Genomic DNA, 53,256 nt, shown 5'->3' with positions numbered 1-53,256 from the left:
GCTGGAGTAGGGTCGGGCCAGACCGACTCACGGGAGTCCACCGAACTGTGGGCTGAGAGGGCGCCGAGCGGGCGTCGACCGTCGAACCTGTCCGGATCATGCCGGCGAAGGGAGACATCATGGTTCCGACCCGTTCCACCGCTCTGGGCGGCCCTCCCCCGGTCGCGCTGACCATCGCGACCAGCGATTCGTCCGGGGGGGCCGGCATCCAGGCCGACCTCAAGACGTTCTCGGCCCTGGGCGCCTACGGCATGAGCGTCATCGTGGCGCTGACGGCCCAGAACACCACCGGGGTGTCGGGGGTGCTGCCGATCCCGCCCGACTTCGTGCTGGCGCAGTTGGACGCCGTGAACGCGGACGTCCGGATCGACGCGGTGAAAGTAGGCATGCTCGCCACGGCCGACCTCGCGGACGCCGTGGCCCGCGGCCTCGACACTCTGCGCGAGCGGCGTCCGGGGCTGCCGATCGTCGTCGACCCGGTGATGGTCGCGACGTCCGGGGCGCGCCTGCTGGACGAGGACGCGATCGAGTCGCTCAAGGGCGTCCTCGGGCGGGCGTCGCTCGTGACGCCGAACCTGCCGGAGGCGGCCGCGCTGCTCGACGAGCCCGTCGCGCCGGACGCCGACGCGGCGGCCGACCAGGCCGTCCGGATCAGGGCGCTCGGCTGCGAGCGCGTCCTCGTGAAGGGCGGGCACGGGGCGTCGTACGAGGCGAACGACGTCTTCGTGGACGCCGACGGCTCGGTCGCCTGGCTGCACGCCGAGCGGGTCGACACGACGAACACCCACGGGACCGGCTGCTCGCTCAGCTCGGCGATCGCGGCCCTGCGGCCGCGGCGTCCGGACTGGATCACGGCGGTCCGCGACGCGAAGGACTGGCTGACCGCCGCCCTCGCCGAGGCGGACCGCCTCGACATCGGCGCCGGCGCCGGACCGGTGCACCACTTCCACGGGTGGTGGTGACGGTGCCGGAGGCGAGCTCGCGGGCTGGCGCGCGTCCGGAGGCGCCCCTCACCCTGACGACCGAACCGCCGCGCACCGAGGGCCCGTGGGCCCAGCTCGGCCTGTGGGGCAGCTTCGGCGTCACGCTGTTCGGGCCGCTCACCGGCGCGCTGGTGGCGGCGTCCGTCGGGACGGTCGCGGAGGGCCTGCTGGCCTGCGCGGTCGGCGCGGCGATCGGGGCGGTGCTGCTCGGCGGGTGCGCCGGGATCGGCGCGCGGCTCGGGGCGCCGGCGATGGTGACCCTGCGGGGGCTGCTGGGCTACCGGGCGTCGATCGTGCCGACGCTGCTGAACCTCGCGCAGAACATCGGCTGGGCGACGATGGAGATCATCGTGATCTCGTCGGCGGCGGCCGGCGTCCTGGGGACTCAGTGGCGATGGCCGTTCGTGATCGTCGCCGGCGCCGCCTGCACGCTGATGGCGATCAGGCCGCTCGGAAGCGTCCGGCTGCTGCGGACCGTGATGCTCTGGCTCGTGCTCGCCTGCTCGGCCTACCTGCTCGTGACCGTCCTGGCGCAGCCGGCGCACCCGCTGGACCAGTCGGGCGTGATCGGCTTCTGGCCCGCGGTCGACCTGGCGGCCGCCCAGGTCATCTCGTTCTGCCCGCTGGCCGCCGACTACTCGCGCCATGCGACGTCGGCGCGCGGGGCGTTCGGCGGCGCGTCCGTGGGGTATGGCGTCGCGATCTTCGTCTATTACGCGCTCGGCGTCCTGGCGCTCGGGCACCTGGCCGGCGACCTGTCCGGGACGCACCTGATCGGCGCGCTCATGGCCCTGCCCGCCGGGGCCGTCGCGATCACGCTGCTGCTCGCCGACGAGCTCGACCAGGCGTTCGCGAACGTGTACTCGACGACGGTCTCCCTGCATAACCTGGCCCCGATGCTGGACCGGCGCGTCGTGTCGGTCGCGGTGGGCGTCCTGGCGACGGTGCTGGCCGGCGTGCTGGACTTCAGCGGCTACGAGGGGTTCCTGTACCTGATCGGGTCGGCGTTCGTCCCGCTGGCGGTGGTCTCGGTCGTGGACTTCTTCGCGGTGTCGCGCGGCCGCTGGAACCTCGGTTCGGACGCCCCCTTCCGCTGGGCGCCCGCGCTCGCCTGGGCGCTGGGCTTCCTGGCGTACCAGCTCATCTACCCGGGCAGCGTGCCCGGCTGGTCGGACGCCTGGGCGGCGGCCGCGGCGTCCGTGGGGTTCGTGGCGCCTGCTTGGCTCGGGTCCACCCTCGGCAGCATGCTCGTCGCCGGGCTGGCGGCGTGGGTGCTGGGAATGCTGGGGCGGGCGTCCGGGGGGCGGGGTGCGCGCACGGCGTCCGGGGGTGTGTGACAAAGTCCCCCAAATAGGGTGGAGAACGTCAGGTAGAAACGCGCACGCTCAGCGCTTCAGCAGGCCGCCCTCGGTGGTCTGAACGAAGTTGCGCAGCGAATCGGGCAGATCGGCGAGCTGCCAGTCGTCGGGTCCGTGGTACCAGTCGAGGTCGGTCGGGTCGGGGACGCCGTCGGTGTCCGTCGCCGCCAGCCCGTCGAGCCAGCGGTCCACGCCGCCCAGCACCACCGCGTACGGCAGCACCTCGGAGAGCTCCTGGTACTCGCGGCCCCGCGGCATCTGGTCGGTCGGCTGGGTCAGCAGCTGGCCCCGCAGGACGCCGAGCCCCTGCAGCACGGACGCCCCCTTGATCGTCCGCGCGGGCATGGCCTGCCCGACGAACCCGACGCCCACCGCCAGCGCCACGAGCACGAGCCCCAGCAGCCCGAACTCGGTGAACGCGATCAGCAGCCCGGCCGCCACCACGGCCACCGCGATCGCGAGCCAGCCGAGCCGCACCCACTTGGTGCGCGTCGAGTCCGGACGCACCGCGAACCACCCGTGCCGCACGACGTCGGCGTAGAGCTCGTCCTGGACCTCCCCGGACGCCTCCGCGAGCGCCGGCAGCGCCTGCGAGAGCACCACGGGCCGGGCCCCGTCACCGCCGTCCGCGCCCAGCGCGTCCAGCAGGCGTGCCTCGTACGAACGCAGCGCGTCCCGTCCGTCGCGCCTCGTCAGCGTCCACTCGGTGGGCTTGAACGCCCCGGCGCGCGGCAGCTCGGTGATGAGCAGGTGCCCGCGGACGGCCAGATCCAGCACCGTCGCGGTCACGTCGACCGGGTCGACGCGCTCGTCGACCAGCGTGCCCACCTGGCCGGGCCGGATGTCGGCGTCCATCGCGAACTCGCTCTGCCCCTCGCCCACCGGACGGAAGCCCCCCACCATCGTCGGGGACGCCGCGACGGGCCCGCCGTCGCGGCCGAAGGTGCGGTGCAGCAGGGCGAACGCCGCGAGCCCGAGCAGCCCGACGCCGAGGGCGACGCCCAGCGGCAGCGGCCCGGCCGAGAACGCGTGGTCGAGCGTCCACACGCGTGAGACCTGCGCGTTCGGCGCGACGACGCGGTCGCTGAACCGCAGGACGACCTGCACGACCTCCCCGACGCCGCGGGGCCCGTCGTGGAACACCGGATCCTGCTGCCCGTGGACGCCGCCGGAGAAGTCCGCGCACACGCCCGGCGCGGCCGGCGACCCGGCCCGGCAGTCGATCATGGTGAACAGGCCGGGCACCTTCACGGTCGCGTCGAACGTGCGGACCGGCAGGTTCAGCCCCTGCAACAGCCGCCAGGCCACCGTGGTCGTGCCGTCGCCGTTGTCGATCGCGGCGCCGCGCACCGTGTAGCTGAGCCCGACCGGCTCGTCGCCGCTGAGCGGGACGGTCACCACCTGGTAGTCGCCGTCGGTCGTCACCTGCGCCTGCGCCGGACGCCCGCCGACCGTCGCGCGCACGTCCCCGATCGTGAACTGGTACCGCAGGTCGCGGGCCGTCGTGACCGACGTCGCGAACCGCTGCCGCAGCTCGGCGCCGGCCCGGTCGGGCGTGATCGTCGCGTTCACGGTCAGGACGCCGTCGGCCGCGATATCGGCCTGAACCACGTACGACGCCACCTCGTCGGAGGCATGCGCGAGCGGGGCGGTCAGCCCCACCATGGCGGCGAGCGCGAGCAACGCCATCGCCGCGAGGCGGCCGAGGGCTCTCCTGGCTACGGGTGTCACGCGGTGAACCTATCGCACTAAGGTGGTCCGCGTGAGCCAGCAACCGTGGGGAAATGCGCCGGCACGGCGCACCGGCTGGCCCCAGGCGTCCCCCAGCGGGCCATGGGGCGCACCGTCCGGTCAACGCTGGAGCCAGCCGCCGGCGGCCTGGCCGCCGGCGCCGCCGCAGGGGGGTTTCCCGAACCGGCGCCCGCCGCGCCGCCGCGGCTTCTTCGGCACGCTCGTCCGGCTCGCCCTGTTCGTCGTCGCGCTCATGGTCGTGCTCTCGGTGCTGCGCGGGTTCGTCTCCGCGGCCGGGGAGCAGTCCGGGCAGCAGCCCGACACCCCCGGCCAGCCGGCCGAGGGGGGCTACATCAACGAGGGCTACCAGCCGCCGCCTCCCGACATGAACCCGCCCGAGCTGCCCGCACCGTCGACGGTCGGCGAGGCCCGCAACCTGCTCACGGCCAACCCGGTCTACGACCAGTCGGTGCCCGTGCCGACGAACTGCCAGATGGCGCGCATCGACCCGCGCACGGCGTCCCGCTCGCAGCTGCAGACCCACCTCAACGACCTCATGGGTTGCCTCATGACCGTGTGGGAGCCGCCGGTCACGTCCGCCGGCTTCCAGTTGCCGCGTCCGCCGGTTTACGTCTACGACCAGCCCATCCGGACGGCGTGCGGCGTCATGAAAGAGGTCAACGCCGCCTACTGCGCGGGCGACCAGCGCGTCTATTACGCGCAGCCGCTGCTGCGCGCCTTCCCGACGTCGGTGCAGCAGACGCCGTACGCGGCCGAGACGATCATCGCCCACGAGTTCGGGCACGCCGTCCAGGCGCGCACCGGCATCCTGATCTCCGACAAGGCGCTGGAGCAGCGGGCGTCGGCGAGCGAGGCGCGCCAGATGTCGCGCCGCGCGGAGACGCAGGCCGACTGCCTGAGCGCGCAATACGTCCGGTCGGTCGCGCAGTCGCAGAACCTGGGCGAGGCCAACCTCGAGCAGCTTCGCCAACTCGCCTACAACATCGGCGATGACGTGCTCAGCGGCAACCCCGGCATCGACGAGGGCCACGGCCTGGGCCGCTCGCGGCAGGGCTGGTTCACCACCGGCCTGGGCAGCAGCCAGGTGGGCGTCTGCAACACGTGGGTCGCCCCGGCGTCCTCCGTGCGCTGAGAGCGCGGCCGGCGGCCACGCTCACCCGCGGACGCCGCCCGCAGGCCGCTCCTCGCCCGCCTCCTGCGGCCCGATCACCAGCGCCGTCGCGATGGCGGCCACACCCTCACCCCGGCCGGTGAGGCCGAGCCCGTCGGTCGTGGTCGCCGACACCGAGACCGGTGCCCCCAGCGCCTCCGTCAGGACGCCTTCGGCCTCGGCACGCCGCGCCGCCATCCGCGGCCGGTTGCCGATCACCTGGACGCCCACGTTGCCGATCTCGAACCCGGCCGCCCGGACGCGCCGGGCGCATTCCCGGACGAACGCCACGCCGCTGGCGCCCGCCCAGGCGGGGTCGCTCGTGCCGAAGTTGGAGCCCATATCACCCAGCCCGGACGCCGAGAACAGCGCGTCGCAGGCCGCGTGCGCGGCCACGTCGCCGTCCGAATGGCCGGCCAGGCCCTGCGGCTCGTCGGGAAAATGCAGCCCGGCCACCCGCATCGGGACGCCGTCGGCCAGCCGGTGGACGTCGGTGCCCACCCCGACCCGGACGCTCACGCCTCGACGCCGGACACGAGCGCCTCGGCGACGACGAGGTCGAGCGGGGTCGTGATCTTCAGCGCGGAGACGTCGCCCTCCACGAGCGTGGCGACCTCGCCGGCGAACTCGCAGGCGGCGATGTCGTCGGTGACGTCGAGTTGATGATCGGCGACGAGCCGGTGCGCCTCGATGAGGGTCTCGCGGTCGAAGCCCTGCGGCGTCTGCACGGCCCGCAGCAACGACCGGTCGATGGCGGCAGAGCCGACCTCGTTGAGCTGCCGGATCGTGTCCACGACCGGGACGACCGGCGTGACGGCCACCGCCCCGGCGGCCACCGCGTCCACCACCCGGGCGACCACCTCGACGGGCACAAGCGCCCGCGCGGCGTCGTGCACGAGGACGATCTGCGCGTGCTCCAGCCCCTCGACCTCCGCGAGCGCGACCAGCCCGTTCAGCACCGAATCCTGCCGGCGGTGGCCGCCTTCGACGAACGTCACCGGGACGGGCGCGTCGGCCAGGGCCGCCCTGAACGCCTCTTCAGTGCGGGGCGCGATGACGACGATCGCGTGGGTGCAGCCGCCGGCGGCCAACTGACGGACCGAGCGGGTGACCAGCGGGACGCCCGCGACGGTGCGGAGCGCTTTCGGCGTCTCGCCCCCGAGGCGAACGCCGGAACCGGCCGCCACCACCATGGCGACGACCGGTTCGGATGAGTTGTTGTCAGGCATCAGGCCAGACTAGGACGCGAGGACCTCATCGAGCATGACTTCCGCACGACCCTCCTCCACCTTTTCGGCGAGGGCGATCTCGGAGACCAGGATCTGCCGGGCCTTCGCCAGCATGCGCTTCTCGCCGGCCGACAGGCCACGCTCACGCTCGCGGCGCCACAGATCGCGCACGACCTCGGCGACCTTCAGCACGTTGCCGGAGTGCAGCTTCTCGAGGTTGGCCTTGTAGCGGCGGGACCAGTTCGTGGGCTCTTCGGTATGGGGCGCACGCAGGACGTTGAAAACACGCTCGAGGCCGTCGGCGTCGACGACATCACGGACGCCCACCAGGTCGAGGTTGCACGCGGGAACACGGACCACCAGGTCGTTCTGCCCGACGATTCTCAACACGAGGTAGAGGCGTTCCTCCCCTTTGATGGTGCGGGTTTCGATGTCTTCGATGACGGCCGCCCCATGATTGGGGTAGACAACGGTTTCGCCGACAGTAAAAGTCATATGTGTGACCCCTTCCCTGCCATCCAGGGTATCACGGGCTTTCCCCTGAAGGAAACCTGAATCCACTAGCCAGAGGCACATTGGGGTCTTGACAAGGGGCGAAACGTCTGATCGGGGCGGGTCGCGGGCACGATCGCGCCCGATTGAAGACTACGCCTGGGGTGGGAAAACAACACTTGACTTGGCAACTTGCCAACCTCCGGACGCCTGACGGCCCAACCTCTGCCGCGGACGCCCCGCGTTCGTTATCCTGACGCCAGCCTCGTGTTCCGCCCAGTCAGGAGCCCCCATGCCCCGTTCCTCCCGCCCCACGCGCAGCTTCCGTGCGATGTCAGCCGCGCTGCTCGCCCTGGTCGCCCTCACGCTGGGCGGCTGCGGCATGAACGCGCAGACGCTGCAGTCGTACACCCCGGCGAACGGCGTGAACATCGACGACGACTTCCTCAAGGTGCGCAACCTGCTCATCATCGCGGACGCCTCGGGCCAGGGCCGGCTGTCGGCGTCCCTGGTATCGCAGCAGACGAACGACCGCCTCACCGGCGTCGCCGGCACCGCGCTGAAGGACGACGGCACGCGCGCGGGCGCGCTCACCGTCGGCGCCGTGAACGTCGACCTGCCCGCCGGCCGCATGGTCGTGCTGACGGGCCCCGGCGTCGCCCCCATCGCCGTGTCGGGCGGCGACCTCAAGCCCGGGCTCACCGCCGAGTTGTCGCTGACGTTCGCCAACGGGTCGTCGCGAACGATCCAGGTGCCGGTGGCGGACGCCGCCGATCCGATCTTCTCGTCTGTCACGCCGCTGCCGACCGGCTCGCCGACGCCGGCGTCCTCCCCGACGGGGACCGCCTCGCCGACCGCGTCCCCGAGCCCCACGACGACGCCGTAGCGGGCGTCCGAACGCCACGAAACGCCGCGGGTGACCCGCGGCGTTTCGTCGTGTCGGGGGCCTGAGGCCCTACTCGCCGTAGGTGTCGATGTCGGAGAACAGGACGCTGACCGACTCGCCGTCGTGGATGCGGCGGATCGCCTCGCCGAACAGCGGGGCGACCGACAAGACGGTCAGGTGGTCGATCGGCTTGTCCTGGGGGACGGTGTTGGTCGTCACGACCTCCTGGACGCAGTCGAGGGCGTTCAGGCGCTCCACCGCTTGGCCCGTGAACAGCCCGTGGGTGCAGGCGACCGACAGGGACTTCACCTCGAGGTCGCGCAGCTTCTCGATGAGGGTGACGATCGACCCGGCGGTCGCGATCTCGTCGTCGAGCAGGATCGCGTCCTTGCCGGCGACGTCGCCGACGACCGTGTCGATCACGACCTTGTCGTCCGCCTGGCGACGCTTGGAGCCGGCGGCCACCCCCACCCCGAGCATGCGCGCGAAGTTGTTGGCCTGCTTCGCGTTGCCGAAGTCGGGCGACACGACGACCGCGTTCGACAGGTCGAGGCTCTTGAAGTGCGAGGCGATCACGGGGAGGGCCGTGAGGTGATCGACCGGCACCGAGAAGAACCCGTGCACCTGTTCGGCGTGCAGCGCCATCGTCACGACCCGCGTCGCCCCGGCGGCCGACAGGAGGTCGGCCACGAGGCGTCCGCCCAGGGAGATGCGGGGCGCGTCCTTCTTGTCCGACCGCGCGTAGGCGTAGTGCGGCATCACGACGTTGACGTGCGCGGCCGACGCGCCGCGGGCGGCGTCCACCATCATCAGGAGTTCCATGAGGTTCTCCTGCGTGGGCGGGACGAGCGGCTGGACGATGTAGACGTCCTTCTGCCGGCAGTTCGCGCGCAACTGCACCTGCATGCAGTCGTTGCTGAACCGGGTGAGGCGGGAGGGGCTGAGCTCGACCCCGAGGATGTCGCACAACTCGTGGGCGAAAGACCGGTGTGCGTGCCCCGAGAACACAACGATGTTGTCCGTCACGGGGTTGGAGTCTAACGGTCGGCCCGGGGCGGACCGGGGCAGTCCACGAACCCCGTCAGGCGTCGAACTTGTACCCGAGCCCGCGGACGGTGACGAGCGCCACCGGGTTCGCCGGGTCAGGCTCGATCTTGGCGCGCAGGCGCTTGACGTGGACGTCGAGGGTCTTGGTGTCCCCCACGTAGTCGGCGCCCCAGATGCGGTCGATCAGCTGGCCGCGCGTCATGACGCGCCCCGAGTTGCGCAGCAACATCTCGAGCAGTTCGAACTCCTTCAGGGCGAGACGCACCGGCTCGCCGTCGACCCAGACCTCGTGCCGCTCGACGTCCATCCGGACGCGGCCCGCCTCGATCACGTCCGGCATCAGGTCGCTGTCGCTGCCACGCCGCAGGACCGCCCGGATGCGGGCGGCCAACTCGCGGTGGCTGAACGGCTTCGTCACGTAGTCGTCGGCCCCGAGCTCTAGCCCCACGACCTTGTCGATCTCGGAGTCGCGGGCCGTCACCATGATGATCGGCACCGAGCTGCGCTGGCGGAGGCGGCGGCAGACCTCGGTGCCGGACAGGCCGGGCATCATCACGTCCAGCAGCACGATGTCGGCGCCGTGGCGCTCGAACTCGGCCAGGCCCGCCTCGCCGTCGGACGCGGCCACCACCTCGAATCCTTCCTTCGTGAGCATGTAGCTGAGGGCGTCACGGTACGACTCCTCATCCTCGATGATCAGGACGACGGTCATTGATCTTCCTCCGGTTCGGTGTCGGGCGCGGCCACGGACGGCAGCCTGAGCGTGAAGGTGGAGCCGCTGCCGAGCCTGCTCCACACGGTGACGGTGCCGCCGTGCCCCTCGGCGACCTCGCTGACGATCGACAGCCCGAGCCCCGTTCCGCCCGTCTCGCGGCTGCGCGCGTAGTCGGCCCGGTAGAAGCGCTCGAAGATGCGCGCCTGGTCCTCGGGCGCGATGCCGATGCCGTTGTCGGAGACGGCGACGTCGACGTGCTCGACCCCGTCGACCATCGACGTCCGGGTGCTCACGACGACGCGCCCGCGGGCGTCCGAGTAGGCGATCCCGTTCGTGACGAGATTCGACACCGCGGTGACGAGTTGCCCGGGGTCACCGAGCACCCACAGCCCCTCCTGGAGGCTGGAGGTGAGGCTGACGTCGCGGGCGTCCGCCAGCTGACGGCAGCGGTCGAGCGCGAGCGAGACGAACTGGTTGACCTCGACCGGCTCGGCGGCGGCCAGCGGGCTTTCGCCCTGCAGCTTCGACAGCGTGATGATCTGGCTGATGAGGTCGGTAAGGCGCTGACTCTCGGCCATGATCTTGCCGGTGAACCGGCCGACGGCCTCGGGGTCGTCCGCCGCCTCCCGGGCCGCCTCGGCCAGCAGCGAGATGGCCCCGACCGGCGTCTTCAGCTCGTGCGTGGCGTTCGACATGAAGTTGCGGCTCGACTCGCGCATGCGCAGGGCCTGGGCCCGGTCGTCGGCGACGACGAACACGCGGCCGAGCGACAGGGGCAGCACGCGCACGGACAGTTGCGCGCCCGTGGCGGTGCGACCGCGCCCCTTTTTGAGGTCGAGGTTCACCGACGCCATCTCCCCGTCGCGGCGCACGTCGCGCACCAGATCCAGCAGCGCCGGGATCACGACACGGGTGCCTCGGACGACCCCCATCTTCTCCGCGGTCTCGTTGGCGCACACGATGTCGTCGTGGGGGCCGAGCAGCGTGGCCCCGGCGCGCACCGCGTCCAGGATCGAGACGAGGTCGGCCACCGGAAAATCAGGGACCTCCGGGGGCGGCGGGGTGCGGCGTCTCCGCACGAGGGTGAGGACCAGCAGGGCGACGAGGGCCCCCACGACGGCGCCCAAACCGGATGCGATCACGGGGCTCACAAGAGCGATCATAGGGGCGTTCCGGACGCCGGCAGCACGCGGGCGGGCGCTGACAGTGGAGCCACCCCGAGCGTTCACGTAACGTTCACCGCACGGGCGGGATGGGGGTTCGCCGCGACCGTCCGGTGACGGATAATGTCGAGCGGTCGCCGGCAGCCCCCTGTCGGCGGCGGCTGACCCCGACTCGAAGGAATCCTTATGCGCGCTAGCTACCACGAGGCGTTGACCTCGGTCAGCAACGATCTGGTCGACATGACCGAACGCGTCCGGTCGGCGGTGGGCCTGGCGACCAAAGCCCTCCTGGACGCCGACCTGCCGGCCGCCGAGCAGGTCATCTCCGACGACTCGCACCTCGACTCGCTCCACGACGACCTGGAGACCCGCTGCTTCGGCCTGCTGGCCCGCCAGTCGCCCGTCGCCGGCGAGCTGCGCACGCTCGTCGCCGCGCTGCGCATGGTCGCCGACCTCGCCCGCATGGGCGACCTCGCCGCCCACATCGCCAAGATCGCCCGCATGCGGTACCCGAACGTCGCGGTGCCGGACTCGATGACCCCCAACTTCCAGCGCATGTCGCAGCTCGCCGAAGAGATGGTCGCCACCGCCGGCCGCACCCTCCGCGACCAGAACGTGCTCGACGCCGAGAAGATGGCCGAGCACGACGAGGAGATCGACGAACTGCGCACCATGCAGTTCCGCGAACTGCTGAACGACACGTGGCCCCACGGCGTCGAGGCGGCCGTCGACTGCGCGCTGCTGGGCCGCTACTACGAGCGCATCGCCGACCACGCGGTGCTGCTGGGCTCCCGCGTCATCTACATCGTGACCGGCCTCCACCCCGAGGGCGAGAACTGGACCATCGCATAACCCCTGGCCAGAGCCGAGGCAACGCAGAGTAGCGCCGAGGCAACCCGCGGCGTCCCCTCACCGAGGTGGACGCCGCGTTCGTTCGCCGTACGTTGCTCGTACCGCCTCACGAAAGGTTCACCGTGGAAACCACCGCCGCCCGCATCCGCTCCGCCCGCCAGCGCGCCGGGCTCTCCCAGTCCCAGCTCGCCGACAGGCTTTCGGTGAGCCGCCAGGCAGTCACCAAATGGGAGAACGGCGGGGGCCTGCCCGACGTCGAGAACCTCAAGGCCATGGCGCGCCTGTTCGACGTGAGCGTCGACTACCTGCTCGTCGACACCTCGCCGGACTCCCCCACGGCCACGACCCTGCGCCAGCCCATCGACCTCGCCTCATACGCGCCGCACCGGATCCGCGGCAAGCTCGTCGGGTCGCGCGCGCACGCCGCCGTGCTCGACGCCTACCCGGACGCGAGCGAGGTCTGGGCCCTCAGCCGCGTCCTGGAGACGACGCGGAAGCAAAACGTGGTCGAGTGGCTCAGCGCCCTCGCGATCGACACCCCGTTCGGCCTCTTCGGGACCACGGACGCCGTCAACAACCACGACGCGTACTACCTGGTCATCAAGCCGCACCAGCAGGTGCTCGTCCGGGTCGGGAAGCACGAGCTGGAGAGCCGCGAACTGAACGAGACGATCACCGCGGCGTCCTTCACCCTGGGCCACGACCGGTTCCGCCGGACCACGCAGGTGCGTTGAGCCGACAAGCGAGCGCCCGCGGCGTCCAAGATCGGACGCCGCGGGCGCGTGCTGGGCCGGTGGCTACTTCTTCTTGCCCTGGTTCTTCACGGCCTCGATGGACGCCTTCGCGGCCTCCGGATCGAGGTAGCGGCCACCCTTGGTGACGGGCTGGAAGTCGTCGTCGAGCTCGTAGTACAGCGGGATGCCGGTCGGGATGTTCAGGCCCGCGATGTCGTCGTCGCTGATGCCGTCGAGGTGCTTCACCAGCGCGCGCAGCGAGTTGCCGTGCGCGGTCACCAGCACGGTCTTGCCCTCGGCCAGGTCGGGCTTGATGTCGCTCTCCCAGTACGGAAGCATGCGCGCGACGACGTCCTTCAGGCACTCGGTCTGCGGGCGCTCGCCCTCGGGGATGTCGGCGTAGCGCGGGTCGTTGAACTGGCTGTACTCCCCATCCTTCTCCAGCACGGGCGGCGGGGTGTCGTAGCTGCGACGCCAGAGCATGAACTGCTCCTGCCCGTACTTCTCGAGGGTGTCGGCCTTGTTCAGGCCCTGCAACCCGCCGTAATGCCGCTCGTTGAGGCGCCAACTGCGCTCCACCGGAATCCAGTGCCGATCGCAGTTGTCCAGCGCCAGGTAGGCCGTGTGGATGGCCCGGCGCAGCAGCGACGTGTGCAGCTTGTCGGGCAGCAGACCCTCCGACTTGAGCAGTTCGCCGCCCTTCTTGGCCTCGGCGACGCCCTTCTCGTTGATGTCGACGTCCACCCAGCCGGTGAACAAGTTCTTCTGGTTCCACTCACTCTCGCCGTGGCGGAGCAGGATCAGCTTGTACGTCATGCGCCGAGCCTATCGGCACCGCCCCGGCAGCGGCAGTGCGAATTCGAACCTGCAAGAATCGAGTCATGACTGAGCTTGTGGCAGTGGTAACGGGAGCGAGCAGCGGCATCGGGGCGGCGTCCGCGCGCCGGTTGGCGTCCGAGGGGTATCGCGTGATCGCCGCCGCGCGGCGCCTCGATCGCCTTCAGGAGCTGACGGAGGAGATCGGCGGCGAGGCGGTCGAATGCGACGTCACCGACGACGCGAGCGTGGCCGCCCTGGCCGGCCGCGTCGGCGGGCGGCTCGATCTGCTGGTGAACAACGCGGGCGGCGCCGTCGGGCAGGAGCCGTTCGAGGACGCCGACCTGGACGCCTGGCGCACGATGTACGAGACCAACGTGCTCGGCACGGGGCGGGTCACGAAGGCCCTCCTGCCGGCGCTGGAGGCCGCGGAGGGCACCGTCGTGTTCGTGACGTCGACGGCGGCCGAGGCCGCCTACGAGGGCGGGGCCGGTTACAACGCGGCGAAGTCCGGCGAGCGGATGCTCGCGGGCGCGCTGCGGCTCGAGCTGTGCGGGCGGCCGGTGCGGGTGTGCGAGATCTCGCCGGGCATGGTGAAGACCGAGGAGTTCTCGCTGGTGCGCTTCGGCGGGGATCAGGCGGCCGCGGACGCCGTGTACGAGGGCGTCCCGGAGCCGCTGGTCGCCGACGACATCGCGGACGCCATCGCGTGGATCGCCACGCGGCCGGCGCACGTGAACATCGACCGGCTGGTGATTCGTCCGCGGGCGCAGGCGGCGAACCACAAGGTGTTTCGGGGCTAAGACTCTCGTTCGGACGCCCGGCGGACGCTAGAGGCGTCCGGCCCATCGCCCGTCGGGAGGTCCCCCGCCGGGAGGCCGCCCCGGCCCGCCAGGAGGGCGTCGGCGAAGCGAGCCGCGCCGTCATCGAGGTGGTGGCCAATCTCGATCGCGGCCACGGCCTTGGCCTCGGGGCGTCCGTTCGCCATGGCAGCGCCCAGCCCGATCCGGCCGAGCCAGCTCGCGTCGTTCCCGCCGTCGCCCGCCCCCGCGACGTCGGCGGGATCGATGCCGAGGCGTCCGAGGATGAGCTGCAAGGCGTCCCACTTGTCGGCCTCGGGGGAGCACGCCTCCGTCCAGTCGTCGAGGGTGCGTTCGGCCTGCGGCACGCGGGCCAGCAGGCCTGGCATCAACTCGTCGAGGCGGGCGCGCGGGGCGGTGATCATCCCCTTGAGCACGTCGCCCCGCTCGACGAACTCGAGGTCGACGACCTGCGGGGCGATGTCGTTGGTCTCCCTCATGAACTCCCACGGCGTCGGGTCGCCCTCGCCCACCCGATCCATGTACATCGCGTCCTCGGTGAACAGGACGCACGGGACGTCGTTCGCCTCGGCGAACTCGATCAGCGCGATCGTGTCGGCATCCGGCAGCGCCTCGCGACGCACCAGGTCGCCGGTGCTCAGGTCGACCACGATCGCGCCGTTGCACGCCGCGAGGTAGCCTTCGACGCCCGCCTCCTGCAGGGTGCGGGCTGCGGCATGCAGCATGCGCCCGGTGACGACGAGCACGACGAGACCGGCCTCGTTCAGCCGCCGGAGGGCCGTGATGTTGCCGGGGGTGACCGCGTTGTCGGCGCCCGTCAGCGTGCCGTCGACGTCGAACACGACGGCGCGGGCCCGCGGGGCGAACTCGGCGATCAGGGCTTGGGCGTCTGCTCCGGTCTTCACGGGCAACAACCTACCCGGACGCCCACCCACCCCCGAGGCCCTGCACGAAGCGCCCCTCCACGCGCAAGAAGGCTCAGGACGCCGCCCCCCGGGTTCGGCGTCCTCGCGTCACGATCCCGGACGCAGCGAAGCGGCCCGACCCCGCCGGGGTCGGGCCGCTTCGCGGCTGGTGCGGCGTCCGGCGCGTGGTTCGTCACGGGTCCGAAGACCCGTGCGAAGTCCGCCCCTCGCGCCTGGTCGCCGCCAGCCGGACTCGCTACTCGGCGATCTCGATCAGGCCCTGGCCGCCCTGGACGGCGTCGCCCTTGCCGACCAGGATCGCGCCCACCTTGCCGGCCTTCGGCGCGGTGATCTCGGTCTCCATCTTCATGGCCTCCAGGACGAGCAGCACGTCGCCCGCTTCCACGGACGCGCCCTCCTCGACCAGGATGCGCGCCACCGAGCCTGCCAGCGGCGCGGTCACCGCGTTGGAGCTGGCGCCCGGCATCTTGGCCGTGGTCGGGGCGGCCGGAGCGGCCGACCCACCGATGACGATCGGGCCGAGCGTGGGGCGCTCCTCCTCCTGGACCTCCACGTCGATCGCGTATGCCGTCCCGTTGACGGTCACTTTCAGTTTCATGGCTTCCTACCTGTCTTGTGGATCAACGGACGTGCGGCACGCTGCGGTCGTGGACGCGCTCGCGGCCCTCCTGGGCCCAGCCGCGGCTGCCATGCAGCCGGACTGCGCGCACCTTGGCCTTGTGCCCGAGGAAGGCCGCCACGGCCGCCGAGATGGCGACCATGGTGTCCTCGGAGATCTCCTCGTTGCTCCGCAACTCGGAAACCTGGCCCTCCAGCGCGGACAGACGCGTCGTCAGGTCGGCGACCAGCGCCTGCAACTCGGCGACGGTTGGCTCGTTCGACATCGTCCCTCCGATCAGGCCGGCCCGAGGCCGTGCTTCTTGGACGGCCGCAGCTCGCGCTTGGTCGCGAGCAGCTCCAGGGCCGTCGCGACCTGACGCCGGGTGTCCGCCGGATCGATGATGTCGTCGACGAGGCCGTGGGCGGCCGCCGTGTACGGGGAGCTGAACGTGGTGCGGTACTCCTCCACCAGTTCCTCGCGCTTGGCCGCCGGATCATCCGCGGTGTCGATCTCCCGCTTGAACACGACCGCGGCTGCGCCCTCGGCCCCCATGACCGCGATCTCGGCGGTCGGCCAGGCGAACACCTTGTCGGCACCCAGGTCCTTGGAGCACATGGCGATGTACGCGCCGCCATAGGCCTTGCGCATGACCACCGTGATCTTCGGGACGGTCGCCGCCGAGTACGCGTACAGCATCTTCGCGCCGTGGCGGATGATGCCGCCGTGCTCCTGGGCGACGCCGGGCAGGAAGCCGGGGACGTCCACGAGGTTCACGACCGGGATGTTGAAGGCGTTGCAGAAGCGGATGAACTTGCTGCCCTTGTCGGAGGAGTCGATGTCGAGCACGCCGGACATGACGCTCGGGTTGTTGGCGATGAAGCCGACCGTGCGCCCGACGATGCGGCCGAAGCCGACCACCAGGCTCGGCGCGAAGCCGGCCTGCACCTCGAGGAAGTCCTCGCGGTCGACGATCCCCCGGATCACGTCGCGGACGTCGTAGCCCTTGTTCGCCTCGACCGGGATGATGTCGCGCAACGCCGGGTTCGGGTCCACGTTCTCGTCGGGATCGACGAGCGGGGCGTCCTCGGAGTTGTTCTGCGGCAGGAAGCTCAGCAGCTTCTGGGCGATCAGGATGGCCTGCTCGTCGTCGTCGGCCACGAAGCTGACGACGCCGGACGCCATCTGCGCGTCCGCGCCGCCCAGCGCGTCCTGCGTGACCTCTTCACCGGTGACCTGCTTGATGACCCCGGGGCCCGTGATGAACATGTGGGCCTGGCGGGTCTGGATGATGAAGTCGGTCAGCGCCGGGCTGTAGGCCGCGCCGCCGGCGCACGGGCCGGCGATGATCGAGATCTGCGGGACGGCACCCGACAGCTTGACGTTGCTGTAGAACACCTTGCCGTAGCCGGACAGCGCGTCGATGCCCTCCTGGACGCGGGCGCCGCCGGAGTCGTTGATGAAGATGAACGGGGTGCCCGTCTTCAGCGAGTTCTCCAAGGCGTCCGACACCTTGATCGAGTGCGTCTCGCCGGCGGAACCGCCGGCCACGGTGAAGTCCTGGCTGGCGATGTTGACGCCACGCCCGAACACCGCACCCGACCCGGTCACGACGCCGTCGGCGGGCATGTCCGCCTTGTCCATGCCGAAGCTGGTGGTTCGGTTGCGCCGGAACGCGCCGACCTCTTGGAACGAGCCCGGGTCGAGCAGCTCCTCGATGCGCTCACGCGCGGACTTCTTGCCCTTGGCGTGCTGCTTCTCGATGCGCTTCTCGCCACCGCCCGCCTCGACCTTCGCGCGGGCCTCCTCGAGCGTCTTCAGGCGATCCTTCATGGTGAGTTTCTTAGCCATGTTTCCTGTCCTCAGGCCGGTTCAACCTGGACGCTGTGCGAGCGCCCGTTGAACGACACGTTGTACTTGATCGGGCCGCGGACGGCCTTGGCCGACCCGTCGGCCGCCGCCTTCTCCGCAGCCAGTTGCTCGGCGGTCTTGCCGACGTTCTTCGGGCCTTCGTCGCGGTTCTCGAAGAACTTGGGCGCGACACCGGGGAACATCGCGTTCGTCAGGACGTCCTCCTCGGTCCCGTCGAAGCCGGGCAGCGCCTTGGCGTCCGCGACCAGCTTGTCCCACTCGGGGTCGAGCAGATCGGCCGGACGCTCCGTGATCGGCTCCTTCTTCGTCTGCGCCTCGGCCAGCTTGATGACCTCGGGGTCGCGCTCGCCGATGCACTCGCCGTAGTAGCCGAGCATCAGGTCGGCGAACTCGCCGGTCATGACCTTGTAGCGGCCCATCAGCACGTTGAACACGGCCTGCGTGCCGACGATCTGCGACGACGGGGTGACGAGCGGCGGGTAGCCGGCGTCCTTCTTGACGATCGGCACCTCCTCCATCACCTCACGGATGCGGTCGCCCGCGCCCTGAGCCTTGAGCTGGCTCTCCATGTTGGAGAGCATGCCGCCCGGGATCTGGCTGCTGAAGATGTCGGTGTCCACGAGGGTGGCCGACTCGAAGGCCTTGTACTTCGGGCGGATGGTCGCGAAGTGGTCGCGGATCTTGATCAGCCGGTCCATGTCGAGGCCGGTCGTGTACTCCGTGCCCTCGAGCATCTCGACGAGCGATTCGGTCGGGTTGTGGCCCGGGCCGAGCGACATCGAACTGATGGAGGTGTCCACGACGTCCGCGCCGGCCTCAATGGCCTTCATCAGCGTGACGAGGGTCACGCCCGTGGTGGAGTGGCAGTGGACGTTGATCTGCGTGTCCTCGCCGTAGGTCTCCTTGATGCCGCGAATGATGTCGTACGCGGGCTGCGGCTTGAGCAGGGCCGCCATGTCTTTCAGGGCGATCGACTCGGCGCCCATGTCGAGCAGCTGCCCGGCCAGGTGCACGTAGCCCTCGACGGTGTGCAGCGGGCTGATCGTGTAGCAGATCGTGCCCTGCGCATGCTTGCCGGTCTTCTTCACGGCCGCCATCGCGCGGGCCATGTTGCGCGGGTCGTTCAGCGCGTCGAAGACGCGGAACACGTCCATGCCGTTCTCCGCGGACTTCTCCACGAACTTGTCGACCACCGTGTCTTCATAGTGGCGGTAGCCCAGCAGGTTCTGGCCGCGCAGCAGCATCTGCAGTTTGCTGTTGGGCAGCAGCTTGCGGAACGTCCGCAGACGCTCCCACGGATCTTCATTCAGGAAGCGGATGCACGCGTCATACGTGGCTCCGCCCCAACACTCAACGCTCCAGTAGCCGGCCTGATCAATGTCCTCACACGCGTCGACCATGTCTTCGAGCGCCATGCGAGTGGCCATGAGGCTTTGGTGAGCGTCTCGAAGGACGAGCTCGGTGACACCAATTTTTCGTGGACTCATGGGCCCAGTCTTCCACCGGGCCCGGGACGCCGCAGGGCGGGGGGAACATTCACCTCGGTTTGAGACGATGTCGCTCGTGATGCGAGACTGCCGCTCCGACGTCTGCACCCATGTGGGCCCGGCTGACTGAGGCCTGGGAAGACGTCCACCGAACCGCCCGGACGCCGGGTCACCAAGTGGACGCCAGCGGCGTCCGCGCGCGTGTGGGAAGTCAGGCCGGACGCCTCCGCGCGAGCCCCGGGCCCACCCCGGTGGCGGATGCCCGGAGGCCGGATAGAATCAACGGGACGCCCCCGCCGGCCGGCCGCGGGCTATCGCGCGGGCCGGCGTCCACCTTCTTTTTTCGTCAATCTTCTGGAGACTCGATGCCCACTCGCGCCGACCTGCGCAACGTCGCCATCATCGCCCACGTCGACCACGGCAAGACCACGCTCGTGGACGCGATGCTGTGGCAGTCCGGCGCGTTCCGGGAGAACCAGGACGTCGACAAGCGCGTGATGGACTCGATGGATCTGGAGCGCGAGAAGGGCATCACGATCCTGGCGAAGAACACGGCCGTCGAGCGGGTGACCCCCGCGGGCGAGCACGTGACGATCAACATCATCGACACCCCTGGTCACGCCGACTTCGGCGGCGAGGTCGAACGCGGCCTGGAGATGGTGGACGGCGTCCTGCTGCTCGTGGACGCCTCCGAGGGCCCGCTGCCCCAGACCCGGTTCGTGCTGCGCAAGGCGCTGGCCAAGAAGCTGCCGATCATCGTGGTCATCAACAAGGTCGATCGCCCGGACTCCCGCATCAGCGAGGTCGTCGACGAGGTCTACGCCCTGTTCATGGATCTCGTGGACGACGATTCCGCCGACGCGCTCGACTTCCCCATCGTCTACTGCGCGGCGAAGGCGGGGCGGGCGTCCCTGGAGCAGCCCGCCGACGGCGGGCTGCCCGACTCCCCCGACCTCGAGCCCCTGTTCGAGACGATCATGACCACGATCCCGGCGCCGACCTACGCCGAGGGAGCACCGCTGCAGGCGCACGTGACGAACCTCGACTCCTCCCCGTACCTCGGCCGCCTCGCGCTCTGCCGCGTCGTCTCCGGCGAACTGCACCGCGGGCAGACGGTCGCCTGGATCCGGCGCGACGGCTCCGTGCAGAACGTGAAGCTGTCCGAGCTCTTGATGACCAAGGCGCTCGAGCGCCTCCCCGCCGAGCACGCCGGCCCCGGCGACATCGTCGCGATCGCCGGCATCCCGGACATCACGATCGGCGAGACCCTCGCCGATCCCGACGACCCGCGCCCGCTGCCGCTCATCCACGTCGACGAGCCGTCGATCTCGATGACGATCGGCATCAACACGTCTCCCCTGGCCGGCAAGGCCGGCAAGAAGCTCACGGCCCGGCTGGTGAAGGCCCGCCTGGACGCCGAGCTGATCGGCAACGTCTCCATCCGGGTCGAGCCGACGGAGCGCCCCGACACGTGGGAGGTCCAGGGTCGCGGTGAACTGCAGCTCGCCGTGCTCGTCGAGATGATGCGCCGCGAAGGGTTCGAGCTGACGGTCGGCAAGCCCGAGGTGCTGGTGAAGCAGATCGACGGCAAGCTGCACGAGCCGGTGGAGCGGCTGACCGTCGACATCCCCGAGGAGCACGTCGGCACGGTCACCCAGCTCATGGGCACGCGCAAGGGCCGCATGGAGCAGATGATCAACCACGGCACCGGCTGGGTGCGCATGGAGTTCGTCATCCCGGCGCGCGGGCTGATCGGCTTCCGTACCGAGTTCCTGACCGAGACGCGCGGCACCGGCATCATGAACCACGTCTACGAGGGCTACGAGCCGTGGGCCGGCGAGATCAAGACGCGGATGACCGGCTCCCTCGTCGCCGACCGGCTGGGAGCCGTGACGGCTTACGCGCTGTTCAACCTGCAGGAGCGCGGCGTCCTGTTCGTCGCCCCCGGCGACGAGGTGTACGAGGGCATGATCGTCGGCGAGAACCCGCGCCCCGACGACATGGACGTCAACCCGACCAAGGAGAAGAAGCTCACCAACGTCCGGTCGTCCACGGGCGAGGAACTGGAGCGGCTCGTGCCGCCCCGGCTGCACAGCCTCGAGCAGGCGCTCGAGTTCTGCCGCTCCGACGAGTGCCTCGAAGTGACGCCGGCGGCCGTCCGGATGCGCAAGGTGACCCTGGACGCCGCGGACCGCGCCAAGCAGCGCAACCGCGCCAAGAAGGTGGACGCCTGAGCGGCGCCTTCCGCGGGTGACGGGGCGGATCCCCCTACGCTGACGCCATGCCGGTAGCCGCCCCCGCCCCTGACGCCCCGCCCCGCAACCAGGCGGGTGGCGGGCGCCTCCTCCGCTGGGTCGGCCCGATCGCCGCGCTGGCCGTCGCCGGCTACGGCGTCGCCCTCGCGCTCATGGCCGGGGCCGGCGCCGGGGCGACCGCGGCGTTCTGCGCCTACTGGCTGCTGGCCGTGCTCGTACCCGGAACGCTGGTCCACAAGGGGCTGCGCGGCACTCAGGGCACCTGGGCGGCCGACCTGACGTACGGCGCGGTGACCGGCCTGGCCCTCGAGTTGTTCGCCTGGGCCGCGTTCACCCTGGCCCACGCCCAGCACCTGCTCATCGCATGGCCGGCGGTCTCGCTGCTGGTGCTCGCCTTCCCCGGCGCCCGTCGGCGGTTGCGGCAGAGGCCGGAGTCCGTCGCCCACCCGGGTTGGGCCATCGCGACCGCCGCCGCCATCGCGATCGGCTTCCAGGGCCTCTACCGCACGTACCTGACCGCCTACGACCTGCTGCCCTTCCGGCGCTCGTACTACGTCGACCTGCCGTGGCACATGTCCCTCATCGCCGAGGCGCAACGCGCCTTCCCCCTACTCACGCCCCAGTTGGCGGACGCCGGCCCGATCAAGTACTCGTGGTTCGTCCACGCGCACCTGGCCGCGGCGTCCCTGGTCTCGGGGGTCGACTACACCGTGATCTTCCTGCGGCTGTGGCCGCTGCCGATCATCGCGCTGGCCGTGCTCGCGCCCGCAGTCGTGACGCGGCAGCTGACGAAGTCGGCCGGCGCGGGCGCGCTGGCGGCCTGGCTGACGCTGACGGCCGCGTCCTTCCCGTGGTGGTCGGCCTACACGGGCGCCGACGACATCTTCCGGCCGGTCTCCCCCACGCAGCTCTACTCGTTGCCGATCAGCACGCTGCTGCTGGGCGTCCTGGTGCCGCTCGTGCGCTCCGGGCGGGCCGCCGGGGCGGGGACGGCCGTGGTGGCCGGCCTGCTGGCCGTCCTGACGATGGGCAGCAAGAGCTCGATCATGCTCATGATCGCGTGTGGGGTCGGCGCCGCCTGGCTGGCCTGCCTGGCTCTGAGGCGCAACCGGGCGGTCACGTTCGGCCTGACCGCCTCGGCCGGCGTCCTGACGCTCGGCGCGCTCGCGCTGGTCTCCGGCGGCAACTACGGGACGCGGCTGCAGCCGTTCGCCAGCCTCACGCTGCTGCCCGCCTACCGCGTGCTCGTCGGGCCCAACGACTTCCTCGCCCCCCTGCCGCCCGGGTTCCGCGAACGCGGTGGGCTGGTGCTGCTCGGCGTCCTGCTGGTGGCGGTGCTGGTGCGGTTCGCCCGGCAACTGTCCTTCCTGCTGCCGTTCTTCGACGGACGCCTCCGGCGCGACCCCGCCGCCTGGCTGTTCGCGGGGGCGGTCTTCGCGGCGTGGCCGCCGTTCTTCCTCATGGGGCACCGCGGGCACAGCGAGTACTACTTCCAGTATGGGGCGGTGCCGTTCGCGGCCGTCCTGCTGGCCTGGTGGGCGAGCGGCGTCGTCGGCGACGACCGGGGCGCCCGGCGCGTCGCCCTCGGCGTGGGGGCCGGCGTAGCCCTCGCGAGCCTCGCGGTTGCCACAGTGCTCCGGTGGCGCGTCGGCCCCAGCGGCGGCGCCGCCTGGTGGGCGGCCGGTCGCGACTTCGCGCTCCAGGTCGGGGTCGGCGCCGTCGTGCTGGGCGTGGTGTCCCTCATCGCATGGGTGCTCGCCCGACGCGGCCGCGCCGCGCTCGCAGGCGTCCCGGTGGCCCTGCTGCTCGCGCCCTCGTTCGGCGGCGTCGCGTCGACGGTCACCGTCGAACCGCGTCCGGTCGCCGGGGCGACCCTGCCCACGAACCTGCCCGAGGGGGAGGCGGCGCTGTGGCTGCGGGAGAACACGGCGTCCGACACCCTCGTCGCGACGAACGCCCCCTGCCTGAACAGCGCACCGTCGCTGGAGTGCTTCGCGCGTCGGTGGTGGATCTCCGGGCTGGCCGGGCGGCGCGTTCTACTGGAGGGGTGGGGCTACACGTCGGCCTTCGACGGGACGCGCTTCACCGATCCGGCGCTCTACGATTTCAACGCGTCGCTGTTCGCCGACCCGACGCCGCAGAACCTCGGCGAGGCGTACGGCCGGGGCGTGCGGTGGCTCGTCGCCGAGCGGCTGCCGGGCCTGACCGTGTCCCCGCGCCTCGACACGCTCGCCGACAAGCGGTACGACAACGGAACCGTCGCGATCTACGAGTTGCGGCGTCCCTAAGTGTCTGAGACGCCCGGCGGGGGCGGTGTCCTCGCCCCCGCCCACACCCCTAGCATCGTTAGGGTGCACCTGTCCGTAACCCCCCGGCCCGACGCGGTCACGCCCTCTGCCACGCGCCCCCCTCGGCGAGACTCCACCCCGTCCCGCGCGCGGACGACCACCTGGGTGCTCGCAGCCGTCCTGCTCCACGCCGTCGTCCAGTGGAACGCGCTCCTGTTCGTCGGCGACGCCCCCTTCTCGCACCTGCGCACGTACGCGTCGCCCGACCAGCTCGGCTACATGGCCATCTCGGCCGATGTCGCGCACGGCAACTGGGCCCGCGTCGAGCCGTACACCGAGACCGGCCTGAACACGTACCCCCGCCTCTACTACACGTTGATCGGCGCCTTGGCCGGGCTGTTCCACATCAGCCCGGTGCTGGCCTGGAACCTGACCGGGGCCCTCCTCCAGTCGGTCATGGTCGGCGGCCTCGCGGCCCTGTTGGTCCGGCTCAGCGGACGCCGCTGGGCCGCCCTCGGCGCCCCCCTCGCGTTCCTGGTCGGCGTCGGGGGGTGGCTCGTGCAGGGCTCGTGGAGGATCACCCTCGAGGCACACGCGGTGCTGTGGGGGCCGTACGGTGTCCTGACCATCCTGAACGCGGAGGCCGCCGGGCTGTCGATCGGCATCGGCGCGCTGATCCTGCTCGCGTTCGCCTGGCTGACACCCCGGACCCCGCGGACGCGTTTCCTCCTGACGGTGGCCGCGGCCGCCCTGGTCGGCGTCACGGCGAACGGCCAGACCTATTCGTTCCTCATGTTGGTCTACCTGGTGGGCGCGATCGTCAGCCTTCACGCGCTCATCTCCGGACGCCGCTGGGTATTGCTCGGCCTCACGGGCGCCCTGCTGGCGGCGATGTACGCCCTCGGCCCGCTCGCCGCCGGACGCCTCGGCCAACTGCCGACGCTCGTGCTGGGCTTGACGCCGTTTCTGCCCGGCATCGCCGTCATTGCGGTGCGGCACCTGCGTCCGACGCTGGCCACCGCCGGCGCGTGCGCGGCGCTGGCCGCCCCCCAGATCCTCACCACCGTGCGGGACCTCGGCTCAGGCGACCCGTTCCTGACCTACCGCGTGGCGTCCAACAAGAACCTCGGGGTCATGTTCCCGGAGACTGCCGTGGCCATGGCCCCCGTCGCGATCCCGCTGCTGCTGCTCCTGGTCGTCACCTGGCGCAGGGACCCGAAGCTCGCCGCCGCCAGCCTCGCGGGCCTCGTCGTGTGGCCCTACGGCGCCGCCAACGACGTCTGGGGCGCCAACGCCGAGCCCTACCGGTTCTGGATCGACCTGCTGGTCGTCGCGTCCGTGATCGTCATGATCGTGCTCGCCGCCCTGGCCGGAGCGCCCGACGGCCGCCCAGGGACGCCCGACGGCGGGCCCGCACCCCGGCGCCCGGCCCCGCTGCGCGCGGTGACCGCAGCCACGTTGGCCCTCTACGCCCTCACGCTGCCCGACTACGCGCTCTGGGTGACCAACCCCGGCATGCGCGCGACCTGGAACCCCCACACGCCGCGGGCGCAGGCCGTCGCCGCCACCGCGTCCCGCGCCGACGACGGCACGAGCGCGCTGCTGCTCCCCGACCGCTGCCTCAACTCGCAGACCGTGAAGGTCACGTCGGGCGCGCCGCTCGCCTACTACCGGCTCGGGATGGCGTGGCCCGCCGACCGCGCCGCGGTCGACCGGGTCATGGGCCAGACCCGCAAGAAGCTGACCCTCGCCGCCGCCGGCGAGGCGGGCGTCCGGTACGTGGTGGCGGACTCGGCGTGCGATCAGGGCTGGCTCGCCGACGTTCGGGACCACCTCGACGAGGTGACGTCGGCCGACTACACGCCGCGGCCCGACCTCATCGAGGGCGCCGCGCCGGGAGCCTCGACGGCTCCCGCGGACGCACCTCAGCGCATCACGCTGTACCGCCTGCGCTGACCTCTGGACGCGTCCGTCGCTAGCCGGACGCCTCCAGCAGTCGTCGTTGCAGGTCGTTGAGCGTCCGCTGGACGCCCACGGCGAACGGAGTGGAGGGCCGGGCGTCCAGCTCGGGCCACACGACGGAGCGCATGCTCAGGTCGCGCGCCTGCAGCCCCGACGCCGGTGAGGCGCCAAGCACGATCGGGGGCCGCTTCTTGAAGACGAGCCGCAGATCCCCCAGAACAGATCCGATCGTGAGCGCCTGGCCGCTCGCCAGGATCTTGGTGACGACCAGGCCGCCGCCGGACGCCTCCGCCCGAAGCCGGTCGAGCCCGTCGAGGACCAGGTCGGCGCAGTCGGTCACGTAGAGGTAGTCGCGCAGGGTGTCCAGCGACGACCAGATGTGACTCGGACGCCGCTGCAGGAAGGCCGCGCACAGTTGCGAGACCAGCCCCTGCGCCTTGGCGAGGTTCTGGCCCGGGCCGTACAGGTTCGCGATGCGTCCGATGAGTGCGGGCGTCGCGGTCCGGCGCGCCCAGTCGGCCACCATCCGCTCCGCCTCCAGCTTCGCGAAGCCGTACGCCGCCAGCGGCTTGACGGGAGACTCCTCCGAGTACGGCGGGTTGCCCACACCCGCGTACACCCCACCCGCGGACGACGAGAGGAAGAACGCGCCGCCGCGTCCCTGGTCGGGCAGCCCGCCGAGCGCCGCGGCCAGCGCGGCGAGTTCGTCGTCGAGGGACTCCTTGGTGGCCCCGGTGACGCCCGCGCCGGCGCACCACACGACCTGCCACCGACCTCCGGCGCGCTCGGACGCCTCGGCCACCAGGCGCGCCGCGGCGTCCGCGAGCACGGCCTGGGCAGGCTCGGGCTCGGACCACGGCACGCGCGGCCCCTCGAACAGGACGCCGCGCCCACCCAGCCGCTCGACCACATGGCGGCCGAGCAGGCCGCCCGCCCCGACCACCCAGGTGAGCGGCAGGTTCACGACGAGCTCCGCGACCCCGGACGCCGGCCGTGCGGCCCGACCGCCGGGTCGCTCAGGATGAGGTACGGGGGCTTACCCATCGCCATGCTGACGGCGACGCCCACGTACTCGGCGATCACGCCGAGGGAGAACAGGATCAGGCCGGTCGCCATCAACAGGATGACGATCGTCGACGTCCACCCCTGCGGGGCGGCGTGGGTCACGATGTTCATCACGACGAGGAACAGCGCGTACACCACGCCGACGATCGCGAACAGGGCGCCGAGCCCGCTCACGATGCGCAGGCCGCGGGTGCCGCTGGAGAGCACGAGCCGCCAAAAGTGCGACAGCAGCCGCGGCAGGTTGTACCCGGACGCCCGCCCGCCCTCGGCGCGCAGCCGGACCGGCACCTGGGCGATGCGCCCCATGACCCAGCTCAGCGCGACGTCGAGATAGACACCGTGGCCCGCGTAGGCGGCAACGCTGCGGCCCGCGTCGCCGACCATCAGGCGGTAACTCTGGAAGGTCGCCGTCTTCGTACCGGTGAGGAAGGTCGAGAAGAACCACTTCGCGCCCGCGCTCAGCACGTTGCGCAGCGCCCCGTGCGGGGCCGGGTTGGTCGGGTCGGCGTAGACGAGTTGCGCCTGTTGCGACATCGCGACGTCGAGGAACGCGGGGATGTCGGCCGGGTCGTGCTGACCGTCCTCGTCCAGCGTGGCGATCCAGTCGCCGCTGGAGGACGCCATCCCCGCGAGCGTCGCCGGGTGCTGCCCGAAGTTGCGGCTCAGCCATACCGGCTTCACGAAGTCGTACCGCTCGGCCAGGTCGGCGATCACGTCTGCCGACGCATCCGGCCCGTTGTCCCACACCAGCAGCCACTCGGTGACGTGCCAGCGATGGCCGTCGGGGCTCGTCTGCGGGGTCGCGAGCGCAGCGATCTCGTCGGCCAGCCCCGGCAACGTGCGTTCCCCCTTGTAAACCGGGGTTACGACAGAAACGCGATGCAGCTTGTCGGGGTTCGTCACGGCTTGAAGCCTAGCCGATCAGGACTCCTGTCCCGGGGAAGCCGACGCCGCCATCTTGCGGCCCAGCCACAGGTAGGTGAGCCGGCGCGCGACGGCCATGCCGCGCGCCATCGTGTCCCCCCGGACGAGGTCGGTCCGGCTGAGCAACCCGGGGTTGTTGCGGGCCAGCCGATGGTGGAACGACACGACCTGGTCGGACTGCTGCTTGGCCAGGTCGACGCTCCACTGCTGGTCGCTGATGCGGAAGCTGGCGAGCACCTCGTCGACCGCGTGAAACCGCCCCAGCATGAGGACATTGCAGTAGGTCGCCTGGTCGATGACGAACGGATCCCCGTCGTCCCAGCCGCCCGCCGCGTCGAACGCCGACCTCCGGAACAACACACAGCCGGGCTCACCGAAGATGTTCGTGCCGAGCAGCACGGTCCGCCGCGCGGCGGCCGCGCCCGGGGCGGTGCCGGAGAACCCGCCCAGCCCCCGCCCCGCCACGAGGATGTTGCCCCGCGCGTCGATCAGCTTCCGCGGGCTCGCGACCAGCACCACGGAGGGGTCGGCCACCATCGGCGCGACCTGCCGCTCCAGGGACGCCGGCGCGATGAGGTCGTCGCCGCACACGAGCTTGAGATACTCCCCGGACGCCTCAGCGCTGACGCGCTTCCAGTTCGCCGGCGCCCCGCCGCCCGGGTCGTTGCGGACGAGCCGTACCCGCGGGTCGGACGCGTACCCCTGCAGGATCTCCCAGGTGCCATCGGTGCTGGAGTGGTCGGAGACGATCACCTCGAAGTCGGTGAAGGTCTGCGCGAGGATCGAGTCCATCGTCTCCGCGATGAACGCGGCACTGTTGTACGACGGCACGACGACGGACACGGTCGGGCTCACGGGGCACCCCTCTCCAAGCGTGGCGGCAGCAATCTACCAATCCGCCCCGGCGCGGGCGGGACGCCTGGCCGAGGCGGCCAACTCGTGCGGCCGAGCGCCCGGGAGCCCCGCGGTTCAGCCCAGCTTCGGGCGCACGTGCATGCCGACCTCGGGGTCGACGACGGCCTCCTGGGACGCCGCGACCGGGCCCGCCTGGAGGGCGGCGTCCAGCGGGACATTGCGCTTGACGAGGCCCAGCGCGATCGGGCCGAGCTCGTGGTGGTGCGCCGACGTGCCCACGCGCCCCACGACACGGCCGCCGAGCGTCAGCTCGGCCCCGACCTCCGGAAGATCGCCGGCCGAACCGTCCAGGTGCAGCAGCGTGAGGCGACGCGGGGGGCGTCCGAGGGTGTGGACGCGCGCGACCGTCTCCTGCCCGCGGTAGCAGCCCTTCGCGAGGTGCACGGCCGCGCCGAGGCGGTGGCCGACCGGGACGGCGATCTCGTTCGGGATGGTGCGCTCGTCGGTGTCGAGGAAGATCCGCGGCTGCCCGGACGCGATCCGCACCGCCTCGGACGCCCACGTCCCCGCCCGGCGCTCGCCGAGCGCGGCGTCCAGCGCGGAGCGCTCCACGATGCGCGGGCCGACGCCTGCGCTGCCCGCCGCACCGTCGGCGTCCTCGCCGGGAGCGACGATCATCGCGTGCGTCGCGCTGCGATCGGCGAGCTCGACCCGGGAGGCGAACCGCATGCGATCGAGCCACCCGAGCAGCGCCTCCAGGCGGTCGGGCTCGGTGGACGCCCAGAACGTCTCGCCGTCGTCGACGCCGCCGAACACGTGCTCGATGCGCCCGTTCGGGTCGAGGATGAGCGCGGTCGTCCAGACGCCGGGCGCGAGGTCGTCCAGCTTCTGCGACGTGAGCGCGTGGAGCCAGGTGAGGCGGTCGGCACCGGCGACGCTGAACACCGGACGGTGCCCGAGATCCACGGACGCCTCCCCCGCCTCGAGCCAGCGCTGCTCGCGCAGCGGGTCGCCGTAATGCAGCGGCGCGCCCGCGTCGGGCCCGGAGTCGTTGACGACGGCGCTCATGCGCGCTCCAGCGTCGCCCACATGTAAGGGCGCAGCGGCTCGTCGGACGTCGCGCGGTCGAAGCTGTACATGAGCTTGCCCTCGACCAGGCCGTACAGCCGGCGTCCGGCCGTGTACTCGACGGTCGCCAGCGGCGACCGGACGACGGCGTCCGTCGTCAGGTCGACCCGCCCCGGCTGCAACTTGCCGTACCAGATCTCGGAGTAGCCCTCGGGGCTGCACATCACGACGTCCGCCTCGGCCTTGGGCGACGCCCGCCAGAAGCCGGTCTCGATCGTCAGCGGCTCGTCCGGACGCCCCTCGTCGTCGAGCGTGAACAACTGCGCGAGGTAATGCAGATAGTCGGAGCCGTTCTCCGCGAAGTCGATCTGGACGCCGAACGTGGTCTTGCCCTCGCCCGGCCACTCGCGATAGCCGGTGCCCTCCCAGCGGCCGCGCAGCCACGCCAGGCCGGCGAGGGCCGGGTTGAGGTCTTCGGGAATCTCGAATGTCACTGGCACACCTTTCAACGTCTGTCCTTGAGGCAACGCACCCGTCCCCGCCCATGTTCCCAGGTGCGCTGGTGACAGGCGACCCGGACGCCTCCCCGCCCCGACCGGACCGGCGCGAACCCACTAGGGTGGACGCCGTGCGACTGGTGGTGCAGCGCGTGCGGAGCGCGTCGGTGACGGTCGACGACCGGGTCGTCGGCGAGATCGGCGCCGGGCTGCTGGTCCTCGTCGGCGCGGCCCCCGGCGACACGCCCGAGATCGCCGACCGCCTCGCTGACAAGGTGTGGGGCCTGCGGATCCTGCGCGGCGAGCGCAGTTGCTCCGACGAGGACGCGCCGCTGCTCGTGGTGAGCCAGTTCACCCTCTACGGGGACGTCCGGAAGGGGCGGCGCCCGTCCTGGAACGCGGCCGCGCCCGGCTCGATCGGCGAGCCCCTGGTGGACGCCTTCGTCGCGTCCCTGCGCGCCCGCGGCGCGCGCGTGGAGACCGGGATCTTCGGCGCCGACATGGCGGTCGCCCTCGTCAACGACGGCCCCGTGACGCTGGTGGTCGACTCGGCGATGTGGGCGTCCTGACCCGCGCGCGACGAGGCCGCTCAATTATTGGCGCCTCGCATTCCCTAGAAAACCCCTACGTTAAAGTGTTGCCGACGATCGCGGCCCGAATCGAGACCCGCGGCTGACCGGAAGGGGTAGGGATGGCGCGATTGCTGTTCGTGTCCGCGGATTCCTCGTCCGACCCCGGGGTCACCCTTCCGGCTTTGGAGTTGCTCGCGCACGACGTCCGGGTGGCCACGCCCGATGCGACCGCGCTCAACGAGGCGGCCCGCGTCGACGGTGTCCTCGTGGACGCCCGCCGCGACCTCGCCGCCGCCCGCATGGCCTGCCGGCTGTTCGCGGCCAGCGGCAGCTCGGTGCCCCTCCTGCTCGTGCTGACTGAAGGCGGCTGCGCCACGGTGACGGCCGACTGGGGCATGACCGACATCGTCGTCGAGTCCGCCAGCCCGGTCGAACTGGACGCCCGCATCCGCCTCCTCGTCGCCGGGTCCCTGAGCGACGGCCTGATCTCCGCCGGCGGCATCACGATCGACGAAAGCGCCTATCACGCGGCCCTGCAGGGGCGTCCGCTGGATCTGACGTACACCGAGTTCGAACTGCTGAAGTACCTCGTCCAGCACCCCGGGCGCGTCTTCAGCCGCGAGCAGTTGCTCTCCGACGTCTGGGGCTACGACTACTACGGCGGCACGCGGACGGTCGACGTCCACGTCCGGCGGCTCCGCGCGAAGCTCGGGCCCGAACACGAGAACCTGATCGGCACGGTCCGCAACGTCGGCTACCGCTTCACCCCCGAGGGCACGCGGCTAATCTGACGTGGCATGGACGACCTCCGCAGCCAGCCCAGCCTCACCCCCGATGAGCGCGCCGCCGTGCTCGCCCTCGTGGCCGACGTCGAACGCGCCGACGGCGTCGACCCCCTGAACGAAGAGGCCCACCTCGCCCTCGAGCGCGACGAGGCCCGGCACTGGCTCGCCGAGCGTGACGGCGTCCTGGCCGGCTACGCGCAGGCCGACCTCGGGCAGGGCACCGCGCAACTGTGCGTGCATCCCGGACGCCGCGGCGCCGGCCTGGGCCGGCGCCTCGCGGACGCCGTGGCGGCCGAGGTGGGCGGCGTCCAGTTCTGGGCGTTCGGCGATCTGCCGGCCGCGCGGGCGCTCGGGGCGTCCCTCGGGCTGAGCGTCGGGCGGGAACTGCTGATCATGGCGCGTCCGCTGCCCGCGGACCTGGGCGCGCCGCCGGCGCCCGCGGACGTCCGGATCACCGGCTTCACCCCCGACGCGACGGACGCCTTCCTCGCCGTGAACGCCGCCGCCTTCGCGGGGCACCCCGAACAGGGTTCGTTCTCGGCCGCCGACCTCGCCGCCCGGCAGGCCGAGCCGTGGTGGGACCCCTCGGGGCTGCTGCTGGCCTGGGACGCCGACGGCCTCGCCGGCTTCCACTGGACCAAGCGCCACCCCGGCACGACCGGCGAGGTCTACGTGATCGGCGTCCACCCGCGCACGAAGGGACGCCGGCTCGGCTCGACGCTGCTGCAGGCCGGGCTCGACAAGCTGGCCTCCGACGGCTGCGACCGCGTGATCCTGTATGTCGACGGCGACAACGCGCGGGCAGTCGAGCTCTACGAGCGCTCCGGTTTCGCGGTCGTCCACCGCGACGTGCTGTACGCCTCTGCGTAGTTGGAACGGCACGGCCCGTCGTTAACCCGGGCATGCCATAGTGAGGTCCCGCACCGTCCGGACGCCGAGAACGAGGAGGAGCATGTCCGCCGCGCCGAAGCTCGAAACCGAGGACGCCCCCGAGCTGCCGTCCGGCCGCTACTTCGACCGCGAGCTGTCCTGGCTGGCGTTCAACAACCGGGTGCTCGACCTGGCGAAGGACGCCAAGCGCGTCCCGCTGTTGGAGCGCACCAAGTTCCTGGCGATCTTCAGCTCGAACCTGGACGAGTACTTCATGGTGCGCGTGGCCGGCCTGAAGCGACGCATCGCGGCGGGCGTCGCGCTGCCGGGGGCGTCCGGGATCCTGCCGCGCGATCTGCACGAGCAGATCCTCGCGCGCATCCACGAACTGGTCGCCGACCAGGCCCGGGTCTTCGCCGAGGACGTCCGGCCGGCGCTGGCGGCCGAGGGCATCCAGATCCTCTCGTGGGCAGAGCTGACCGAGAGCGAGCGCCGCGAGATGACGACGCTGTTCGAGGAGCGCATCTACCCGATCCTGACGCCGCTGGCGGTCGACCCGTCGCACCCGTTCCCGTACATCTCCGGGCTGTCGATCAACCTCGGCGTCCTGCTGCGCAACCCGAACACCGGGCACCGGCAGTTCGCGCGGGTGAAGCTGCCGACGATCATCGCGCGGTTCATCAAGCTCGGCGACTCGCGGTACGTGCCGCTGGAGGACGTGATCGGCCACCACCTCGGCATGATCTTCTCAGGCATGGAGGTGCTGCAGTGGGCGACCTTCCGGGTCACCCGCAACGAGGATCTCGAGGTGGAGGAGGACGACGCGGAGAACCTCCTGCACGCCCTGGAGAAGGAGTTGCTGCGCCGCAAGGTCGGCCGTCCGCCGGTGCGGCTCGAGGTCGAGGAGGGCGTCGACGAGCGCATGCTCGAACTGCTCGCCGCCGAGCTCGAGATCGACGACCGGGAGGTGTTCGTGCTGCCCGGGCCGCTCGACCTCACCGGCCTGTTCGCCGTGGCCGGCGTCGACCGCGACGACCTCTCCTATCCCCCGTTCCTGCCGAAGACGCACCCCGAGCTGGCCGAGGTCGAGACCGCCCAGCCGGCCGACCTGTTCAAGACGCTGCGGCGCCGCGACGTGCTGCTGCAGCACCCCTACGACTCGTTCGCGACGAGCGTCCAGCGGTTCATCGAGCAGGCGGCGGCCGACCCCGCGGTGCTCGCGTTGAAGCAGACCCTGTACCGCACCTCGGGCGACTCGCCGATCATCGACGCCCTCATCGAGGCCGCTGAGGCGGGCAAGCAGGTGCTCGTCATCGTGGAGATCAAGGCCCGGTTCGACGAGCAGGCCAACATCGGCTGGGCCCGCAAGCTGGAGCGCGCGGGGTGCCACGTCGTCTACGGCATCGTGGGGCTGAAGACGCACTGCAAGCTGTCGCTGGTGATCCGCGACGAGCCCGACGGCCTGCGTCGCTACGCCCACATCGGCACCGGCAACTACAACCCGAAGACGGCCCGGCAGTACGAGGACATGGGGCTGCTCACGGCCAATCCGATCGTCACCGACGACGTCGCGCGCGTGTTCAACCACCTGTCCGGCATGACGCAGGAGACGCACTACCGGCGGCTGCTCGTCGCCCCCGAGGGCATCCGCGACGGCCTGCTCGACCTCATCCACACCGAGACGCGCAACGCGCTCGCGGGGCGTCCGGCGGGCATCCGCATCAAGGTGAACTCGATGGTCGACGAGCGCATCATCGACGCCTTGTACCTCGCGTCGCGTGCGGGCGTACCGGTGGATCTGTGGGTGCGCGGCATCTGCGGCATCCGTCCGGGGGTGCCGGGGCTGAGCGAGAACATCCGCGTCCGCAGCATCCTGGGCCGCTTCCTCGAGCACAGCCGGCTGTTCTGGTTCGACAACGCCGGCTCGCCCATGGTGGGCCTCGGCTCGGCCGACATGATGCACCGCAACCTCGACCGGCGCGTCGAGGTGCTCGTCTCCATCACGAATCCGCGGCACGTCGCGAAGATCGAGAGCCTCTTCGACCTGGCTTTCGACCCCGACACCGCGTCGTGGTGGCTCGACGACACGACGTGGTCGCGGCACGTCCTCGACGACGAGGGCGAGCCGAAGCGCGACCTGCAGGACTACCTGATCGCCCATGTCGGGCAGCCGCGCCGCCATCAGGAGGGCCGGTAGATGCCCCGCCACCAGATCGTCGCGGCGGGGCTCGTGGTGCTCGACCGCAGCAAAGGCCCCGGCCCGCGCGTCCTGTTGGTGCACCGGCCGGCGTACGACGACTGGACGCTGCCGAAGGGCAAGATCCATCCCGACGAGTACCTGGTGTCGTGCGCCCAGCGCGAGACCCTGGAGGAGACGGGGGTCACGGCGTCCGTCGAAATGCCGTTGGGCAAGGTCGAATACCAGGTGGGCGGCGGCGACAAGGTCGTCCACTACTGGGTGGGGCGGCCCCAGGGGCAGAAGAAGCGCAAGCCCGACAAGGAGGTCGACCGCGTCGTCTGGCTGACCGTCAAGAGCGCGCTGCACCGCATGACCTACGGCGACGAGCGCATGATGGTCGACCGGGCCGTCGAGGCGACGGAGACGACGCCCGTGCTGGTCGTCCGGCACGCGAAGGCGATGGATCGCAAGCACTGGAGCGGACGCGACCAGGGGCGTCCGATCACCGGCCGCGGACGCAAGCAGTCGCGCCGGCTCATCCCGCTGCTGGACGCCTACGGCGTCACCGCGCTGGCGTCGTCGAGTTCGAACCGGTGCGTCCAGACGCTGAAGCCGTACTCGAAGTCGTCCGGGCACGAGATCGAGACGTGGGCGGCGCTGTCGGAGGAGCAGGCGAAAGACAACGAGAAGGGCGTCCGGCAGGTCATGAAGCGGCTGCAGCACGACGCCCTCAAGGCGCGGACGCCGCTGGCCGTGTGCGGGCACCGCCCGGTGCTTCCGGCGATGCTGGAGTCGCTGGACGTGCCGGTCCGCGCCATGCAGACGGCCGCCGTCGCGGTCGCTCACCTGGACCTCGACGGCAACACGATTGCCGTCGAGTGGCACCGCCCGCGGGTCTGACGATCCCGGCAAAACCGCTAGTGAGCCCGGGGGCAGCGGCCGCAACCCCGCGCGTTCACCATCCGTTCACCTGGCCACGGTCTGATCGTCACGGCGTTTGTTTACTTTGATCCTGAAGCCATCGAATGCCTGGCCTTCGGGGTCGCCGCGTCTTGCAGCCCCCGTCGCGAATCGACTAAAGGACACATCTGTGAAGACGAAGAAAGTCGCCGCTCCCCTTGCGATCATGGCCGCAGCCGCGCTCGGCCTGTCGGCCTGTGCGCCGGCAAACGAGGCCGGCACCTCCAACGGCAACGGCCTGAGCGGCACGCTGACCGGCAAGGGCGCCTCCTCGATGAAGGCCGCGCAGGACGCCTGGCGCGCCGCCTTCCAGCAGCAGAACGGCGGGGTGACCGTCAACTACTCCCCCGACGGCTCCGGCGCCGGGCGCGAGTCGTTCATCGCGGGCGCGGTGCAGTTCGCCGGCTCCGACCGGGCTCTGAAGGATGACGAGATGGGCGCGGGCAAGTTCGCCAAGTGCACCTCCGACTCCAACGCGCTGAACCTGCCGGTCTACATCTCCCCCATCGCGATCGTCTACAACGTGCAGGGCGTCGACAACCTCAAACTGGACGCCGACACGGCCGCCGGCATCTTCGCCGGCAAGATCACCAAGTGGAACGACCCGAAGATCGCCGCGCTGAACGCGGGGGTGAACCTGCCGAACGCGAACATCACGGCCGTCCACCGGTCCGACGACTCGGGCACGACGGACAACTTCACGGACTACCTGCACCAGGCCTCGCCGTCGGTGTGGACGAACGCGAACAGCGGCACCTGGCCGGCGGGCATCAAGGGTGAGGCGGCCAAGGGCACCTCGGGCGTCATCGACGCCGTCAAGACCGGCACGAACACGATCGGCTACGCCGACGAGTCCGCCGCCCGCGAGCTCAGCGTGGCCGAGCTGAAGGTCGGCAGCGAGTTCCTCAAGCCGAGCGCCGAGGCTGCCGCGAAGATCGTGGACGCCAGCAAGCAGGTCGCCGGCCGATCCGAGCACGACCTGGCGATCAAGCTGGACCGTAAGGCCGCCGGCGCCTACCCGGCGGTGCTCGTCTCGTACGCGATCGTCTGCGAGAAGTACAAGGAGGCCGCGGACGCCTCGCTGGTGAAGGCGTACATCGGCTACATCGGCTCCGACGCCGGCCAGCAGGCCGCCGCGAAGGAGGCCGGCAGCGCCCCGCTCTCGTCCGACATGAGCGCGAAGGTCAAGGCCGCGGTCGACTCGATCCAGTGAGCTGACCGAACCCACCCCCATCAACCCGCCGCCGCTGCCCATCGAGGGGCTCCCCTCTCGATGGGCAGCGGGTGAGCGGGAACACGATTTCCGTCGCGCGGCCGCCGCGCTCAATCCCCAGGGGATACCGTGACCACCTCACCATCCACGCTCGAGACTCATGCGGAGAATCCGCTGATCCCGGCCAAGAAACGCATCGGCGATCGGGTGTTCTCCAGCCTGTCCACCGGCTCGGGCATCATCATTCTCGTCATCCTGGCCCTCGTCGCGGGGTTCCTGCTCATGCAGGCGTTCCCGGCGCTCACCTCGACGCCCGCGCAGCTCACCGCCCAGGGCTACGGGCCCTTCTTCTCCTGGGTCGCCCCGTACGCCTTCGGCACCGTGTGGTCGTCGTTCCTCGCGCTGCTGTTCGCGGTGCCCGTCGGCGTCGGCATCGCGCTGTTCATCTCGCACTACGCGTCACGCAAGCTGGCCCAGCCCATCGGGTACGTCATCGACCTGCTGGCGGCCGTCCCGTCCGTCGTCTACGGCCTCTGGGGCGCCAACACGTTCGCCCCCGAGATCAACCGGGCGTGGATCTGGCTGAACCACAACCTGCACTGGTTCCCGCTGTTCGGCGGGCAGGCGTCCGGAACGGGCCGCACGATGCTGACCACCGCGCTCGTGCTGGCCGTCATGGTGCTACCGATCATCACGTCGCTGTGCCGCGAGGTGTTCCTGCAGACCCCGAAGCTGCATGAGGAGGCGGCGCTCGCGCTGGGCGCCACGCGCTGGGAGATGATCAAGATGTCCGTCTTCCCCTTCGCCCGCGCCGGCATCGTGTCGGCCGTCATGCTGGCCCTCGGCCGCGCGCTCGGCGAGACGATGGCCGTGGCCATGATCCTGTCCGGCACCAACACCATCAACTTCCAGGTGCTGACCTCCAACAACCCCAACACGATCGCGGCGACCATCGCCTTGAACTTCCCCGAGGCATACGGCCTGCGCACCAACCAGTTGATCGCCGGCGGCCTCGTGCTGTTCGTCATCACGCTGGCCGTGAACATGGTCGCCCGCTGGATCGTGAACCGCCGCAAGGAATTCTCGGGAGCCAACTGATGTCCACCTCCACCACCTCGGCCCCGGCGCGCCCCAGCGCCACGAATCCCTTCACGGCCGGCAAGCTGCCCCGCTGGGCCCCGCCCGTGACGCTCGTCGTGTCCCTCATCGTCGGTCTGCTGGCGACACTCGCCCTCGGTGGGCTGAACGTCGTCGGCGGTATCGCCCTCGGCGCGGTGCTCTACCTCGTGGCCATCCAGGTGTGGTCGACCGTCGTCGAGGGCTGGCGCAAGGCGTCCGACCGGATGGCCTACCACCTGGTCGTCGGCGCGTTCATCATCGCCCTGATCCCGCTCTTCTGGCTGATCTTCGCCACGCTCGCGCGCGGCCTGCAGCGGTTCGACGTGACGTTCTTCACCTACTCGATGCGCAACGTGATCGGCGACGGCGGCGGCCTCGCGCACGCCCTCTCGGGCACGCTGTGGGTCACCGGCATCGCGACCCTGATCTCGGTGCCCATTGGCCTGCTAACGGCCGTCTACCTGGCCGAGTATGGGCACGGCGCCCTGGCGCGCGGCATCACGTTCTTCGTCGACGTCATGACGGGCATCCCCTCCATCGTCGCGGGCCTGTTCGCCTACGCGCTGATGACCCTCTTGATCGGGCCCGGCACGCAGAACGGCCTGTCCGGCGCGTTCGCCCTGTCGGTGCTGATGATCCCGGTGGTCGTCCGGTCGACCGAGGAACTGCTGCGGATCGTTCCCAACGAACTGCGGGAGGCGTCCTATGCTCTGGGCGTGCCGAAGTGGAAGACGATCCTGCTGATCGTCATCCCGACGGCGATCTCCGGCATCGTGTCGGGCGTCATCCTCGCGATCGCCCGCATCATCGGCGAGACCGCCCCCCTGCTCGTCTCGGCCGGCTTCACCGACAGCGTCAACAACAACCCGCTGGGCGGGCCCATGATGACGATGCCGGTGTTCGTCTACACCCAGTACGCCTACCCCGGGGTGCCGCCGGAGCCGTATCACGCCCGCGCATGGGCCGGCGCCTTGACCCTGATCCTGCTCGTCATGGCCCTCAACCTGGTGGGCCGTCTGATCGCCCGCCACTTCGCCCCCAAGGCCGGGCGCTGACCACCCGGTACGGGAGAAAGAAGCCGACATGTCCAAGCGAATCGAAGCTCGCGACCTCAACATCTACTACGGGAAGTTCCGGGCGGTGGAAGACGTCAACATGACGATCGAGCCGCGCTCGGTGACGGCGTTCATCGGGCCGTCCGGCTGCGGCAAGTCGACGGTGCTGCGCACCCTGAACCGCATGCACGAGGTCATCAACGGCGCCTACGTCGAGGGCGAGGTGCTCCTCGACGGCCACAACCTGTACGGCCAGGGCGTCGACCCGGTCGAGGTGCGCCGCCAGATCGGCATGGTGTTCCAGCGGCCGAACCCGTTCCCGACGATGTCCATCAAGGAGAATGTGCTGGCGGGAGTCCGGCTGAACCACCAGAAGGTGTCCGGCTCCAGCCAAGACGACCTCTGCGAGCAGGCCCTGCGCGGCGCCAACCTGTGGGAGGAGGTCAAGAACCGGCTCAACCTGCCGGGGTCCGGCCTCTCCGGCGGCCAGCAGCAGCGTCTCTGCATCGCCCGCGCCATCGCGATGCGCCCCGACGTCCTGCTGATGGACGAGCCGTGCTCCGCCCTCGACCCGATCTCGACGCTCGCCATCGAGGACCTGATCGGCGAGCTCAAGGAGAACTACACGATCGTCATCGTGACCCACAACATGCAGCAGGCCGCACGCGTCTCCGACCAGACCGGCTTCTTCAACATCGCCGGCACCGGCGCGCCGGGCAAGCTCATCGAGATGGGCCCGACGGAGAAGATCTTCTCCAAGCCCGACGTCCAGGCGACCGAGGATTACATCACCGGCCGGTTCGGGTAACAGACCCCCGCCTCCGTGAGCCCCCTTCGGCACGCGGACGCGGGACCGCGCGCCGTGCAGCCGGCGCGCCGCCGGCACGGGGCAGGCCCACTCGGGCCTGCCCCGTCCGCGTTCCCGGAACCCCCTCGCCCACTCACTTCGTTCTGCTTCCGTTTCGGAAGCAGAACGAAGGACGCCGACGCCCGCCGCCACGCCCAGGGGCGGGCCGGCGTCCGAGCCGGGAAAGTCGGGCCACCTAGGATGGCGCCATGAGCAACGCGGGTTGGCATCCGGATCCGGGCGGCGCGCCGGGCATGTTCCGCTACTGGGACGGCTCGGCGTGGTCGTCGGCGCTCTCACCCAACCCGTATGCCCCTCCCCCGGTTCCGCCGGCGATGCCGGGGGCCGAGATCCCCGCGGGTCCGGGGGCCTCCACCGGCTGGGGCAACGGCGGCGCCGGGACGCCGGGCGCGAGCGCGCCGAGCGGCAGCCAGCCGATCCAGCTCGGCCACGGCCAGGGCCGCGCCGGCTCGCTGCGGCAGCCGGGCGGCCAGTATGGGCAGGATCGGGGCACCATTCGCGAAGCCGGCCAGGCCGGGTTCGACCCGGACGCCGGCTACCCCACCCCGCCACGCGCGGGCCGCGGCATCGGCTGGTGGGTGCTGATCGGCGTCCTCGTCATCGGCATGATCGTGGGCGGCTACACGCTGCTGCGCGGCGCGGGCATCGGGCCGTTCGGTGGGACGCCGCCGGCGTCCAACCCGACGGGCGACGTGTGCCCGAAGCGCAACATCGACCCGAGCGCGCAGCCGACCAACCCCTCGCACCGGACCGCCGACGGCCGCATCGTCGGCGGCAAGCTCTCCTACCCGGCGCTCGGCTCGCCGTGGGGCTCGCCGCACCCCGACGACCGCGTCCCATTCGGGCGCGACACCGCGACCCAGGAGGTCGTCACCGAGAACAACTTCGACGGGCGCGGGTCGTCGTGGGTGGCGTCCGTGCTGGTCGGCGAGCTGGTCGCCGGCGACGGCTTCTTCAGCCCGCAGCAGGGCAGCGAGATCGTCTCCAAGTGCGTGCTCGGCGTCTTCTACGCCGACGCGGACGTGAACCGTCGCGACGTCGTGAACCGCGCGACGACGGTCGGCGGTAAGGACGCCTGGGAGGTCGAGATGCACCTCTCCTTCGACATCCCGGGCCTGCGCGAGAAGGGCGAGACCGCGATCATCGTGATCGTGGCGACGGGGGCCGAGGCGTCCAGCATCTACTACGCGTCGATCCCCGACAGCCGTCCGGAACTGCTGCAGACGGCCCGCCAGGTGCAGAAGCAGCTGCGCGTCGAGCCCTGATCAGGCGCCGCACCTCACCAGGCCGTAGCGCGCCTTCAGCGCCAGCACGCGCCCGGTCGAGTCGGTCACGCGCCGCTCGAACGCCGGATCGCCCTGCGCGGCCTTCACCAGCCCGGACGCCATCTGCCGGGTCACCGCGGCGTCCACGCTGATCGCGAGGTCGCCGCCGGCGCGCACGAACCGCACGCCGCGCTCCGCCGCCGGGACGCCCTCCATCACTTTCGCCACGCCCAGGTCGTCGCTGCTGATCACGCCGTCGAAGCCCAGCCGGTCGCGCACCAGGGCGACGACCGCCGGCGAGAACGCGGCCGGGTTGTCGGGGTCGATGCGCGGGTAGACGGCGGTGGAGACCATCACCGAGTCCACGCCGGCGGCCACCGCGGACCGGAAGCCGGCGTCGCGGCCGTCCCCCGCGGACGTCACCGGGTCGACCACGCGCGCGGCGAAGTCGGTGTTGCCGGTCACCTCGCCGAGCCCCGGGAAGTGCTTCGCCGTCGAGCCGAGCCCCGCCCCCCGGAACGCCCGGACGAACACGCCGACCTTGTCGGCGACCACGCGGGCGTCCGAGCCGTAGCCGCGGCCCAGTTTGCCGACCGGCTCGTTCGAGGACGCCTTCGCCGCCGGCACGATGTCGGCGACCGGCGCCAGGTCCAGATGGACGCCCGCGGCCTTCAACTGCTGCGCCCAGCGGGTCGCGCGCCTGGTCAGCTCGGCGTCCGAAAGGCGCGCCTGCTCGGCGGCCGACGGCATCGGGTCGAACCCCGGGCCGCTCAGCCGCACCACTAGGCCGCCCTCCTGGTCGACGGTCACGAGCGTCTCCACGGGCCCCGCCGGCGACCCCGGGACGCCGAGGCCCCGCACCTCGTCGGTGATCGCGCGCGTCGCCGCGACGCCCCGCGACGACTTGCCCATCAGGATCACCGACCCCACGTGCGCGTCCGTGATCGCGGACGCCTCCGCCTGGTCGAGCGTGTCCTGCACCGGAGAGACGAGCAATTGCCCGACCCGCACGTCCAGCGGCATGCCCGCCGCGGCGGCGGCGCACGAGACCCCCGACGCCCCGGGCGGCCCCGACGCGCCCGGCGATCCGGACGCCCCCGCGGACGGTTGGCCGGACGCCGACGCCCCGGCCGTCGGCGCGCCACTCTGGTTCCCGCCCGTGCCGCTCTCGCCCGGGGACGCCGCGGGCGACGCCCCGCAGCCGCCCAGCAGCGCGAGCGCGGCCAGGACGGCGATGCGCCGACCGGTGCGACTGAAGCCGCCGACGCGGCTCACCCGGCTCACGCGTCCGCCTCGATCCCCAAAGACAGCAGGGCGTTCTCGATCACCTCGGTCAGGGCCGGATGAATCCAGTACTGGCCGCGCGCCATCGTCGGGACGTCGACGCCCGTCGACATCGCCTGGATGACCGGCTGGATCAGCAGCGTCGCCTGCGGCCCGATGATGTGCGCCCCGAGCAGGTGCTTGGTCGCCCGATCGGCGACCAGCTTCACGCAGTGCCCCTCGTCGTTCAGCGCCCAGCCGTACGCGACCGACGCGTACTCCTGGACGGCCACGGCCACGTCGTGGCCGGCCGCGCGGGCGGCGTCCTCGGTGAGGCCCACCGACGCGATCTGCGGGTCGGTGAACACGCCGTGCGGCGGGACGAACCGGCGGTCGGACGCGACGAGGTCGTCAGGATGCAGCAGGTTGTGCTGCACGACGCGTTCCTCGTGGTTCGCGACGTGCTTGAGCTGGTAGGGGTTGCTGACGTCACCGAGCGCCCAGATGCCCGGGACGTTCGTCCGCTGATATTCGTCGACGACCACGAGTCCGTGCGCGTCCATCCGGACGCCCGCCGCGTCCACCCGCAGCCGCGCCCCGTTCGGGACGCGGCCCTGCGCGCAGAGCACCAGGTCGCCCTGAAAGCCGTAGTGGACGCCGTCGGCGTCCTCGGTGACGACGCGCAGGCGTCCGTGCGTGCCCTCTTCAAGCGCCACGACGTGCTGGTTGAGCCGCAGCGTGTAGTGCCGGGCGGCCGCATCGGTGTACCGCTCGGCGATCAGGGCGTCCTCGCGGCGCAGCAGCCGGTCGGAGCGGTTCACGACCGTCACCTTCGTGCCGAACGACGAGAACACGTGGGCGAACTCGGCGGCGATGAACCCACCGCCGAGGATCACCAGCGACTCGGGCAGCTCCTCGACCCGCATGATCGTGTCGGACGTGTGCAGCCGGCCCGTCAGCGCCGGGTCGTCCATGCCCGGCAGGTCGGGCACCCGCGGCCGCGAGCCGGCCGCGATCACGAACTGGTCGGCCGTGATCGTCTCCTCGCCGACACGCAGCGTCTTCTCGCCGACGAACTCCGCGGTCTCGCGGAACAGCGTCACGTTGGACGCCTGCTCGCGCCACCGCTCGCCCGCCTGCGAGATGCCGTCCGTGCGGCCGAAGACCCGGTCGCGCAGCCCGGGCCAGTCGACGCGCGGCGGGTCGACGGCGACGTTGACGCGGGCGCCCAGCTCGGGCGTCCGGCAGACGTCGGCCGGGAGCGCGAGCATCTTCGTGGGGATGCAGCCGGCGTTCAGGCAGGTCCCGCCGAACCAGCGGCCGTCGTCGACCAGCGCGATCGTCTGGTCGTCGAGGCGCTCGTCGATCAGGGAATTACCCGAACCGGAGCCGATGATGCACAGATCAAAATGCTGCATAAACCGCATTCTTTCACGCGGGGATAGCGGCTCCGCTCAGATCCCCGCGTAGGAATGCAGGCCGCTCACGAGCAGGTTGATGCCGACGAAGTTGAACCAGAAGCTCACCACGCCGACGACCGCCAGCCACGCGGCCGGACGCCCCTGCCACCCGGCGGTGGCGCGCGCGTGCAGGTAGGCCGCGTAGACCACCCACGTGACCAGGGAACACGTCTCCTTCGGGTCCCACCCCCAGTAGCGCCCCCACGCGTACTCGGCCCAGATCGAGCCGGCGGCGATCGTGAACGTCCACAGCGGGAACGCGAACGCGTGCACGCGGTAAGCGAAGCGATCGAGCGCGCGCGAGTCGGGCACGCGCGCCAGATAACCCCGGACGCCGCCGCGCGCCTCCGCGCGCGTCCGGATCAGGTAGAGGACGGACGCGATCGCGCCCAGGTTGAACATCGCCCCCGACGCACACGCCGCGACGATGTGGACGACGAACCACACCGAGTGCAGCGCCGGCACCAGCGGGGCGACGTCGACGTAGAAGACCGTCACGGCCAGGCCCTGCCCGATCGTCAGAAGCAGCGTCGTCGGCAGGCCGAGCCAGCGCTGCCCGCGGCGCATCGCGAGCACGAGCATGGCCGCCGCCGCGAACGCGAGCGACACGGTCACGAACTCGTACATGTTGCCCCAGGGGGCCCGGCGTCCGGCCACCCCACGGAGCACCACCCCGGCGACGTGGCTGAGCAGCCCCACGCACGTGAGCGCGAGGCCGATGCGCCCGTACTTGTCGACGCGCAGGCGGTCGGCGCTCTCCCGCGCCGCGTCGGGCTCGTGGCCCCCGGCGTCCAGGTTGCGCGCGCTCGCCCACTCGGCGCTGAACGCCGCGAACGCGACCAGGTAGATCACCGCCGAGGTGACCATCGCGAGGAACGAGTAGTAGCCCATGACGTCCGCGGTCACGCGTCCTCCTTCTCGGGTTCGTGCTGCGGGTCCCCCGCGGGTTCGTGCGCGGGTTCGTGCGCGGGTCGCGCGTCGGGCAGGCCCACCGCGGCCGCGAGGGCGGCCACGTCGTCGGCGAGGCCGACGCGGGCGTCCGCGCGATCGAGGCCGCCGACCTCGGTCCGCTCGCCCACCCGGACGAACAGGCGCCGCGGCCGCACGAACAGCGACAGGCACAGGCCGGTCACCGCGACGACGATCGCCCCGAACGTCAGTGGCAGGCCCGGGGTCGAGGAGACCTGCAGCTTGGTCCAGCGCTTCCAGTCGCGGAACTCGAGCTTCGCGCCGCCGGGCAGGTCGACGACCTGGCCGGGCTCGAGCCGGAAGTTCACGACGCGCCCGTTCTGCGACAACTGCGTGAGCCCGGCCTTGTCGAGGGAGTACACGCTCTCCGGACGCCCCGTCTCCTGGCGCGGCGCCCCCGACCAGGCGTTGCAGAACAGCTGCGGCGCGAAGGCGTCCGGGAAGACGGAGTGCGGGCCGCGCTCGTCGACGACGGCCGTGGGCAGGAAGAAGCACTCGAACCCGAGCCGCTGGGGGCGGGCGTCCGGGGCCTTGATGGCGCCCTGGGAGGTGAAGTTGCCGTCCTGCGGCAGGAAGACGACCGGGCCGGAGAACGCGGTCTGGCCGGAGGCGTCCGTCACCGTGACGACCGGGGCGTAGCCGTGCCCGATCAGATGGACCGACGTGCCGCCGAACGTGAGCGGGTGGTTCACCTCGATCGTGCTGGGGACGGGCGCGCCGGCGCCCTCCGCCGTCCGGACGTGGGCCGTGAACTGCCGCGCCGCCCCGCGCTGGACGCGGCCCAGCTCGAACTTGGCGTCGAACCGGTCGACCCAGATCGTGAAGGGCACGAGCTGGCTCGGATTGAACGCCCCGCCGGCGCTGAAGTCGTCGTACTGCGACAGGTTGTTGCTGAACGCCTGCCCCTCGACGACGATCACCGAGCCCTTGTAGCCGAACAGGCTGCTCCAGGCGATGCCGGCCAGCACGAACACGAGGCTCACATGAAAGAGCAGGTTGCCGAACTCGCGCAGGTAACCGCGCTCGGCGGAAACGGAGTCGTCCTGCCGGCGGACGCGGAACCGCCGCTTGGTCAGCCAGGACTCCGCGGCGTCCAGGGCCTCGCCGGGCGCCAGGGCGGACGCGCCCGCGACGCTCTCGGGGAGGCGGGAGAGCCGCCGGGGCGTCCGGGGCGGCGGGGTGCGCAGGGCGCGGACGTACGTGCCGATCCGCGGGACGATGCACCCGACCAGCGAGACGAGCAGCAGCAGGTAGATGCCGGCGAACCACCACGACGCGTAGACGTCGAACAGCCCGACCGCGTCGTAGAACCGGCCGAGCGTCGGGTTGTCGCGGATGAAGTCGGTCACGCGCACCGGGTTCACCGGACGCTGCGGGATCAGCGACCCCGGCAGCGCCGCCAGCGCGAACGCGAACAGCAGGACGAGCGCGGTGCGCATGCTCGTGAGCTGCGTCCAGCAGAAGCGGAGGAATTCGGCCGCCGACAGCGGCGCGGCGTCGCGGCGCGCCATCAGATCGGCAGACCCCAGCCGGACGCCCACGAGCGGGCGTAGGCCATCAGCACGTCCCACCACCCCGTGACGAGCAGGATGCCGACGGCGATCATCAACGCCCCGCCGACGCGCTGCAGCAGCGGCCCGCGCGCCCGCACCCAGGCGAGCGTGCCCGACAGCTTCGTGAACGCGAGCCCGAACGCCAGGAAGGGCAGCCCGAGCCCCAGGGCGTACACCAGCGCGAGGATCGCCCCGCGGACGGCCGTCGCCTCGTTCAGCGCCAGGTTCAGCACCACCGACAGCGCGGGGCCGATGCACGGCGTCCAGCCCAGCCCGAACACGAGCCCGAGCAGCGGCGCGCTCGCCACCCCGACGCGGGGAGCGCTGTTGAGCCGCACGGTGCGGCGTCCGAACCTCAGGACGTCGGCGAAGATCAGCCCCAGCACGATCGACAGCCCGCCCACGACCACGTTGATCACCGACTGGTACGTCTTCAGCAGGCTGCCCAGCCCGCCGAAGAGGGCGCCCGAGCTCACGAACACCACGGCGAAACCGGCCACGAACAGGCTCGTGCCGGCCACGATGCGGCCGCGGGCCGCCCGCGTCTCCCCCGAGACGATCTGGGACGCCGCCAGCCCGGTCGCGTACGACAGATAGCCCGGGAGCAGCGGCAGGACGCACGGGCTGAAGAACGACACGAGCCCGGCGAGCAGCGCCACGGGCATCGCGAGCAGCATCGAGCCGCCGACGGCCTCCTGGGCCCAGGCCCCGATGTCGAGCGGCGTCATCACTCCCCCTTCGCCACGTCGTCCACGAGGCCGACGAGCGTCGCCTCCGTGGTCTCGCCGAGAATACGCGCCGCGACGCGCCCCTGCGGATCGACCACGATCGTGCTCGGGATCGCCGACGGCGGCAGCTCGCTGCCGAACTTCAGCAGCAACTGGCCTTGTGGATCGAACACGTTCGCGTACGGGACGCCGAACGCCCGGACGAACGCCTCCGCCGGCGCCTGGTCGAGGTCGCGGGTGTTGATGCCGACGAAGACCGCCTGCTCCTTCGTACGCTCGGACGCCGCGACGAGCGCCGGCGCCTCCTTGCGGCAGGGCGCGCACCACGAGCCCCACACGTTGTAGACGATCACCTTCCCCCGGTGCCGGGACGCGTCGAACGAGCCGCCGCCGAGGGTCGGCCCGGCGATCGCCGGGGCGTCCGACCGCTGCGCGACCGGGACGCGGGTGAGGGCCCCATCGCCCGACACGAACCCGCCCTCACCGGACGGACGCGCCCCGCAGCCGGCCAGCAGCAGGCAGGCGGCGAGCAGTGACGGGACGAGGCGACGCACGCTCACATCCCCGGACGGAACATCTTCTTCTTCGGCGGGTACAGCGACGCCGCCGGCTCGGCATAGTCGACCCGGACGATGTGGTCGCCGTGGAAGGTGAACGACGTCACGGACGCCAGCCGGCACTCACGCGTCGCCGGGTTGTGCTGCAGGCGGCGGCCCTCGGTGGCCAGACGAGCCATGTAGATCGGCAACTGATGGCTGACGACGACGGCCTGGCCGCCCGGCGTGGCCGCCGCCGCGTCCCTGATCGCCGCGAGCATGCGGTCGCGGATCGTCGTGTAGGGCTCGCCCCAGCTCGGCCGCAGCGGGTTCCACAGATGCCGCAGGTTCTTCGGCAGCAGCAGCCGCTGGTTGTAGCGGCCGAAGCTCTGCCCCTCGAGCGCGTTCGCGGCCTCGATGAGCCGCGGATCGATCGTGATCTCCTGCCCCGGGAAGTTCGCCGCGATCGGGGCCATCGTCTCGCGCGCCCGCTCCAGCGGGGAGCAGCGCAGGTGCGTCACCGGGACGTCGGCGAAGTACTCACCCAGCTGGTCGGCCATGCGAAACCCAAGCTCGGAGAGGTGGTAGCCCGGGGATCGCCCGTAGAGGACGTGGTCGGGGTTCTCGACCTGACCGTGTCGGCAGACATGCACGACGGTGGGCTGCATGGTTCTCCTTGGGGACGGTCGAGGCGCGTGATCGCCCCTACTGTACGTGACGGCCGCAGCCCCGGCGCACTGGGCACGGCGAGCATGGACGCTACCCGGCGAGCGCGGCGCGCAGGGCGTCCGCGTCCACGAACCACAAGGACAACTGCTCCCCGTCGACGAACGTCACCGGGACGTGATCGGTGTAGCGAGCGCGAAGAGACGCATCGCCATCGACGTCAACGGCCTGCCAGGACGCCTCCGCGTCCCGGCAGACCGCGTCGATGATGCGCAGCGCCTCCTCGCACAGGTGGCACCCGTCGCGCACGAGCACGACGACGCGTAGCTCAGCGCTCACGACGGGTGCGCCCCGGCCTACTTGCCGGCGCGGCGGCGCTGAATACGCGTCTTCTTCAGCAGCTTGCGGTGCTTCTTCTTCGCCATCCGCTTGCGGCGCTTCTTGATGACCGAACCCACGTGTCGACCCCTCTGCCTCCGACCCGGCGCTCGGATCGGGGATTGCCAATAGTTGTTGTAGATCTTGTCGGGCACCGCGTTGGGCAGCCCAAGAACCAGATCTTACCCGGCGTCCGTCGGCGTTGTCGAAATGCGGGCAGCCCGGACGCCGCCCTCAGGCGGCGCCTGCGGTTCGCTCGGGCCGCCGGCGAGCCAGGCGTCCACCTCGGCGTCCCAGCGGCGCTTGTCGTCGTCTCCGGCCGTGGACGCCGCGAAGCTCGCCTTCGCGAGCCCGGCCAGCTCGGCGTCCGAGAAGCCGTGGACGTCCCGCGCGACGCGGTACTGGTCGGTCAGCCGCGACAGGAACAGCAGCGGATCGTCGGCCGACAGCGCGATGCGGACGCCGGCGTCCACGAGCGGCCGCAGCGGCACGTTCGCCTGCTCGGCGAACACGCCCATGTTCACGTTCGACGTCGGGCAGAGCTCCAGGGCGATGCCGCGCCGGACGATCTCGGCGACCAGCGCCGGGTCCTCCGACGCCCGGACGCCGTGCCCCAGCCGCACCGGGTCGAGGTGCTCGATGACCCGCCGGATGTGCGAGGGCCCCAGCAGCTCGCCCCCGTGCGGCACGCTCGCCAGCCCGGCCCGCTCGGCGAGCCGGAACGCGTGACCCCACTCGGCGGTGTCGCCGGCGCGCTCGTCGTTGCTGAGCCCGAACCCGACGACCTCCCCCGGGCCGTCACCCACGTAGCGGGCGGCGAGGCGGGCGAGGGTGCGGGCGTCCAGCGGGTGCCGGCGCCGGGACGCCGCGACGATCAGCGCGACGCTCACCCCGGTCGCCTCGGACGCCTGCCGCGCCTCGTCGATCGCGATGTCCAGGGCGCGGGAGAGCCCGCCGACGTAGGGCGCGTAGCCGGACGGGTCGATCTGCAACTCCAGGCGCCGGGAGCCCTCGCGGGCGTCGTCCTCGACGGCGCGGCGCATGACGAGCCGCATCGCCTCCTCGGTGCGCACGGCTCGCCGGGCGGTCTCGTACAGGTGCTGGAAGCGGAACCATCCCCGCTTGTCGGGAGGCAGTTCAAGCGCGATCGTGTCCAGCAGGGAGTCGGGCATGTCGAGGCCCGCGATGGCCGCGACGTCGCGCAGCGTGTCGACGCTCATCGACCCGGTGAAGTGCAGGTGGAGGTGCGCCTTGGGCAGCAGATCGAGGTCGCGCCGACCTTCTTCGCCGCCGGAACCCCCGGCGGTGCGCTCGTGCGCGTCCGGCGCCCGGCCGGACGCCGCAGACAGGTTGTCGGGGCTCAGCGGCCCATCTCGGCGCTGCGATCCCGCGCCGCCTCCATCGCGGTCATGAAGGCGGCCTTCACGCTGCGCTCTTCGAGTTGGCGCTGCGCCGCCGCGGTCGTGCCGCCCGGCGACGTGACGCGCTCGCGCAGCACGGTCGGGTGCTCGCCGCTCTCGACGAGCAGCTTGGCCGAGCCGAACATCGTCTGGTTCACCAGCACGGTCGAGATGTCGCGCGGGAGGCCGAGCATGACGCCGGCGTCGATCATCGCCTCGACGACGAAGAACAGGTACGCAGGCCCCGACCCGGAGATGGCGGTCACCGCGTCCTGGTATTTCTCGGGGACGGTGACGACCTTGCCGACGGCCGACATGATCTGCGTGGCCTTCTCGAGATGCTCGGTCGTCGCGTGGACGCCGCCCGAGATCGCGGCCATGCCCTCCGACACCTGCGCGGGCGTGTTCGGCATGACGCGGATCACCGGGACGCCCTCGGCGAGCCCCGATTCGACCTTGCCGGTCGCGACGCCGGCGCACAGCGACATGACGAGCGTGGACGCCTCGACGTGCTCGCGGATCTCGGGCAGCAACTCCGGCAGATCCTGCGGCTTCACGACCAGGACGACGACGTCGGCGCCGACCACGGCGTCCGCGTTCGTCTCCATCCGGACGCCGTAGCGCCGCTCGAGCTCGTCGCGCCGCGCGCCGCGGCGGTCGGCGCCGACGATCTGTTCGGCGTCCCACCCTCCGCGGAGCAGGCCGGCGAGCAGGGTCTCCCCCATCACGCCGGTGCCGATGATCGCGACGTGGCCGCTCACTTGGTGGCCAGCAGTTCGGCGACCTGCACCGCGTTGAGCGCGGCCCCCTTGCGCAGGTTGTCGCCCACCACGAACAGGATGAGACCGCGCCCGTCGGGCACCGCCTGATCCTGCCGAATGCGGCCCGCGAGCACCACGTCGGCGCCTGCCGCCTCCAGCGGGCTGGGGACGTCGACCAACCGGACGCCCGGGGCGTCCTTCAGCAGGTCCGTCGCCTCCTCGGGGCTGATCGGCCGGTCGAACTCGGCGTGGATCGCCAGCGAGTGGCTCGTGAACACCGGGACGCGCACGCACGTGCCCGAGACCGGAAGCTCGGGGATGTGCAGGATCTTGCGGGACTCGTTGCGCAGCTTCTGCTCTTCGTCGGTCTCGCCGCTGCCGTCGTCGACCAGGCTGCCGGCCAGCGCGACCACGTTGAACGCGATCGGGTGGACGTAGGGGCCCAGGTCGTCGGGCGTGCCGACGGCGTTGCCGTCGAGCGCGAGCTTCTCGAGGTTCTCGTTCGCGACGTCGGCGCGCGCCTGGTCGGCGAGCGCCTTGACGCCCTTGAGGCCGGAGCCCGAGGTGGCCTGGTAGGTGGCGACCTGCAGCCGGGCGAGCCCCGCGGCGTCGTGCAGCGGCTTGAGCACGGGCATGGCCGCCATCGTGGTGCAGTTCGGGTTGGCGATGATGCCCTTGGGCGGATTCACCGCGTCCTCGGGGTTGACCTCGCTGACGACCAGCGGCACGTCGGGATCGCGGCGCCAGGCCGAGCTGTTGTCGACGATCGTCGCGCCGGCCGCCGCCACCTTCGGGGCGTACTCGCGCGACATGGACGCGCCCGCGGACATGATCGCGATGTCGAGGCCGGAGAAGTCGGCGGTGGCCGTGTCTTCGACCGTGATCTGCTTGTCCTTCCACGGCAGGGTCGTGCCTGCCGACTTCGCGGACGCGAAGTAGCGGATCTCGTCGACGGGGAAATCGCGCTCAGCGAGCAGCGCGCGCATGACCCTGCCGACCTGGCCGGTCGCTCCAAACACTCCAACACGCATGGGGGCCAGCCTAGCCGCTCGCCTGCGGGAGGGGCAGCATCCCGTCCGCCGGCGGTCGCGGGGCGATGGGGCTCGCCGGGCGCGGAACAGGCTTAGAAGAGGTCGGTGTAGGGCGCCAGCAGCGCGTACCCGATGAAGCTCACCAGGTCGAGGATGACGTGGGCCACCACGAGCGGGCCCACCCGCCGCCAGCGCAGGTAGAGCAGGCCGAAGACGACGCCCATGATGAGGTTGCCCACGAAGCCGCCGAAGCCCTGGTAGAGGTGGTAGGCGCCCCGGATGACCGCGCTCGTGAGGACGTACGCCCACGGCGTCCAGCGCAGCCGCACGAACCGGGCGAAGAGGAAGCCGAGCATGATGACCTCCTCCAGCACTCCGTTCATGACGGCGAGGCCCGCGAGCACCGGGACCGTCCACCAATTCTCGGCGAGGTTGGCCGGGGCGACGTTCGTGTTGAAGCCGAACGCACGGGCCGCGAAGTACAGGCCGAGCCCCGGGATGCCGATGAGCGCGGCAGCCCCCACCCCGCGGGAGAGATCGAAGCCGGGACGCCGCAGATCGAAGCCGATCGCGTCCCGGTCGCCGGAAAGCCGCAACAAATACAGCGCGAGCAGCGCGGGGATGACCGGAAAGACGATCCCGGCGATCTGGTAGGACAGGTCGAGCCACGGGCGATCGGGCGTCACCGAGTTGTTGATCGTCGTCGTCTGCTGATTCAACGGCTGGGGCCGCGTGAGCTTGTCGGCGATCGACAGGATCGAGTAGATCGCCGACTGCCCCAGCGAGATGCCGAGCACCAGCCACACCTCGACGCCCCAGCGAGGCGCGACGGGGGCGGCGTCCGGGGCGGGGCTCGACATGGCCGTCAGTGTAGGACGCCGCGGCTTCCCCTCTTGGACGCGGCGCCCGAGCGAACACGTTTCGCTAGAGCGGACGTGAAACGGCGCAGAGGGGCCCGATTTCACGACTCACGCGTTCATGGTCTTGAATGGCGGTCATGAACATCGCGAATCTGTCCTTCGCGGCCGGACCGGAGGGCCTGCTGCCCGCCGTCGCGAGCCTGGAGGAAAAGCTCGGCGCGAAGTTTAAGGACGGTGGATTCCACCCCCGCTTCGGGACCAGGAATCACGTCTTGCCGCTCACGCATTCCCAATACCTGGAGGTCGTCGAGGTGCTGGAGCACCCGGCCGCCGACAAGGCGCCGTTCGGGCAGGCCGTGCGCGCCCGCACCGCGATGGGTGGCGGGTGGATGGCCTGGGTCATGGAGGTGGACGACCTGCGCCCGTTCGAGGAGCGGCTGGGCCGCGAGGCCGTGCACGGCTCGCGGCAGTTCCCCGACGGCCGCCGGCTCGAGTGGGAGCAGATCGGCGTGAGGGGCCTGCTGAACGACCCGCAGCTGCCGTACTTCATCCGGTGGATCAGCGAGCCGGACGTCCGGCCGTCGGCCCTCGGTCAGGGGTCGGTGGAACTGCGCAAGATCGAGATCGCGGGCAGCCGCCACCGGGTCGACGCCTGGCTCGGTTTCGAGCTGGGCGACACCTTCGACGGGGTCGAGTTCGAGTTCACCGCCCCGAACGGCCAGCCCGGCATCGACGCCGTCACGTTCGAGACGCCCAACGGGCTCGTGCGGCTGTAGCCGAGCGCCGCGAGAAAAACTGTCGGGGCCGCCCTCTAGCGTGGGGTGCATGGCCAAGACCCCGACTTCCCAACTCCGCTGCACCGAGTGCGGGTGGACCACGCCGCGCTGGGTGGGCCGCTGCAAAGAGTGCCAGGCCTGGGGCAGCATCGCCCCGGTCGGCGGCACCGCGTCCCAGACCCGGGCGCAGAGCC

At 71.2% G+C, this 53,256-nt stretch carries 53 protein-coding genes and 1 riboswitch (1 of these 54 only partly in view); of the genes, 22 read left to right on the top strand and 31 right to left on the bottom strand.

Going from position 1 to position 53,256, the window contains the following annotated elements; all coding sequences use genetic code 11:
• Positions 1-19 precede the first annotated feature (19 nt).
• Positions 20-130, top strand: a riboswitch (TPP riboswitch).
• Both thiD and WMJ97_RS01815 read left to right on the top strand, forming a co-directional pair.
• The gene (gene thiD / locus WMJ97_RS01820; RefSeq protein WP_347347245.1) at positions 120-962 is read left to right on the top strand and encodes a bifunctional hydroxymethylpyrimidine kinase/phosphomethylpyrimidine kinase; all 843 of its coding nucleotides are present in this window, start codon (positions 120-122) and stop codon (positions 960-962) included. Its footprint overlaps the riboswitch before it by 11 nt.
• Entirely contained in the window at positions 953-2,320 is a 1,368-nt protein-coding gene (locus tag WMJ97_RS01815) for a cytosine permease (RefSeq protein WP_347347244.1), read from the top strand. The genes thiD and WMJ97_RS01815 overlap by 10 nt, the downstream gene beginning before the upstream one ends.
• Positions 2,321-2,368: 48 nt before the next feature.
• On the opposite strand, the gene WMJ97_RS01810 is transcribed toward WMJ97_RS01815, so the two are convergent.
• Complete coding sequence (locus WMJ97_RS01810) at positions 2,369-4,072, bottom strand: DUF2207 domain-containing protein (protein WP_347347243.1); 1,704 nt, start codon at positions 4,070-4,072, stop codon at positions 2,369-2,371.
• Positions 4,073-4,103: 31 nt separating this feature from the next.
• Here WMJ97_RS01810 and WMJ97_RS01805 point away from each other — a divergent pair, with 31 nt between their 5' ends.
• Complete coding sequence (locus WMJ97_RS01805; protein WP_347347242.1) at positions 4,104-5,225, top strand: neutral zinc metallopeptidase; 1,122 nt, start codon at positions 4,104-4,106, stop codon at positions 5,223-5,225.
• Positions 5,226-5,246: 21 nt separating this feature from the next.
• Here the strand turns inward: WMJ97_RS01805 and ispF are convergent, their stop codons facing one another.
• Genes ispF through WMJ97_RS01790 form a run of 3 tightly spaced genes read right to left on the bottom strand, consistent with a single transcriptional unit; the run spans position 5,247 to position 6,967 of the window.
• The gene (ispF, locus tag WMJ97_RS01800; protein WP_347347241.1) at positions 5,247-5,762 is read right to left on the bottom strand and encodes a 2-C-methyl-D-erythritol 2,4-cyclodiphosphate synthase; all 516 of its coding nucleotides are present in this window, start codon (positions 5,760-5,762) and stop codon (positions 5,247-5,249) included.
• The gene (ispD, locus tag WMJ97_RS01795; protein ID WP_347347240.1) at positions 5,759-6,472 is read right to left on the bottom strand and encodes a 2-C-methyl-D-erythritol 4-phosphate cytidylyltransferase; all 714 of its coding nucleotides are present in this window, start codon (positions 6,470-6,472) and stop codon (positions 5,759-5,761) included. The genes ispF and ispD overlap by 4 nt, the downstream gene beginning before the upstream one ends.
• Before the next feature lie 9 nt (positions 6,473-6,481).
• Positions 6,482-6,967, bottom strand: a complete 486-nt coding sequence (locus WMJ97_RS01790) for a CarD family transcriptional regulator (protein ID WP_347347239.1) — start codon at positions 6,965-6,967, stop codon at positions 6,482-6,484.
• A gap of 328 nt (positions 6,968-7,295) precedes the next feature.
• On the opposite strand from WMJ97_RS01790, the gene WMJ97_RS01785 reads away from it, so the two are divergent.
• Entirely contained in the window at positions 7,296-7,850 is a 555-nt protein-coding gene (locus WMJ97_RS01785) for a hypothetical protein (RefSeq protein ID WP_347347238.1), read from the top strand.
• Between the two features lie 69 nt (positions 7,851-7,919).
• On the opposite strand, the gene WMJ97_RS01780 is transcribed toward WMJ97_RS01785, so the two are convergent.
• From WMJ97_RS01780 to WMJ97_RS01770, 3 genes are read right to left on the bottom strand one after another with little or no spacing between them, the layout of a single operon-like run.
• Positions 7,920-8,876, bottom strand: a complete 957-nt coding sequence (locus tag WMJ97_RS01780) for a ribose-phosphate pyrophosphokinase (protein WP_347347237.1) — start codon at positions 8,874-8,876, stop codon at positions 7,920-7,922.
• 55 nt (positions 8,877-8,931) lie between these two features.
• Positions 8,932-9,609: a response regulator transcription factor gene (locus tag WMJ97_RS01775; protein ID WP_347347236.1), complete on the bottom strand. Its 678-nt coding sequence runs from the start codon at positions 9,607-9,609 to the stop codon at positions 8,932-8,934.
• Positions 9,606-10,763, bottom strand: a complete 1,158-nt coding sequence (locus WMJ97_RS01770; protein ID WP_347347235.1) for a HAMP domain-containing sensor histidine kinase — start codon at positions 10,761-10,763, stop codon at positions 9,606-9,608. The genes WMJ97_RS01775 and WMJ97_RS01770 overlap by 4 nt, the downstream gene beginning before the upstream one ends.
• Before the next feature lie 198 nt (positions 10,764-10,961).
• On the opposite strand from WMJ97_RS01770, the gene phoU reads away from it, so the two are divergent.
• Together phoU and WMJ97_RS01760 are read left to right on the top strand one after the other, a co-directional pair.
• Positions 10,962-11,627, top strand: a complete 666-nt coding sequence (phoU, locus tag WMJ97_RS01765; protein WP_347347234.1) for a phosphate signaling complex protein PhoU — start codon at positions 10,962-10,964, stop codon at positions 11,625-11,627.
• 122 nt (positions 11,628-11,749) lie between these two features.
• On the top strand, positions 11,750-12,361 hold the full coding sequence (locus WMJ97_RS01760) for a helix-turn-helix transcriptional regulator (RefSeq protein ID WP_347347233.1): 612 nt from the start codon (positions 11,750-11,752) through the stop codon (positions 12,359-12,361).
• A 63-nt stretch (positions 12,362-12,424) separates the two neighbouring features.
• On the opposite strand, the gene WMJ97_RS01755 is transcribed toward WMJ97_RS01760, so the two are convergent.
• A complete protein-coding gene (locus tag WMJ97_RS01755) occupies positions 12,425-13,177 on the bottom strand; it encodes a phosphoglyceromutase (RefSeq protein ID WP_347347232.1) in 753 nt (250 codons plus the stop codon).
• Positions 13,178-13,242: 65 nt separating this feature from the next.
• Here WMJ97_RS01755 and WMJ97_RS01750 point away from each other — a divergent pair, with 65 nt between their 5' ends.
• Entirely contained in the window at positions 13,243-13,980 is a 738-nt protein-coding gene (locus WMJ97_RS01750) for an SDR family oxidoreductase (RefSeq protein WP_347347231.1), read from the top strand.
• Here WMJ97_RS01750 and WMJ97_RS01745 read toward each other — a convergent pair.
• The 5 genes from WMJ97_RS01745 to WMJ97_RS01725 form a co-directional block, all read right to left on the bottom strand.
• The gene (locus tag WMJ97_RS01745) at positions 13,977-14,903 is read right to left on the bottom strand and encodes an HAD family hydrolase (RefSeq protein ID WP_347347230.1); all 927 of its coding nucleotides are present in this window, start codon (positions 14,901-14,903) and stop codon (positions 13,977-13,979) included. The two genes, WMJ97_RS01750 and WMJ97_RS01745, sit on opposite strands and share 4 nt — an antisense overlap.
• Before the next feature lie 256 nt (positions 14,904-15,159).
• Complete coding sequence (locus WMJ97_RS01740; RefSeq protein WP_347347229.1) at positions 15,160-15,522, bottom strand: biotin/lipoyl-containing protein; 363 nt, start codon at positions 15,520-15,522, stop codon at positions 15,160-15,162.
• Between the two features lie 22 nt (positions 15,523-15,544).
• Positions 15,545-15,808: a hypothetical protein gene (locus WMJ97_RS01735; protein WP_347347228.1), complete on the bottom strand. Its 264-nt coding sequence runs from the start codon at positions 15,806-15,808 to the stop codon at positions 15,545-15,547.
• 11 nt (positions 15,809-15,819) lie between these two features.
• On the bottom strand, positions 15,820-17,373 hold the full coding sequence (locus WMJ97_RS01730) for an acyl-CoA carboxylase subunit beta (protein ID WP_347347227.1): 1,554 nt from the start codon (positions 17,371-17,373) through the stop codon (positions 15,820-15,822).
• A gap of 11 nt (positions 17,374-17,384) precedes the next feature.
• A complete protein-coding gene (locus WMJ97_RS01725; protein ID WP_347347226.1) occupies positions 17,385-18,881 on the bottom strand; it encodes a methylmalonyl-CoA carboxytransferase subunit 5S in 1,497 nt (498 codons plus the stop codon).
• A gap of 365 nt (positions 18,882-19,246) precedes the next feature.
• Here WMJ97_RS01725 and typA point away from each other — a divergent pair, with 365 nt between their 5' ends.
• The 3 genes from typA (at position 19,247) to WMJ97_RS01710 (ending at position 25,380) form a co-directional block, all read left to right on the top strand.
• Positions 19,247-21,115, top strand: coding sequence for a translational GTPase TypA (gene typA / locus WMJ97_RS01720; RefSeq protein WP_347347225.1), 1,869 nt, complete (start codon positions 19,247-19,249; stop codon positions 21,113-21,115).
• 47 nt (positions 21,116-21,162) lie between these two features.
• Complete coding sequence (locus WMJ97_RS01715; RefSeq protein ID WP_347347224.1) at positions 21,163-23,424, top strand: hypothetical protein; 2,262 nt, start codon at positions 21,163-21,165, stop codon at positions 23,422-23,424.
• A gap of 165 nt (positions 23,425-23,589) precedes the next feature.
• Positions 23,590-25,380, top strand: coding sequence for a hypothetical protein (locus WMJ97_RS01710; RefSeq protein ID WP_347347223.1), 1,791 nt, complete (start codon positions 23,590-23,592; stop codon positions 25,378-25,380).
• Positions 25,381-25,399: 19 nt separating this feature from the next.
• Here the strand turns inward: WMJ97_RS01710 and WMJ97_RS01705 are convergent, their stop codons facing one another.
• From WMJ97_RS01705 to WMJ97_RS01685, 5 genes are all read right to left on the bottom strand, one after another.
• Complete coding sequence (locus WMJ97_RS01705; RefSeq protein ID WP_347347222.1) at positions 25,400-26,350, bottom strand: NAD-dependent epimerase/dehydratase family protein; 951 nt, start codon at positions 26,348-26,350, stop codon at positions 25,400-25,402.
• Complete coding sequence (locus WMJ97_RS01700) at positions 26,347-27,354, bottom strand: glycosyltransferase (RefSeq protein ID WP_347347221.1); 1,008 nt, start codon at positions 27,352-27,354, stop codon at positions 26,347-26,349. Before WMJ97_RS01700 ends, WMJ97_RS01705 begins: the two co-directional genes overlap by 4 nt.
• A gap of 18 nt (positions 27,355-27,372) precedes the next feature.
• Positions 27,373-28,230: a glycosyltransferase gene (locus WMJ97_RS01695; protein WP_347347220.1), complete on the bottom strand. Its 858-nt coding sequence runs from the start codon at positions 28,228-28,230 to the stop codon at positions 27,373-27,375.
• A 114-nt stretch (positions 28,231-28,344) separates the two neighbouring features.
• Positions 28,345-29,298 (bottom strand): folate-binding protein, encoded by a 954-nt coding sequence (locus tag WMJ97_RS01690; protein WP_347347219.1) that lies wholly within the window; start codon positions 29,296-29,298, stop codon positions 28,345-28,347.
• A complete protein-coding gene (locus tag WMJ97_RS01685; RefSeq protein ID WP_347347218.1) occupies positions 29,295-29,792 on the bottom strand; it encodes an FABP family protein in 498 nt (165 codons plus the stop codon). Before WMJ97_RS01685 ends, WMJ97_RS01690 begins: the two co-directional genes overlap by 4 nt.
• 134 nt (positions 29,793-29,926) lie before the next feature.
• On the opposite strand from WMJ97_RS01685, the gene dtd reads away from it, so the two are divergent.
• The 10 genes from dtd to WMJ97_RS01635 all read left to right on the top strand — a co-directional run bounded on the left by dtd (position 29,927) and on the right by WMJ97_RS01635 (position 40,681).
• Complete coding sequence (gene dtd, locus WMJ97_RS01680) at positions 29,927-30,364, top strand: D-aminoacyl-tRNA deacylase (protein ID WP_347347217.1); 438 nt, start codon at positions 29,927-29,929, stop codon at positions 30,362-30,364.
• A gap of 122 nt (positions 30,365-30,486) precedes the next feature.
• Positions 30,487-31,158 (top strand): response regulator transcription factor, encoded by a 672-nt coding sequence (locus WMJ97_RS01675; protein WP_347347216.1) that lies wholly within the window; start codon positions 30,487-30,489, stop codon positions 31,156-31,158.
• A 6-nt stretch (positions 31,159-31,164) separates the two neighbouring features.
• Positions 31,165-32,022 (top strand): mycothiol synthase, encoded by an 858-nt coding sequence (gene mshD / locus WMJ97_RS01670; RefSeq protein WP_347347215.1) that lies wholly within the window; start codon positions 31,165-31,167, stop codon positions 32,020-32,022.
• A gap of 82 nt (positions 32,023-32,104) precedes the next feature.
• Positions 32,105-34,219: an RNA degradosome polyphosphate kinase gene (locus tag WMJ97_RS01665; RefSeq protein WP_347347214.1), complete on the top strand. Its 2,115-nt coding sequence runs from the start codon at positions 32,105-32,107 to the stop codon at positions 34,217-34,219.
• A complete protein-coding gene (locus WMJ97_RS01660; RefSeq protein WP_347347213.1) occupies positions 34,220-35,101 on the top strand; it encodes an NUDIX hydrolase in 882 nt (293 codons plus the stop codon).
• 190 nt (positions 35,102-35,291) lie between these two features.
• Positions 35,292-36,374: a phosphate ABC transporter substrate-binding protein PstS gene (pstS, locus tag WMJ97_RS01655; protein WP_347347212.1), complete on the top strand. Its 1,083-nt coding sequence runs from the start codon at positions 35,292-35,294 to the stop codon at positions 36,372-36,374.
• 129 nt (positions 36,375-36,503) lie between these two features.
• Entirely contained in the window at positions 36,504-37,472 is a 969-nt protein-coding gene (gene pstC / locus WMJ97_RS01650; RefSeq protein WP_347347211.1) for a phosphate ABC transporter permease subunit PstC, read from the top strand.
• A complete protein-coding gene (pstA, locus tag WMJ97_RS01645) occupies positions 37,472-38,548 on the top strand; it encodes a phosphate ABC transporter permease PstA (protein WP_347347210.1) in 1,077 nt (358 codons plus the stop codon). The genes pstC and pstA overlap by 1 nt, the downstream gene beginning before the upstream one ends.
• A gap of 28 nt (positions 38,549-38,576) precedes the next feature.
• Positions 38,577-39,356 carry a phosphate ABC transporter ATP-binding protein PstB gene (pstB, locus tag WMJ97_RS01640; RefSeq protein ID WP_347347209.1) on the top strand — a complete coding sequence of 260 codons (780 nt, stop codon included), beginning with the start codon at positions 38,577-38,579 and terminating at the stop codon, positions 39,354-39,356.
• A 248-nt stretch (positions 39,357-39,604) separates the two neighbouring features.
• Positions 39,605-40,681 (top strand): DUF2510 domain-containing protein, encoded by a 1,077-nt coding sequence (locus tag WMJ97_RS01635; RefSeq protein WP_347347208.1) that lies wholly within the window; start codon positions 39,605-39,607, stop codon positions 40,679-40,681.
• On the opposite strand, the gene WMJ97_RS01630 is transcribed toward WMJ97_RS01635, so the two are convergent.
• From WMJ97_RS01630 to WMJ97_RS01570, 13 genes are all read right to left on the bottom strand, one after another.
• A complete protein-coding gene (locus WMJ97_RS01630) occupies positions 40,682-41,965 on the bottom strand; it encodes a glycoside hydrolase family 3 N-terminal domain-containing protein (protein ID WP_347347207.1) in 1,284 nt (427 codons plus the stop codon). It lies immediately after the preceding gene.
• The gene (locus tag WMJ97_RS01625; RefSeq protein ID WP_347347206.1) at positions 41,962-43,362 is read right to left on the bottom strand and encodes a mycothione reductase; all 1,401 of its coding nucleotides are present in this window, start codon (positions 43,360-43,362) and stop codon (positions 41,962-41,964) included. Before WMJ97_RS01625 ends, WMJ97_RS01630 begins: the two co-directional genes overlap by 4 nt.
• A 36-nt stretch (positions 43,363-43,398) precedes the next feature.
• Positions 43,399-44,295, bottom strand: a complete 897-nt coding sequence (ccsB, locus tag WMJ97_RS01620) for a c-type cytochrome biogenesis protein CcsB (RefSeq protein ID WP_347347251.1) — start codon at positions 44,293-44,295, stop codon at positions 43,399-43,401.
• Positions 44,296-44,306: 11 nt separating this feature from the next.
• A complete protein-coding gene (locus tag WMJ97_RS01615) occupies positions 44,307-45,884 on the bottom strand; it encodes a cytochrome c biogenesis protein ResB (RefSeq protein WP_347347205.1) in 1,578 nt (525 codons plus the stop codon).
• Positions 45,884-46,603, bottom strand: a complete 720-nt coding sequence (locus WMJ97_RS01610) for a cytochrome c biogenesis protein CcdA (protein WP_347347250.1) — start codon at positions 46,601-46,603, stop codon at positions 45,884-45,886. Before WMJ97_RS01610 ends, WMJ97_RS01615 begins: the two co-directional genes overlap by 1 nt.
• 50 nt (positions 46,604-46,653) lie before the next feature.
• Positions 46,654-47,208, bottom strand: coding sequence for a TlpA disulfide reductase family protein (locus WMJ97_RS01605; RefSeq protein ID WP_347347204.1), 555 nt, complete (start codon positions 47,206-47,208; stop codon positions 46,654-46,656).
• A 2-nt stretch (positions 47,209-47,210) separates the two neighbouring features.
• Positions 47,211-47,858 carry a histidine phosphatase family protein gene (locus tag WMJ97_RS01600; RefSeq protein WP_347347203.1) on the bottom strand — a complete coding sequence of 216 codons (648 nt, stop codon included), beginning with the start codon at positions 47,856-47,858 and terminating at the stop codon, positions 47,211-47,213.
• Between the two features lie 91 nt (positions 47,859-47,949).
• Complete coding sequence (locus WMJ97_RS01595) at positions 47,950-48,195, bottom strand: glutaredoxin family protein (protein WP_347347202.1); 246 nt, start codon at positions 48,193-48,195, stop codon at positions 47,950-47,952.
• A 17-nt stretch (positions 48,196-48,212) separates the two neighbouring features.
• Positions 48,213-48,314 (bottom strand): AURKAIP1/COX24 domain-containing protein, encoded by a 102-nt coding sequence (locus tag WMJ97_RS01590; protein ID WP_002550589.1) that lies wholly within the window; start codon positions 48,312-48,314, stop codon positions 48,213-48,215.
• A gap of 102 nt (positions 48,315-48,416) precedes the next feature.
• Positions 48,417-49,583 (bottom strand): adenosine deaminase, encoded by a 1,167-nt coding sequence (locus tag WMJ97_RS01585; protein WP_347347249.1) that lies wholly within the window; start codon positions 49,581-49,583, stop codon positions 48,417-48,419.
• Between the two features lie 11 nt (positions 49,584-49,594).
• Complete coding sequence (proC, locus tag WMJ97_RS01580; protein WP_347347201.1) at positions 49,595-50,395, bottom strand: pyrroline-5-carboxylate reductase; 801 nt, start codon at positions 50,393-50,395, stop codon at positions 49,595-49,597.
• The gene (locus tag WMJ97_RS01575; protein WP_347347248.1) at positions 50,392-51,435 is read right to left on the bottom strand and encodes an aspartate-semialdehyde dehydrogenase; all 1,044 of its coding nucleotides are present in this window, start codon (positions 51,433-51,435) and stop codon (positions 50,392-50,394) included. Before WMJ97_RS01575 ends, proC begins: the two co-directional genes overlap by 4 nt.
• An 83-nt stretch (positions 51,436-51,518) precedes the next feature.
• Complete coding sequence (locus WMJ97_RS01570) at positions 51,519-52,286, bottom strand: CPBP family intramembrane glutamic endopeptidase (protein ID WP_347347200.1); 768 nt, start codon at positions 52,284-52,286, stop codon at positions 51,519-51,521.
• A 137-nt stretch (positions 52,287-52,423) separates the two neighbouring features.
• On the opposite strand from WMJ97_RS01570, the gene WMJ97_RS01565 reads away from it, so the two are divergent.
• Together WMJ97_RS01565 and radA are read left to right on the top strand one after the other, a co-directional pair.
• Positions 52,424-53,062, top strand: a complete 639-nt coding sequence (locus WMJ97_RS01565) for a VOC family protein (RefSeq protein ID WP_347347199.1) — start codon at positions 52,424-52,426, stop codon at positions 53,060-53,062.
• A gap of 49 nt (positions 53,063-53,111) precedes the next feature.
• Positions 53,112-53,256, top strand: partial view of a DNA repair protein RadA gene (radA, locus tag WMJ97_RS01560; protein WP_347347198.1) — the start only. It continues 1,295 nt past the right edge of the window; the window shows 145 of its 1,440 coding nt (coding positions 1-145); its start codon is at positions 53,112-53,114; its stop codon lies beyond the right edge, outside the window.

The organism is Nigerium sp. (assembly GCF_039811905.1).
Taxonomy (GTDB): Bacteria; Actinomycetota; Actinomycetes; order Propionibacteriales; family Propionibacteriaceae; genus Propioniciclava.
The sequence above is the reverse complement of the archived record's forward strand: the minus strand, read 5'-3'. Positions and strand labels throughout refer to the sequence as shown.

Excerpts from the sequence above, each read along its gene's own strand:
- thiD (WP_347347245.1), top strand. The coding sequence starts at position 120 with ATGGTTCCGACCCGTTCCACCGCTCTGGGCGGCCCTCCCCCGGTCGCG.
- ispD (WP_347347240.1), bottom strand. The coding sequence starts at position 6,472 with ATGCCTGACAACAACTCATCCGAACCGGTCGTCGCCATGGTGGTGGCG.
- WMJ97_RS01790 (WP_347347239.1), bottom strand. The coding sequence starts at position 6,967 with ATGACTTTTACTGTCGGCGAAACCGTTGTCTACCCCAATCATGGGGCG.
- WMJ97_RS01785 (WP_347347238.1), top strand. The coding sequence starts at position 7,296 with ATGTCAGCCGCGCTGCTCGCCCTGGTCGCCCTCACGCTGGGCGGCTGC.
- WMJ97_RS01775 (WP_347347236.1), bottom strand. The coding sequence starts at position 9,609 with ATGACCGTCGTCCTGATCATCGAGGATGAGGAGTCGTACCGTGACGCC.
- phoU (WP_347347234.1), top strand. The coding sequence starts at position 10,962 with ATGCGCGCTAGCTACCACGAGGCGTTGACCTCGGTCAGCAACGATCTG.
- WMJ97_RS01755 (WP_347347232.1), bottom strand. The coding sequence starts at position 13,177 with ATGACGTACAAGCTGATCCTGCTCCGCCACGGCGAGAGTGAGTGGAAC.
- WMJ97_RS01750 (WP_347347231.1), top strand. The coding sequence starts at position 13,243 with ATGACTGAGCTTGTGGCAGTGGTAACGGGAGCGAGCAGCGGCATCGGG.
- WMJ97_RS01740 (WP_347347229.1), bottom strand. The coding sequence starts at position 15,522 with ATGAAACTGAAAGTGACCGTCAACGGGACGGCATACGCGATCGACGTG.
- WMJ97_RS01735 (WP_347347228.1), bottom strand. The coding sequence starts at position 15,808 with ATGTCGAACGAGCCAACCGTCGCCGAGTTGCAGGCGCTGGTCGCCGAC.
- WMJ97_RS01730 (WP_347347227.1), bottom strand. The coding sequence starts at position 17,373 with ATGGCTAAGAAACTCACCATGAAGGATCGCCTGAAGACGCTCGAGGAG.
- WMJ97_RS01725 (WP_347347226.1), bottom strand. The coding sequence starts at position 18,881 with ATGAGTCCACGAAAAATTGGTGTCACCGAGCTCGTCCTTCGAGACGCT.
- typA (WP_347347225.1), top strand. The coding sequence starts at position 19,247 with ATGCCCACTCGCGCCGACCTGCGCAACGTCGCCATCATCGCCCACGTC.
- WMJ97_RS01715 (WP_347347224.1), top strand. The coding sequence starts at position 21,163 with ATGCCGGTAGCCGCCCCCGCCCCTGACGCCCCGCCCCGCAACCAGGCG.
- WMJ97_RS01690 (WP_347347219.1), bottom strand. The coding sequence starts at position 29,298 with ATGAGCGCCGTCGTCAACGACTCCGGGCCCGACGCGGGCGCGCCGCTG.
- WMJ97_RS01675 (WP_347347216.1), top strand. The coding sequence starts at position 30,487 with ATGGCGCGATTGCTGTTCGTGTCCGCGGATTCCTCGTCCGACCCCGGG.
- mshD (WP_347347215.1), top strand. The coding sequence starts at position 31,165 with ATGGACGACCTCCGCAGCCAGCCCAGCCTCACCCCCGATGAGCGCGCC.
- WMJ97_RS01665 (WP_347347214.1), top strand. The coding sequence starts at position 32,105 with ATGTCCGCCGCGCCGAAGCTCGAAACCGAGGACGCCCCCGAGCTGCCG.
- WMJ97_RS01660 (WP_347347213.1), top strand. The coding sequence starts at position 34,220 with ATGCCCCGCCACCAGATCGTCGCGGCGGGGCTCGTGGTGCTCGACCGC.
- pstA (WP_347347210.1), top strand. The coding sequence starts at position 37,472 with ATGTCCACCTCCACCACCTCGGCCCCGGCGCGCCCCAGCGCCACGAAT.
- pstB (WP_347347209.1), top strand. The coding sequence starts at position 38,577 with ATGTCCAAGCGAATCGAAGCTCGCGACCTCAACATCTACTACGGGAAG.
- WMJ97_RS01635 (WP_347347208.1), top strand. The coding sequence starts at position 39,605 with ATGAGCAACGCGGGTTGGCATCCGGATCCGGGCGGCGCGCCGGGCATG.
- WMJ97_RS01625 (WP_347347206.1), bottom strand. The coding sequence starts at position 43,362 with ATGCAGCATTTTGATCTGTGCATCATCGGCTCCGGTTCGGGTAATTCC.
- ccsB (WP_347347251.1), bottom strand. The coding sequence starts at position 44,295 with ATGGGCTACTACTCGTTCCTCGCGATGGTCACCTCGGCGGTGATCTAC.
- WMJ97_RS01615 (WP_347347205.1), bottom strand. The coding sequence starts at position 45,884 with ATGGCGCGCCGCGACGCCGCGCCGCTGTCGGCGGCCGAATTCCTCCGC.
- WMJ97_RS01610 (WP_347347250.1), bottom strand. The coding sequence starts at position 46,603 with ATGCTGCTCGCGATGCCCGTGGCGCTGCTCGCCGGGCTCGTGTCGTTC.
- WMJ97_RS01600 (WP_347347203.1), bottom strand. The coding sequence starts at position 47,858 with ATGCAGCCCACCGTCGTGCATGTCTGCCGACACGGTCAGGTCGAGAAC.
- WMJ97_RS01570 (WP_347347200.1), bottom strand. The coding sequence starts at position 52,286 with ATGTCGAGCCCCGCCCCGGACGCCGCCCCCGTCGCGCCTCGCTGGGGC.
- WMJ97_RS01565 (WP_347347199.1), top strand. The coding sequence starts at position 52,424 with ATGAACATCGCGAATCTGTCCTTCGCGGCCGGACCGGAGGGCCTGCTG.